54 protein-coding genes and 1 tRNA gene are annotated in these 57,633 nt (G+C 68.4%); 17 read left to right on the top strand and 38 right to left on the bottom strand.

What is annotated here, in order from left to right; all coding sequences use genetic code 11:
- The 6 genes from murJ to trxA all read left to right on the top strand — a co-directional run.
- A partial coding sequence (gene murJ / locus JHN45_RS19155; RefSeq protein ID WP_200716178.1) for a murein biosynthesis integral membrane protein MurJ occupies positions 1-1,987 on the top strand: 1,987 nt, incomplete at its 5' end.
- A gap of 117 nt (positions 1,988-2,104) precedes the next feature.
- The gene (locus JHN45_RS19150) at positions 2,105-3,823 is read left to right on the top strand and encodes a protein kinase family protein (protein WP_200716177.1); all 1,719 of its coding nucleotides are present in this window, start codon (positions 2,105-2,107) and stop codon (positions 3,821-3,823) included.
- Positions 3,824-3,850: 27 nt separating this feature from the next.
- Positions 3,851-4,576, top strand: coding sequence for an RNA polymerase sigma factor SigM (gene sigM / locus JHN45_RS19145; RefSeq protein WP_200716176.1), 726 nt, complete (start codon positions 3,851-3,853; stop codon positions 4,574-4,576).
- On the top strand, positions 4,573-5,511 hold the full coding sequence (locus JHN45_RS19140; protein ID WP_200716175.1) for an anti-sigma factor: 939 nt from the start codon (positions 4,573-4,575) through the stop codon (positions 5,509-5,511). The genes sigM and JHN45_RS19140 overlap by 4 nt, the downstream gene beginning before the upstream one ends.
- 171 nt (positions 5,512-5,682) lie before the next feature.
- Positions 5,683-6,651, top strand: a complete 969-nt coding sequence (gene trxB, locus JHN45_RS19135; RefSeq protein ID WP_200716174.1) for a thioredoxin-disulfide reductase — start codon at positions 5,683-5,685, stop codon at positions 6,649-6,651.
- Between the two features lie 42 nt (positions 6,652-6,693).
- On the top strand, positions 6,694-7,026 hold the full coding sequence (gene trxA, locus JHN45_RS19130; RefSeq protein WP_200716173.1) for a thioredoxin: 333 nt from the start codon (positions 6,694-6,696) through the stop codon (positions 7,024-7,026).
- Positions 7,027-7,099: 73 nt separating this feature from the next.
- Here the strand turns inward: trxA and JHN45_RS19125 are convergent, their stop codons facing one another.
- The 9 genes from JHN45_RS19125 to rpmH form a co-directional block, all read right to left on the bottom strand.
- Positions 7,100-7,717 (bottom strand): GNAT family N-acetyltransferase, encoded by a 618-nt coding sequence (locus JHN45_RS19125; protein WP_200716172.1) that lies wholly within the window; start codon positions 7,715-7,717, stop codon positions 7,100-7,102.
- 328 nt (positions 7,718-8,045) lie between these two features.
- The gene (locus JHN45_RS19120; protein ID WP_200716171.1) at positions 8,046-9,146 is read right to left on the bottom strand and encodes a ParB/RepB/Spo0J family partition protein; all 1,101 of its coding nucleotides are present in this window, start codon (positions 9,144-9,146) and stop codon (positions 8,046-8,048) included.
- Positions 9,143-10,216, bottom strand: a complete 1,074-nt coding sequence (locus tag JHN45_RS19115; protein ID WP_078532690.1) for a ParA family protein — start codon at positions 10,214-10,216, stop codon at positions 9,143-9,145. The genes JHN45_RS19120 and JHN45_RS19115 overlap by 4 nt, the downstream gene beginning before the upstream one ends.
- A gap of 263 nt (positions 10,217-10,479) precedes the next feature.
- Positions 10,480-11,196: a 16S rRNA (guanine(527)-N(7))-methyltransferase RsmG gene (gene rsmG / locus JHN45_RS19110; protein ID WP_200716170.1), complete on the bottom strand. Its 717-nt coding sequence runs from the start codon at positions 11,194-11,196 to the stop codon at positions 10,480-10,482.
- Positions 11,197-11,331: 135 nt separating this feature from the next.
- On the bottom strand, positions 11,332-11,847 hold the full coding sequence (locus JHN45_RS19105) for a R3H domain-containing nucleic acid-binding protein (protein WP_200716169.1): 516 nt from the start codon (positions 11,845-11,847) through the stop codon (positions 11,332-11,334).
- Between the two features lie 15 nt (positions 11,848-11,862).
- On the bottom strand, positions 11,863-13,155 hold the full coding sequence (gene yidC, locus JHN45_RS19100) for a membrane protein insertase YidC (RefSeq protein ID WP_201049808.1): 1,293 nt from the start codon (positions 13,153-13,155) through the stop codon (positions 11,863-11,865).
- Positions 13,156-13,158: 3 nt separating this feature from the next.
- A complete protein-coding gene (gene yidD / locus JHN45_RS19095) occupies positions 13,159-13,512 on the bottom strand; it encodes a membrane protein insertion efficiency factor YidD (protein ID WP_201049807.1) in 354 nt (117 codons plus the stop codon).
- Positions 13,509-13,880 carry a ribonuclease P protein component gene (gene rnpA, locus JHN45_RS19090; RefSeq protein WP_201049806.1) on the bottom strand — a complete coding sequence of 124 codons (372 nt, stop codon included), beginning with the start codon at positions 13,878-13,880 and terminating at the stop codon, positions 13,509-13,511. Before rnpA ends, yidD begins: the two co-directional genes overlap by 4 nt.
- Positions 13,881-13,901: 21 nt before the next feature.
- A complete protein-coding gene (rpmH, locus tag JHN45_RS19085; protein WP_006381191.1) occupies positions 13,902-14,039 on the bottom strand; it encodes a 50S ribosomal protein L34 in 138 nt (45 codons plus the stop codon).
- 399 nt (positions 14,040-14,438) lie between these two features.
- Here rpmH and dnaA point away from each other — a divergent pair, with 399 nt between their 5' ends.
- From dnaA to JHN45_RS19040, 9 genes are all read left to right on the top strand, one after another.
- Positions 14,439-16,376, top strand: a complete 1,938-nt coding sequence (dnaA, locus tag JHN45_RS19080; RefSeq protein ID WP_201049805.1) for a chromosomal replication initiator protein DnaA — start codon at positions 14,439-14,441, stop codon at positions 16,374-16,376.
- A 916-nt stretch (positions 16,377-17,292) separates the two neighbouring features.
- Positions 17,293-18,423, top strand: a complete 1,131-nt coding sequence (gene dnaN / locus JHN45_RS19075) for a DNA polymerase III subunit beta (RefSeq protein ID WP_200717773.1) — start codon at positions 17,293-17,295, stop codon at positions 18,421-18,423.
- 150 nt (positions 18,424-18,573) lie between these two features.
- Positions 18,574-19,449, top strand: coding sequence for a phosphogluconate dehydrogenase (NAD(+)-dependent, decarboxylating) (gene gnd / locus JHN45_RS19070; RefSeq protein WP_201049804.1), 876 nt, complete (start codon positions 18,574-18,576; stop codon positions 19,447-19,449).
- 62 nt (positions 19,450-19,511) lie between these two features.
- Positions 19,512-20,633 carry a DNA replication/repair protein RecF gene (recF, locus tag JHN45_RS19065; RefSeq protein WP_201049803.1) on the top strand — a complete coding sequence of 374 codons (1,122 nt, stop codon included), beginning with the start codon at positions 19,512-19,514 and terminating at the stop codon, positions 20,631-20,633.
- A complete protein-coding gene (locus JHN45_RS19060) occupies positions 20,630-21,166 on the top strand; it encodes a DUF721 domain-containing protein (protein ID WP_200716696.1) in 537 nt (178 codons plus the stop codon). Before recF ends, JHN45_RS19060 begins: the two co-directional genes overlap by 4 nt.
- Positions 21,167-21,519: 353 nt before the next feature.
- A complete protein-coding gene (gene gyrB, locus JHN45_RS19055) occupies positions 21,520-23,580 on the top strand; it encodes a DNA topoisomerase (ATP-hydrolyzing) subunit B (RefSeq protein ID WP_200716695.1) in 2,061 nt (686 codons plus the stop codon).
- Between the two features lie 42 nt (positions 23,581-23,622).
- Complete coding sequence (gyrA, locus tag JHN45_RS19050; protein ID WP_201049802.1) at positions 23,623-26,214, top strand: DNA gyrase subunit A; 2,592 nt, start codon at positions 23,623-23,625, stop codon at positions 26,212-26,214.
- An 18-nt stretch (positions 26,215-26,232) separates the two neighbouring features.
- On the top strand, positions 26,233-27,042 hold the full coding sequence (locus tag JHN45_RS19045; protein ID WP_201049801.1) for a DUF3566 domain-containing protein: 810 nt from the start codon (positions 26,233-26,235) through the stop codon (positions 27,040-27,042).
- 136 nt (positions 27,043-27,178) lie between these two features.
- Positions 27,179-27,255 (top strand) — tRNA-Ile (locus tag JHN45_RS19040).
- Between the two features lie 267 nt (positions 27,256-27,522).
- On the opposite strand, the gene JHN45_RS19035 is transcribed toward JHN45_RS19040, so the two are convergent.
- Entirely contained in the window at positions 27,523-27,747 is a 225-nt protein-coding gene (locus JHN45_RS19035; RefSeq protein WP_201049800.1) for a hypothetical protein, read from the bottom strand.
- A gap of 140 nt (positions 27,748-27,887) precedes the next feature.
- On the opposite strand from JHN45_RS19035, the gene JHN45_RS19030 reads away from it, so the two are divergent.
- Positions 27,888-28,868, top strand: a complete 981-nt coding sequence (locus tag JHN45_RS19030) for a hypothetical protein (RefSeq protein ID WP_200709447.1) — start codon at positions 27,888-27,890, stop codon at positions 28,866-28,868.
- Positions 28,869-29,247: 379 nt separating this feature from the next.
- On the opposite strand, the gene JHN45_RS19025 is transcribed toward JHN45_RS19030, so the two are convergent.
- The 3 genes from JHN45_RS19025 to JHN45_RS19015 all read right to left on the bottom strand — a co-directional run bounded on the left by JHN45_RS19025 (position 29,248) and on the right by JHN45_RS19015 (position 31,065).
- On the bottom strand, positions 29,248-29,436 hold the full coding sequence (locus JHN45_RS19025) for a hypothetical protein (protein ID WP_200709446.1): 189 nt from the start codon (positions 29,434-29,436) through the stop codon (positions 29,248-29,250).
- Positions 29,437-29,896: 460 nt separating this feature from the next.
- Positions 29,897-30,673, bottom strand: coding sequence for a hypothetical protein (locus JHN45_RS19020; protein ID WP_200709445.1), 777 nt, complete (start codon positions 30,671-30,673; stop codon positions 29,897-29,899).
- Entirely contained in the window at positions 30,670-31,065 is a 396-nt protein-coding gene (locus tag JHN45_RS19015) for a DUF6415 family natural product biosynthesis protein (protein WP_200709444.1), read from the bottom strand. Before JHN45_RS19015 ends, JHN45_RS19020 begins: the two co-directional genes overlap by 4 nt.
- A gap of 574 nt (positions 31,066-31,639) precedes the next feature.
- On the opposite strand from JHN45_RS19015, the gene JHN45_RS19010 reads away from it, so the two are divergent.
- The gene (locus JHN45_RS19010) at positions 31,640-32,866 is read left to right on the top strand and encodes a transcriptional regulator (protein WP_200709443.1); all 1,227 of its coding nucleotides are present in this window, start codon (positions 31,640-31,642) and stop codon (positions 32,864-32,866) included.
- On the opposite strand, the gene JHN45_RS19005 is transcribed toward JHN45_RS19010, so the two are convergent.
- From JHN45_RS19005 to JHN45_RS18880, 25 genes are all read right to left on the bottom strand, one after another.
- On the bottom strand, positions 32,847-33,509 hold the full coding sequence (locus tag JHN45_RS19005) for an HAD family hydrolase (RefSeq protein ID WP_200709442.1): 663 nt from the start codon (positions 33,507-33,509) through the stop codon (positions 32,847-32,849). The two genes, JHN45_RS19010 and JHN45_RS19005, sit on opposite strands and share 20 nt — an antisense overlap.
- Positions 33,510-33,664: 155 nt before the next feature.
- The gene (locus tag JHN45_RS19000; protein ID WP_234467662.1) at positions 33,665-33,865 is read right to left on the bottom strand and encodes a hypothetical protein; all 201 of its coding nucleotides are present in this window, start codon (positions 33,863-33,865) and stop codon (positions 33,665-33,667) included.
- Between the two features lie 53 nt (positions 33,866-33,918).
- Positions 33,919-34,143, bottom strand: a complete 225-nt coding sequence (locus JHN45_RS18995) for a hypothetical protein (protein WP_200709440.1) — start codon at positions 34,141-34,143, stop codon at positions 33,919-33,921.
- A gap of 15 nt (positions 34,144-34,158) precedes the next feature.
- Positions 34,159-35,253 (bottom strand): peptidoglycan-binding protein, encoded by a 1,095-nt coding sequence (locus JHN45_RS18990; protein WP_200709439.1) that lies wholly within the window; start codon positions 35,251-35,253, stop codon positions 34,159-34,161.
- Positions 35,253-35,477 (bottom strand): hypothetical protein, encoded by a 225-nt coding sequence (locus tag JHN45_RS18985; protein WP_200709438.1) that lies wholly within the window; start codon positions 35,475-35,477, stop codon positions 35,253-35,255. Before JHN45_RS18985 ends, JHN45_RS18990 begins: the two co-directional genes overlap by 1 nt.
- A gap of 289 nt (positions 35,478-35,766) precedes the next feature.
- Complete coding sequence (locus JHN45_RS18975) at positions 35,767-36,276, bottom strand: hypothetical protein (protein ID WP_200709436.1); 510 nt, start codon at positions 36,274-36,276, stop codon at positions 35,767-35,769.
- A 3,298-nt stretch (positions 36,277-39,574) separates the two neighbouring features.
- Positions 39,575-42,736 (bottom strand): phage tail tape measure protein, encoded by a 3,162-nt coding sequence (locus JHN45_RS18970; protein WP_200709435.1) that lies wholly within the window; start codon positions 42,734-42,736, stop codon positions 39,575-39,577.
- Positions 42,737-42,945: 209 nt separating this feature from the next.
- The gene (locus JHN45_RS18965) at positions 42,946-43,473 is read right to left on the bottom strand and encodes a hypothetical protein (RefSeq protein WP_200709434.1); all 528 of its coding nucleotides are present in this window, start codon (positions 43,471-43,473) and stop codon (positions 42,946-42,948) included.
- Positions 43,473-43,946: a phage tail tube protein gene (locus JHN45_RS18960; RefSeq protein ID WP_200709433.1), complete on the bottom strand. Its 474-nt coding sequence runs from the start codon at positions 43,944-43,946 to the stop codon at positions 43,473-43,475. Before JHN45_RS18960 ends, JHN45_RS18965 begins: the two co-directional genes overlap by 1 nt.
- Before the next feature lie 9 nt (positions 43,947-43,955).
- A complete protein-coding gene (locus tag JHN45_RS18955) occupies positions 43,956-44,390 on the bottom strand; it encodes a minor capsid protein (protein WP_200709432.1) in 435 nt (144 codons plus the stop codon).
- Positions 44,387-44,737, bottom strand: coding sequence for a hypothetical protein (locus tag JHN45_RS18950; protein ID WP_200709431.1), 351 nt, complete (start codon positions 44,735-44,737; stop codon positions 44,387-44,389). Before JHN45_RS18950 ends, JHN45_RS18955 begins: the two co-directional genes overlap by 4 nt.
- Before the next feature lie 11 nt (positions 44,738-44,748).
- On the bottom strand, positions 44,749-45,057 hold the full coding sequence (locus JHN45_RS18945; RefSeq protein WP_200709430.1) for a hypothetical protein: 309 nt from the start codon (positions 45,055-45,057) through the stop codon (positions 44,749-44,751).
- A gap of 5 nt (positions 45,058-45,062) precedes the next feature.
- Positions 45,063-45,752 carry a hypothetical protein gene (locus JHN45_RS18940; RefSeq protein ID WP_200709429.1) on the bottom strand — a complete coding sequence of 230 codons (690 nt, stop codon included), beginning with the start codon at positions 45,750-45,752 and terminating at the stop codon, positions 45,063-45,065.
- A gap of 2 nt (positions 45,753-45,754) precedes the next feature.
- Entirely contained in the window at positions 45,755-48,583 is a 2,829-nt protein-coding gene (locus JHN45_RS18935; protein ID WP_200709428.1) for a hypothetical protein, read from the bottom strand.
- 19 nt (positions 48,584-48,602) lie between these two features.
- Positions 48,603-49,049 carry a hypothetical protein gene (locus tag JHN45_RS18930; protein ID WP_200709427.1) on the bottom strand — a complete coding sequence of 149 codons (447 nt, stop codon included), beginning with the start codon at positions 49,047-49,049 and terminating at the stop codon, positions 48,603-48,605.
- 66 nt (positions 49,050-49,115) lie between these two features.
- The gene (locus JHN45_RS18925) at positions 49,116-49,625 is read right to left on the bottom strand and encodes a hypothetical protein (RefSeq protein ID WP_200709426.1); all 510 of its coding nucleotides are present in this window, start codon (positions 49,623-49,625) and stop codon (positions 49,116-49,118) included.
- A 16-nt stretch (positions 49,626-49,641) separates the two neighbouring features.
- On the bottom strand, positions 49,642-50,208 hold the full coding sequence (locus JHN45_RS18920) for a hypothetical protein (protein ID WP_200709425.1): 567 nt from the start codon (positions 50,206-50,208) through the stop codon (positions 49,642-49,644).
- A complete protein-coding gene (locus JHN45_RS18915) occupies positions 50,205-50,624 on the bottom strand; it encodes a hypothetical protein (protein WP_200709424.1) in 420 nt (139 codons plus the stop codon). The genes JHN45_RS18920 and JHN45_RS18915 overlap by 4 nt, the downstream gene beginning before the upstream one ends.
- Before the next feature lie 5 nt (positions 50,625-50,629).
- Positions 50,630-51,694: a major capsid protein gene (locus JHN45_RS18910; protein ID WP_200709423.1), complete on the bottom strand. Its 1,065-nt coding sequence runs from the start codon at positions 51,692-51,694 to the stop codon at positions 50,630-50,632.
- A gap of 15 nt (positions 51,695-51,709) precedes the next feature.
- On the bottom strand, positions 51,710-52,528 hold the full coding sequence (locus tag JHN45_RS18905) for a hypothetical protein (RefSeq protein WP_200709422.1): 819 nt from the start codon (positions 52,526-52,528) through the stop codon (positions 51,710-51,712).
- A 387-nt stretch (positions 52,529-52,915) separates the two neighbouring features.
- Entirely contained in the window at positions 52,916-54,025 is a 1,110-nt protein-coding gene (locus JHN45_RS18900; RefSeq protein WP_200709421.1) for a phage minor capsid protein, read from the bottom strand.
- A gap of 12 nt (positions 54,026-54,037) precedes the next feature.
- Positions 54,038-55,642 (bottom strand): capsid protein, encoded by a 1,605-nt coding sequence (locus JHN45_RS18895; RefSeq protein ID WP_200709420.1) that lies wholly within the window; start codon positions 55,640-55,642, stop codon positions 54,038-54,040.
- Positions 55,626-55,838, bottom strand: coding sequence for a hypothetical protein (locus JHN45_RS18890; RefSeq protein ID WP_200709419.1), 213 nt, complete (start codon positions 55,836-55,838; stop codon positions 55,626-55,628). The genes JHN45_RS18895 and JHN45_RS18890 overlap by 17 nt, the downstream gene beginning before the upstream one ends.
- On the bottom strand, positions 55,838-57,130 hold the full coding sequence (locus tag JHN45_RS18885) for a PBSX family phage terminase large subunit (RefSeq protein ID WP_200709418.1): 1,293 nt from the start codon (positions 57,128-57,130) through the stop codon (positions 55,838-55,840). Before JHN45_RS18885 ends, JHN45_RS18890 begins: the two co-directional genes overlap by 1 nt.
- 10 nt (positions 57,131-57,140) lie before the next feature.
- Positions 57,141-57,620 carry a helix-turn-helix domain-containing protein gene (locus JHN45_RS18880; RefSeq protein WP_200709417.1) on the bottom strand — a complete coding sequence of 160 codons (480 nt, stop codon included), beginning with the start codon at positions 57,618-57,620 and terminating at the stop codon, positions 57,141-57,143.
- Positions 57,621-57,633: the final 13 nt, after the last annotated feature.

The following is a 57,633-nucleotide window of genomic DNA, read 5'->3' as shown; positions in this document are numbered from 1 at the left end:
GTCCCCGTACGCCCCCGACCCCCGTGTGTGGGCGCAGACCCCGGCGCCCGAGCCCGAGGGTCCGACCCAGTACCTGCCCTACGGCGACGACGCGCGCACGACCCGGTTCGTGGGCGTCGACGACCTGGTGACCGGGGCCGGCGAGGAGTACCAGGAGCCGGACGCCTTCGCCCATCTCTTCCGGGACCAGGGCCAGGGCGGCGGACGCCCGTCGATGGATCCCCCGGCGGTCCCCGGCCCGTCCCCTGCACCGCCGTCGGGCCAGGCACCCCTCGCGCCGACCCCGGCGCCGATGTCCGACGCCACGATGCAGCTCACCCCGACGGCACCCGCGCCGTCGGCCGCTCCCAAGAAGGGCGGGAAGGCCGGCGGGCTCCTGAAGTCGAGTGCCGTGATGGCGGCGGGGACGATGGTCTCCCGCCTGACCGGCTTCGTCCGCTCCGCGCTGATCGTCTCGGCCCTCGGTGTCGGCCTGCTCGGTGACACCTTCCAGGTCGCCTACCAGCTGCCGACGATGATCTACATCCTGACCGTCGGCGGCGGACTCAACTCCGTCTTCGTGCCGCAGCTCGTGCGCGCCATGAAGGAGGACGAGGACGGCGGCGAGGCGTTCGCCAACCGGCTGCTGACCCTGGTCATGGTGGCGCTGGGCGCACTGACCGCGCTCGCGGTCTTCGCGGCCCCCCTCCTGGTCCGCCTGCTGTCGGTGAAGGTCGCCAACGACCCGGCCGCCAACGAGGTCGCCGTCACCTTCACCCGCTACTTCCTGCCCTCGATCTTCTTCATGGGCATCCATGTGGTGATGGGCCAGATCCTCAACGCCCGCGGCAAGTTCGGCGCGATGATGTGGACCCCGGTCCTGAACAACGTCGTCATCATCGTGACGCTCGGCATGTTCATCTGGGTCTACGGCACCGCGGCGAACTCCGGCATGCAGGTCACGACGATCCCGCCGGAGGGGCAACGGCTCCTCGGTATCGGGGTTCTCCTCGGCCTCGTCGTCCAGGCCCTCGCGATGATCCCGTACCTCCGGGAGACCGGCTTCCGGCTGCGGCTGCGCTTCGACTGGAAGGGCCACGGCCTCGGCAAGGCCGCGATGCTCGCCAAGTGGACGGTCCTGTTCGTCCTGGCCAACCAGGCGGGCGCACTGGTCGTCACCCAGCTCTCCACGGCCGCGGGCAACGACACGAAGGTCGACGGCACCGGCTTCGCCGCCTACGCCAACGCCCAGCTGATCTGGGGTCTGCCGCAGGCGATCATCACCGTGTCCCTGATGGCCGCCCTGCTGCCGCGCATCTCACGCTCGGCCGCCGAGGGCGACGGAGGCGCCGTCCGCGACGACATCTCCCAGGGCCTGCGGACCACGGCCGTCGCGATCGTGCCCGTCGCCTTCGGCTTCCTGGCGCTCGGCATCCCGATCTGCACCCTCATCTTCGGCTCCTCCGGCACCAGTTCGGCCACGAACATGGGCTTCATGCTGATGGCCTTCGCCCTCGGCCTGATCCCGTACTCGGTGCAGTACGTCGTCCTGCGTGCCTTCTACGCCTACGAGGACACCCGGACGCCCTTCTACAACACCGTCATCGTCGCCGCGGTCAACGCGGGCGCCTCGGCGGTCTGTTACTTCGTGCTCCCGGCCCGCTGGGCCGTGGTCGGCATGTCGGCCTCGTACGGCCTCGCGTACGCGACCGGTGTCGGTGTCGCCTGGAACCGGCTGCGCAAGCGGCTCAACGGCGATCTGGACGGCGCTCGGGTGCTGCGGACGTACGCTCGGCTCTGCATCGCCTCGGTGCCGGCCGCACTGCTCAGTGGTGCGGCCTGCTACGGGATCGGACATACGCTCGGCCAGGGTGTCGTCGGCTCGTTCGCCGCGCTTCTGGTGGGCGGTGCCGTACTGCTCGGAGTCTTCTACGTCGCCGCACGTCGCATGCGTATCGAGGAGCTCAACTCCCTCGTCGGCATGGTGCGCGGGCGCTTGGGGCGCTGAGCGGGGGCACATGCACAACCATCGTCCGCCCCTGTGTGTCGTGCATAGCGGCAGACTGTGGGCACAATTGGTTTCGGCGTCGGACAGCGTGCAACGGATGGGGAGGCAGGAGCGGCGGTGGCGGAACGGAGCACGGCTGCCGTCGACGTGGCAGACAACAGCGGCGACGAGCCGCTGACCGCCAAGGCGGACCAGTCCACGGCCGACGGGGTGGCCCAGAACCCGGAGCGGGACACGGACAGCGACGAGGCACAGGGGAGTGGCGGGATCGAGGAAACCGAGAAGGCCTCACCTCCCGAACTGCACAGCGGGCACAAGCTCGCCAGACGCTATCGCCTCGAAGAGTGCGTCACCCGTCTGGACGGCTTCAGCAGTTGGCGCGCGGTGGACGAGAAACTCCGCCGTGCCGTCGGCGTGCACATCCTGCCCGCGGACCATGCGCGGGCCCGCTCGGTGCTGGCCGCGGCCCGATCCTCGGCGCTGCTGGGTGATCCCCGCTTCGTCCAGGTCCTGGACGCCGTGGAGGAGAACGACCTCGTCTACGTCGTGCACGAATGGCTGCCCGACGCCACGGAACTGACAGCGCTTCTGGCACCCGCGCCGCTGGAGGCGCACGACGCCTACCAGATGGTCAGCCAGATCGCCTCGGCCATGGCCGCCGCCCACCGCGAGGGCCTCGCCCATCTGCGCCTGAACCCGAACGCGGTGCTTCGTACCTCGTCCGGCCAGTGGCGCATCCGGGGCCTGGCCGTCAACGCCGCGCTGCGCGGCATCAGTTCGGACACCCCGCAGCGCACGGACACGGAGGCGATCGGCGCCCTGCTGTACGCGGCGCTGACCCAGCGCTGGCCGTACGAGAGCGACGCCTACGGCCTGTCCGGGCTGCCCAAGGGCGTGGGTCTCATCGCCCCCGACCAGGTACGCGCGGGCGTCCACCGAGGCCTCTCGGAGCTCGCCATGCGCGCGCTCGCCAACGACGGCGCCACCGCCTCCCGGCACGAATCGGCGTGCACCACTCCGGAGGAGCTGGTGAAGGCGATCGGCGAGATGCCCCGCATCCGCCCGCCGGAGCCCGCGTTCACCGCGCCTCCCGAGTACCAGCGCACGACCTACCAACAGGGCACGTACGGCCGCCCCGCGCCGCATCCCGGTGCCACCCAAGCGGTGCCGACCCCGCCGCCCCCGCTGCAGAGCCGCACCGGCAAGGCCCTCAAGTGGGCCGTGTCCGCGCTGCTGATCGCCGCGCTGGGCCTGGGCAGTTGGCAGCTCGCGGACGCTCTGATGGACCAGGGCAACAAGTCCGACGACACCAAGCAGACACAGCCGACGGACGGGAACGACAAGAGTGGCGGCAACACCAAGCCGGCCGCGGCCATAACGATCGAGGGCGCGAAGGAGTACGTGGCGAGCGGGGACGCCCAGGCACCGGACGACGTCGCCAAGACGTACGACGGTGACAGCACCACCTACTGGCGGACCAAGCGCTACAACTCCGGCCCGAAACTGGCGCCGTACAAGCCCGGCGTGGGTATCGTCTACGACCTCGGTTCGGCCAAGAAGATCTCGGCCGCTTCGATAGGGCTCCGCTACACCGGCAACCACACGACGATCCATCTCTACGCCACCGACTCGCTGACCCCCTCGACGGGAGTCGACGACATGACCGAGATCGGAACCGCCACCACCAGCGGAACCTCTCTCACGGTGAAGGCGACGAAGTCGCTGAAGACGCAGTACGTACTGCTGTGGATCACCGATGTGCCGATGGCGCCCAGCGACGGCTACAGCGGTGCCGGCTACAAGCAGGCCATCACCGACGTGAAGTTCACGGGCTGACGTCTCACCGGAGGGGGAGGGGGTCCGATGGCGGAAGGCGCCGGACACGACGGCATGAGCGATCAAGATCTGCTCGCCCGTCATGTCGAAGGCGACCCGGACGCCTTCGGTGAGCTCGTACGGCGCCACCGGGACCGTCTCTGGGCCGTGGCCCTCCGCACGCTGGGCGACCGCGAGGAGGCCGCGGACGCCGTCCAGGACGCCCTGGTCTCCGCCTACCGGGCCGCCCACACCTTCCGCGGTCAGTCGGCCGTCACGACCTGGCTGCACCGGATCACCGTGAACGCCTGCCTGGATCGTGCCCGCAAGGCCGCCTCCAGGAAGACGTCCCCGGTCGACGACACCGAGCGACTCGAACAGCTCCTGGAGCCGCACGAGTCAGCCGCCGCTCCGGCGGAGCGCAACGACCTGCACCGCCAACTGCTGGAAGCCCTGGGCACCCTCCCGCCCGACCAGCGTGCCGCCCTCGTCCTCGTGGACATGCAGGGCTACCCGGTCGCGGAGGCTGCCCAGATGCTCGATGTGCCGACGGGCACGGTGAAGAGCCGCTGCGCCCGCGGTAGAGCCAGACTGCTTCCGCTCCTCACCCATCTGCGGCCGGAAAGAGCCGCCGACGACGAGGAACGGGGCGCACGACGGAACCGGGCGCAGGGGACATCCGTCCCACCGGCAGCGGGACCACGCGAATCGGGTCCCAGGGATACAGGGCCGAGCGATTCAGCTGCTGTGAAGGGCGGAGGTGGGCGAGCGTGACATCCACGACGGACACGGCCGGGCACCCGGACGTCGCGGAGATCTCCGACCTCGCCGAGGGCCTCCTCCCGCCGTCCCGGACGACTGAGGTACGACAGCATCTGGACGAGTGCGAGCTCTGTGCCGATGTCCATGACTCGCTGGAGGAGATCCGGGGACTGCTGGGGACTCTGCCCGGCCCACCGAGGATGCCCGCAGAGATCGCGACCCGTATCGACGCGGCCCTCGCCGCGGAAGCCTTGCTGGGTGCCACCGCCCCAGAGACCCTGGCCGCACCGACCTTGGTGAGCGCGTCCCGATCGGTGTCCGGCGAGGACACCGGGACGCATGTTTCACGTGAAACATCGCCTCCGGCGGACCGCCCGTCAGGACGTGCGCATGCGGCGACCGGTCCCGGACGCAAGGACCGGAGTCGCAGCGGTCGCCGCGGGAGGATCGTCCTGGGAGCCGTCTTCACCGCGGCCGTTCTCGGAGCGGGTTCCCTGTTCCTCCAGTCGCTGGGCGACCACAAGACGTCCGACGCGGCTCATGCGAACCCGACCAGCGCCGCAGACACGTTCTCGAAGGGGAAGTTGCAGAGCGAGGTCTCGGATCTGCTCTCCACCAGGACGGCCACGAGTCGAGGCACTAACGGCAGTGATCGGCCCTATAAGGCCGAGACCGTACCCGGCAACGGAGAGCCCTCCACCAAGACGCTCATCCAGCCTTCGGATCCCATCCCGACCTGCATCAGGCAGGGCATCAACCGTGGCAACGAGGATGTCCTCGGTTCCAAACAAGGCACCTACGACGGAACCGCCGTCTATCTCGTGGTGCTGCCCGACCCTTCCGACAACAGCCGTGTCACGGCTTACATCGTCGACGCGGCCTGTGTGAGTGGGCAGACATCCACCCCTGGCAAGGTTCTTCTGACGCAGTCGTACGCGCATCCCTGACTCCGGACGCCTCATCGCCGGCCGGCGTGGTACTTCCCTCCTGTGTGCCGTCTCCGTGTGCCCGGACACACCGGGAATGCGGGCCCCGTAGGATCCGTTGGGTGGGGTGGAGGCTCTGGCAGGGGCTCCCACCGGTCGTACTGACGCAGTCCAGAGACGAGGAACCAAGCCGTGAGCGACGTCCGAAACGTGATCATCATCGGCTCCGGGCCCGCCGGCTACACGGCGGCGCTCTACACCGCGCGCGCGTCGCTGAAGCCGCTGGTGTTCGAGGGCGCCGTCACCGCCGGTGGCGCGCTGATGAACACCACCGAGGTCGAGAACTTCCCGGGCTTCCAGGACGGCATCATGGGCCCCGAGCTCATGGACAACATGCGCGCCCAGGCCGAGCGCTTCGGTGCCGAGCTGATTCCGGACGACGTGGTCTCCGTCGACCTGACCGGTGAGATCAAGACCGTCACGGACACCTCGGGCACCGTGCACAAGGCGAAGGCCGTCATCGTCACCACCGGCTCCCAGCACCGCAAGTTGGGCCTGCCGAACGAGGACGCCCTCTCCGGCCGGGGTGTCTCCTGGTGTGCCACCTGTGACGGGTTCTTCTTCAAGGACCAGGACATCGCCGTCATCGGCGGCGGCGACACGGCGATGGAGGAAGCGACCTTCCTCTCCCGCTTCGCCAAGTCCGTGACGATCGTCCACCGCCGGGACAGCCTGCGTGCCTCCAAGGCGATGCAGGAGCGCGCCTTCGCCGACCCGAAGATCAAGTTCGTGTGGGACAGCGAGGTCGCGGAGATCGAGGGCGACCCGAAGCTGGCCGGCCTCAAGCTGCGCAACCTGAAGACCGGGGAGCTCTCCGACCTCGCGGTGACGGGCCTGTTCATCGCGATCGGTCACGACCCCCGCACGGAGCTCTTCAAGGGCCAGCTGGACCTGGACGGGGAGGGCTACCTGAAGGTCGAGGCGCCCTCGACCCGGACCAACTTGACCGGTGTCTTCGGCGCCGGTGACGTCGTCGACCACACCTACCGCCAGGCGATCACCGCCGCCGGCACCGGCTGCTCCGCGGCTCTCGACGCCGAGCGTTTCCTCTCCGCCCTCGCGGACGAGGAGAAGACAGAGCCCGCGAAGACCACCGTCTGACCCCCATCCGCCCCACCGCACGATCAAGTTAAGGAGCCCGCCGTGGCCGGCACTCTGAAGAATGTGACCGACGATTCCTTCGAGCAGGACGTCCTCAAGAGCGACAAGCCCGTCCTCGTGGACTTCTGGGCCGCCTGGTGCGGTCCGTGCCGTCAGATCGCTCCGTCCCTCGAAGCCATCGCCGCCGAGTACGGCGACAAGATCGAGATCGTCAAGCTCAACATCGACGAGAACCCGGGTACGGCCGCCAAGTACGGCGTGATGTCCATCCCGACCCTGAACGTCTACCAGGGTGGCGAGGTCGCCAAGACCATCGTCGGTGCGAAGCCGAAGGCCGCGATTGTCCGCGACCTGGAGGACTTCATCTCCGAGTGATGTTTCACGTGAAACATGGATGGGCCGACTCCCCGGAGTCGGCCCATTTGCTTTGGCGCTGTCAATGGCTGCCCTAGAGCGGTCGCAGCGCTGGTTCCTTCTGTACGGCCCCCAGGAGTCGGTCGAGTGCCAGCTCCACGTCTTCCTTCCAGGAGAGCGTTGTACGCAGCTCCAGCCGCATCCGTGGATGGGCGGGATGCGGGCGGACCGTCTTGAAGCCCACGGCGAGCAGATGATCGGCGGGCAGTATGCAGGCAGGCTCTCTCCAGTGGGCGTCGCCGAAGGCCTCGATCGCCTTGAAGCCCCGCCGCAGTAGATCCTTGGCGACGGTCTGCACCATGACCCGTCCCAGCCCCTGTCCTTGGTAGCCCGGCATGATGAACGCCGTCATCAGCTGCACCGCGTCCGGAGAGACAGGGCTCGTGGGAAACGCCGTGGAGCGAGGAACGTAGGCGGGGGGCGCGTAGAGAACGAAGCCCACCGGCACGTCATCGACGTAGACGACCCGCCCGCAGGAGCCCCAGTCCAGTAGGACGGCGGAGATCCAGGCTTCCTTCTCCAGGGCTGTCGTACCCGCTCTTACCGCGGCCTGGCCGCGGACGGGGTCCAGCTCCCAGAAGACGCACGACCGGCAACGCTGGGGAATGTCCGGGAGGTTGTCCAACGTGAGCGGTACGAGCCGACGCCCCATGAAGGCTGATCCTCGCTTCCTTCGCCCGCAGCGTCGCGGGCGGCTGTCAGAGCGCTGCGTTCCCTGAGCAGACTGCCGACGAACCCGCCGACCGCCCCCAGGCCCAGACCCGCGCTCACCAGTCCGGTGCGGCTCACCGTTCGCATGGCCCCCGCCTCCCCTAAGAGGTGCTGCCAGGTGGATGCGCCATACCCGAACGCATCGTATCCATGATGCGATTGCATCGATACCGACAGAAAGCAAAGAGCGGGCCGCGTTCCGGTACACACCGGACAGCGGCCCGCTCCGCAGGTCGGGCGGACGAAACCCATGCCGTAGCCAGAGGGGCTCAGGCTTCGTCCTCCGAGTCGTCGTCCAGCAGGCTCCGCTGCAGGACCGGCCCCTCACCCGGGGCCAGCGAACCGAGGATCCGCTCAAGGTCCTCCATCGAGGCGAACTCGACAGTGATCTTGCCCTTCTTCTGCCCCAGGTCGACCTTCACCCGGGTTTCGAAGCGATCCGAGAGACGGGTGGCAAGGTCGGACAGCGCCGGGGAGACCAGGGCGCCGGCCCGCGGTCCCTTGGAGCGCTGGGCGGTCTGGGGTCGTGAACCCATCAGGGTCACGATCTCCTCGACGGCCCGCACGGAGAGCCCCTCCGCCACGATCCGGTGAGCCAACCGGTCCTGCTCCTCCGAGTCGTCGACGGAGAGCAGCGCCCGGGCATGGCCGGCGGAGAGCACTCCGGCCGCGACACGGCGCTGGACCGACGGCGAGAGCTTCAGCAGACGCAGGGTGTTGGAGACCTGCGGGCGGGAACGCCCGATCCGGTCAGCCAGCTGGTCGTGCGTGCAGTTGAAGTCCTTGAGCAACTGATCGTAGGCAGCCGCCTCTTCGAGCGGGTTCAGCTGGGCGCGGTGCAGGTTCTCCAGGAGAGCGTCCAGGAGAAGCTTGTCGTCGTCCGTGGCCCGCACGATCGCCGGGATCGCTTCAAGTCCTGCCTCACGGCAGGCCCGCCAGCGCCGCTCGCCCATGATGAGCTCATAGCGCGTCGGAGCGATCTGCCGTACGACGACGGGCTGGAGGAGACCGACCTCCTTGATGGAGGTGACGAGCTCCTGCAGCGCGTCCTCGTCGAAGACCTCACGCGGCTGGCGCGAGTTCGGCGTGATGGAGTCGAGAGGCAACTCGGCGAAGTGGGCACCGATGGGAGGCGCGAACGTCTCCACGGCGCCGTACGACGGCTCCTCCGTGTCGTAGGAAACCGGCGGCAAGGTGGTGACCTTCGCTGCGGCCACTCCTCGGTCGCCGGTGATGACCGGAACGGCCGTGGGGGACGCGGATGCGGAGCCGCCTCCCATGGCGGCCGGAGCCACCGTCTTCTCCCCGGTCGGGGCTGCGGGGATCAGTGCGCCGAGCCCACGGCCCAAACCCCTCCGTCGCTCGCTCACTGGATGCCCTCCACCATGCTCTGGTCGCTCTGCGCGCCGATGTGCGCATGCGGTGCGTCGTAGCTGACGCCCACACCCTTCAGTGCGATTTCCCTTGCTGCTTCAAAGTAGGAGAGGGCACCGCTCGATCCGGGATCGTAGGTCAGTACCGTCTGCCCATAACTCGGCGCCTCGGAGATACGGACCGAGCGGGGAATGCTCGTCCGCAATACCTCGTCGCCGAAGTGGCTGCGCACCTCGTCCGCGACCTGGGACGCGAGACGCGTCCGGCCGTCGTACATGGTGAGCAGGATGGTCGACACATGCAGGTTGGGGTTGAGGTGTCCCCGCACCAGGTCGACGTTGCGGAGCAGTTGCCCGAGTCCCTCCAGCGCGTAGTACTCGCACTGGATCGGGATGAGAACCTCCGCACCGGCGACCAGCGCATTGACCGTCAGCAGGCCGAGCGAGGGCGGACAGTCGATGAGGATGTAGTCCAACGGCTGCTCGTAGGCCTGAATCGCCCGCTGCAGTCTGCTCTCTCTCGCCACCAGGGACACCAGCTCGATCTCCGCACCGGCGAGATCGATCGTGGCAGGGGCACAGAAGAGACCCTCGACATCGGGAACCGGCTGAACGACCTCGGAGAGAGGCCTGCTGTCGACCAACACGTCATAGATGGAAGGAACTTCCGCGTGATGATCGATCCCCAGTGCCGTAGAGGCATTGCCCTGTGGGTCGAGGTCGACCACCAGAACACGGGCACCGTGCAGTGCCAGCGAAGCGGCAAGATTGACGGTCGTCGTCGTCTTGCCGACCCCGCCCTTCTGGTTGGCAACAACCATGATTCGGGTCTGCTCGGGTCGTGGCAGGCCCTCGCCGGCACGACCTAGGGCTTCCACAGCCAGTTGGGCAGCACGACCGATGGGAGTGTCGTCCATAGGGGGCGGTGTTTCACGTGAAACATCCTCCCCCATCGACTCGGTACGGGGACCGGGGACCGGATCGGTCATCGGTCCCGCGATGTTGGCGTCGGACCGCAAGGATTCACTCTCCTCGACTTCAGGCTCGCAATGAACAGAGCCTCCCATGTCTTCAGGGTCGTGAACCAGTGAGGCCTGTTGTTCTGTGGAGAATTCCACCTCTGTGGACAACTCCGTGCCCTCTCCGAGTGATCCGAGAGGCTTCCTATCGCGGGGTTCGGCCGCGCGGCTGCGGCTGATGATGCCGTGGAGCAGTGAGCGACGTTTCACGTGAAACACGATGCACAGCAGCTGAGGCCGAACTGTCCGCGACACTCCGGCATGCGTAGGTTTGGCAGCTTGTGTGGAGTAAGTCTCGTCGTCAGGACGGATCAGCGACGGCGGCGGGTCCGTCCGGTACGCGCTGCCTTCGCACGTTTGGCGGCGAAGCGAACGCCACCAGGACTCTCCCCCACCTCGACACGCACGACGGTGGAGAGCGGATCCACGATCCCCTCGCCCACATGAAGGATGGACGTCTCCACGGCACCGAGCTTGCTCAGGGCCGTTGCCGCCGCCTTGAGTTCTTCCTCGGCGGTGTCGCCCTTGAGGGCGAGCATCTCTCCATAGGGACGCAGCAACGGGATGCCCCAGGTGGCCAGCCGGTCCAGCGGTGCCACGGCCCGTGCCGTCACCACATGGACGGGCTGCAGCTTGCCCATGACCTCCTCGGCCCGACCGCGCACAACGGTCACATGGTCCAGGCCCAGCAACTCGACGACCTCGGCGAGGAAGTTGGTCCGCCGGAGCAAGGGCTCCAGCAGCGTGATCTTCAGATCCTCCCGGACCAGCGCCAGGGGAATGCCCGGCAGGCCGGCGCCCGAACCGACGTCGCAGACCGTCACGCTCTCCGGCACGACCTCCGAGAGCACCGCACAGTTCAGGATGTGCCGTTCCCACAGGCGGGGCACCTCGCGTGGGCCGATGAGACCACGCTGCACGCCCGCGTCGGCGAGCAGCTCGGCGTATCGGACCGCATCCTCGAAGCGATCGCCGAACACCTCGCGCGCCTCCTCGGGCGCAGGGGGAAGCTCCGCTGCCTCCGTCACGGGGGACCGTCCTTCCGTACCGCAAGAGCGCATGGGGCGCTGACCATCAGGACCACCAGAACTACAGGACTATCAGGCTGACAAAATTCGGCCCCGTCTGCTCAACAGACGGGGCCGGTGGAACAAGGGGACCGATCAGGCGGGAAGCACGACGACGAAGCGCTGCGGCTCCTCGCCCTCCGACTCGCTGCGCAGTCCCGCGGCCTTGACGGCGTCGTGCACGACCTTGCGCTCGAACGGGGTCATCGGGTTCAGCTTCACCGGCTCGCCGGTGTTCTTCACGTCGGCCGCCGTCTTGGCGCCCAGCTCGGAGAGCTCGGTGCGCTTCTTGGCGCGGTAGCCGGCGATGTCCAGCATCAGCCGGCTGCGGTCCCCGGTCTCCCGGTGCACGGCGAGGCGGGTGAGCTCCTGGAGTGCTTCCAGCACCTCACCGTCACGGCCGACGAGCTTCTGGAGATCGCGGCCGCTGCTGTCGCTGATGATCGAGACAGCGGCGCGGTCGGCCTCGACATCCATGTCGATGTCGCCGTCGAGATCGGCGATGTCCAGCAGACCCTCGAGGTAGTCCGCCGCGATCTCGCCCTCCTGCTCCAGGCGGGACAGGGTGTCTGCACCCTCGGCGGCGGCGGAGGTGGTGGTGCCTTCCGTCACGGGATGGACTCCTTCTTACTTCTTGGACGGGGACTTGGGCCGCTGCGGACCCTTGCGCTGTCCGGACTGGGCCTTGCTGCGGGTGCCGCCTGCGGGCTTCGGGGCGGCCTTCTTGGCAGCGGCGGCGGGCTTGGCGTCCTCGGGCTCGTCCGACTTGCTCAGCGAGGTCTTCGGCTCGGCGTCGTCGGCCGTGTTGTCGGCACTGTCGTCGGCCGACTTCGCGGCGGTGGACTGGCGCTGGGACTTGGTCTGCCGCTTGGGCTGCTGGCGCCGGGGAGCGGCCGTGGTGGGCGTACCGTCCTCGGACTCCACCGCGGCCTCGCCCTTCACCACAGTCCCGTCGGCCTGGGCCACGAGGCCCACCTTGGTGAGGCTGTTGATGAACTTGCGCTCGAACTCGTTGCGGTCACGGCCCTTGGAGACGATCGCCTTGACGATGGCCTTCTCGCCCCGGCTGCGGGTCTTCTCGTGGTGCGTGACGTGCTTGGTCAGGCGCTCCAGGTAGGCGGCCTGGGCCTTGGAACCCGGGGTCGGGTTGTTGCGGATGACGTACATCTGCTGGCCCATGGTCCACACGTTGGTGGTCAGCCAGTAGACGAGGACACCGACGGGGAAGTTGATGCCGAAGATGGCGAACATGACCGGGAAGACGTACATCAGCATCTTCTGCTGCTGCATGAACGGGGTCTTCACCGTGGTGTCGACGTTCTTCGTCATCAGCTGGCGCTGCGTGTAGAACTGCGACGCCGACATCATCACGATCATGATCGCGGTGACGACCCGGACGTCGGTCAGCGTCGCACCGAGGGCCGCGACCTTGCTGCTGCCGTCCGTGAACTTCGCGGCGAGCGGGGCGCCGAAGATGTGCGCGTTACGCGCGCTGGCGAGCAGCGAGTCGTTGATGACGCCGATCGTCTTGCCCGTCGCGATGCCGTTGAGCACGTGGTACAGGGCGAAGAAGAACGGGGACTGCGCCAGGATGGGAAGGCACGAGGAGAGCGGGTTGGTACCCGACTCCTTGTACAGCTTCATCATCTCTTCGGACTGACGCTGCTTGTCGTTCTTGTAGCGTTCCTGGATCTTCTTCATCTCGGGCTGCAGGGTCTGCATGGCCCGGGTCGCCTTGATCTGCTTCACGAAGAGCGGGATCAGGCAGATGCGGATCAGGATCACCAGGGACACGATGGACAGGCCCCAGGCCCAGCCCGTGTCGGGACCGAAGACCTTCCCGTACACCGAGTGGAACTGGACGATGACCCAGGAAACGGGTGTCGTGATGAAGCTGAAAAGACTGGCAATCGTGTCCACTAATCATGCTCCTTGGGCATGGGACGGTGTCTCTGCGGCCGGGCTCGAAGGACTCAGCCCTTCAGTGGCCGTTTCGGCGGCGGAGGTCCCGCCCTTTTCTGCGCGCCGTGCGCCTCGCAGCATCTCGTGCCACCTGGGTCGCTTGCGCGGCGGGACATGGTCCACACCGCCGAGCGACCACGGGTTGCACCGCAGGATGCGCCAGGCCGTGAGCGCGGTGCCCTTGATCGCGCCGTGCCGGTCGATGGCCGTATAGCCGTAGTGGGAGCACGACGGGTAGTACTTGCACACCGGACCCAGGAGTGGACTGATCGTCCACTGGTACAGCTTGATCAGTGCCAGTAGTGGGTACTTCATCGCGCGCCCCCTCCCAGCAGCCGCTGAACGGCGGCATCCAGGTCTTGGGCCAGCTGTGCATGGTCGGCGTCGCCCGCTCCGGGCAGCGCTCGTACGACTACCAGGCTACCGGGGGGAAACAGAGCGACTCGCTCACGCATCAGATGGCGAAGTCTGCGCTTCACTTTGTTGCGCACCACGGCGCCGCCCACTGCCTTGCTGACGACGAAACCCGCACGCGTCGGGGGAGCGCTCTCCCCTGGCGCGTGCGGGTCCGTGGCACTGCTACGAAAGTGGACGACGAGAAGCGGGCGGCCGGCCCGGCGACCCCGTCGTACCGCGGTCGCGAAGTCTTCGCGCCGCCTCAGCCGATGCTCGGTAGGCAGCACGACGTCATGACCTGATCGGGATCAGGCGGACAGGCTTGCGCGACCCTTGCCACGACGGTTCGCGAGAATCGCGCGACCGGCACGGGTACGCATCCGCAGGCGGAAGCCGTGGGTCTTGGCCCGACGACGGTTGTTCGGCTGGAAGGTGCGCTTGCTCACGAGGGGGCTCCAGAAATAAATCGGTGGTTGCGGGTGCCGTCCTGGCTGTCACCGTGCGCCCACGAGTAGCTCGCAGTAACGCCCGAGTGCACCGCTGACCGATCACCCACATGCGATCTGTGCCCATCGGAGGCAGGCGGCAGCAGCCATCGACAACTCGACCTGGTCACGGTACGCGGGGCTACGCCATCCGGTCAAACCAGCGGTCACAGCGAGACACTATCCACAGGCTGGGGACAACAACTTGAACCGCACCCGTCGCCCTGACTACCGTGGCTGGACTCTGATTCGTTCCTTTGTCCCCTGCCCCGACGCCTTTTTCCCCTGCGTCCCACCCGATTTACATCCCGTCCCGTCCGCGAACCACACGTTCGTGGGACCCGTGAGAGAGCGTGCCCTGTGGCTGACGTACCTGCCGATCTTGCCGCAGTGTGGCCACGAGTGCTGGAGCAACTTCTCGGTGAGGGGCGTGGGCAGGGTGTCGAGACCAAGGACGAGCACTGGATCCGGCGCTGCCAGCCCCTGGCACTCGTCGCAGACACCGCCTTGCTCGCCGTACCGAACGAATTTGCGAAGGGCGTGCTCGAGGGCCGCCTCGCGCCGATCGTCAGCGAGACCCTGAGCCGCGAGTGCGGCCGGCCGATCCGTATCGCGATCACCGTCGACGACTCCGCCGGCGAGCCCGCGGGCCCGCCGGCACCCCCCGCCCCGCCCCGCCGCTACGAGGAACCCGAGCAGAACCGGGACCCGTACGAGGGCGGCTACGGCCGTCATCGCGCCGAACCGCTCCCGGGCGGCCCCGGCGACCAGCTGCCCACCGCCCGCCCCGCCTACCCGTCGGAGTACCAGCGGCCCGAGCCCGGCGCCTGGCCGCGGCCGTCGCAGGACGACTACGGCTGGCAGCAGCAGCGGCTCGGCTTCCCCGAGCGGGATCCGTACGCGTCACCGTCCCCGGACCAGTACGCACCGCCGTCGCAGGACCAGTACGGCTCGCCGTCCTCGGACCAGTACGGGGCACCGCCCCAGGACTCCTACAAGCCGCAGCAGGACCAGTACGCCCCGCCGGGGCAGGAGTACCGCCCGCAGTCGATGGAGCGTCCGTCGTACGAGCAGCAGCGCGCGGAGTACGAGCAGTCGCGGGCCGAGTACGAGAAGTCCCGCGCGGAGTACAACCAGCGCGACGCGCGACGCGATCTGTCCGACTCGCGCTCGTCGTCGAACTCCGGTCATCTGCACCGCGGCGGTCCGGGGTCGACAGGACCGCTGGGCTCGAAGCCCGCGCCGGCGGCCGGCCCGGGTGAGCCGACCGCGCGACTGAACCCGAAGTACCTCTTCGACACGTTCGTGATCGGTGCCTCGAACCGCTTCGCGCACGCAGCCGCGGTCGCCGTCGCCGAGGCGCCCGCGAAGGCGTACAACCCCCTTTTCATCTATGGGGAGTCGGGGCTCGGCAAGACGCACCTGCTGCACGCGATCGGGCACTACGCGCGGAGCCTGTACCCCGGCACGCGCGTGCGGTACGTCAGCTCGGAGGAGTTCACCAACGAGTTCATCAACTCCATCCGTGACGGCAAGGGCGACAGCTTCCGCAAGCGGTACCGGGAGATGGACATCCTTCTTGTCGACGACATCCAGTTCCTCGCGGACAAGGAGTCGACGCAGGAGGAGTTCTTCCACACGTTCAACACGCTCCACAACGCCAACAAGCAGATCGTGCTGTCCTCCGACCGGCCGCCCAGGCAGCTGGTGACGCTGGAGGACCGGCTGCGGAACCGTTTCGAGTGGGGCCTGACCACCGACGTCCAGCCGCCCGAGCTGGAGACCCGTATCGCCATCCTTCGTAAGAAGGCGGTGCAGGAGCAGCTCAACGCCCCACCGGAGGTGCTGGAGTTCATCGCCTCCCGCATCTCGCGCAACATCCGCGAGCTGGAGGGGGCGCTGATCCGGGTGACGGCGTTCGCGTCGCTCAACCGGCAGCCGGTGGACCTCGGTCTCACCGAGATCGTCCTCAAGGACCTCATCCCGGGCGGCGAGGACTCGACCCCGGAGATCACCGCGTCGGCGATCATGGGAGCGACCGCCGACTACTTCGGGATCACGGTCGAGGACCTGTGCGGCAGTTCGCGCGGGCGCCAGCTGGTCACGGCCCGGCAGATCGCCATGTACGTGTGCCGCGAACTGACCGACCTCTCCCTGCCGAAGATCGGCGCGCAGTTCGGCGGGCGGGACCACACGACCGTCATGCACGCCGACCGGAAGATCCGGGCGTTGATGGCCGAGCGACGGTCGATCTACAACCAGGTCACCGAGCTGACCAACCGCATCAAGAACGGCTGACAGCAGCGCAGTTACGACGCCGAGGGCGCCCCGGGAGAGATTCCCTGGGCGCCCTTCGTCATGCCGGGAGGCGCGTCCGACGCGGTCCTGGAGGGGCGTCGGGAGTCTGTCCACACCTGTGGGTGGCCCACCCGCTGTTCGAATACCTGCCGGGTTACGGCCGCCCTCCACAGATTTGGTGACTTTCTTCCGTCCACATCCTGGGGACTGCGAAGTTGTCCAGAACGTGTCCACAGGCCTCGCGGGTGAGAGACCATCAGTCCAGGTCAGGTGCTTGTGGATTCGTGGACAAAAGATCTCCACAGGCTGTGGACAAATCCGTGATCCACAGGATGTGGACGGAGTTGTCCACCGACAACCCACAGGCTGGGGCCGGTTGTCCCCAGCGATCCCCAGCTTCTCCACACCGCTGTCCACTGTTCGGCAACGCGACGCGCCACCTCACCGTGTCGAGTGAAAGGCGTCACACGAAGGTGCCGGGTTGGGCTGTGGGAAAGGTGGGTAAAGCTGGGGACGGCGCTGGGGAGAAGTGGCCCTCGGCTGTGCATGGGGTGTGCAGAACTTTCCGTTCTCCACAGAAACCCGAGGTTGTCCACCGCCGTCACCCACAGGACCGGTGGACAAAATTCCCGCTCTGAGCTGGGAAAACGGGGTTATCCACGGTATCCACAGCCCCTACTACTACTAGCAACTAGAGAGAGCTGGGAAACCGTTTCGAAGCGGGGCCTGTGCACAACTCTCGCTTCGTCGCCCGACCGCCCCTCGTCACGACTTGACCCCGAGAGGCACCTACTGTCAGTGCTGTGCGTCAGACTGTTCCCCGGTTGTCCTTCCCCTCACAGGGACCGATGACACCGAGACAGACGACGAAGCCAGGCAGGCCGAGAAGCGCCGGCAACAGCAGGAGGCGGCAACAGTGAAGATCCGGGTGGAACGCGACGTACTCGCGGAGGCAGTTGCCTGGGCGGCACGCAGCCTCCCGGCCCGTCCGCCGGCGCCGGTCCTCGCCGGCCTCCTGCTGAAGTCCGAGGAAGGACAGCTGAGCCTGTCCAGCTTCGACTACGAGGTCTCCGCGCGCGTGTCGGTCGACGCGGAGGTCGAGGAGGAGGGCACCGTCCTCGTCTCCGGTCGGCTGCTCGCCGACATCTGCCGCGCCCTCCCCAACCGGCCGGTGGAGATTTCCACAGACGGTGTACGGGCGACGGTGGTCTGCGGCTCCTCGCGCTTCACGCTGCACACACTCCCTGTGGAGGAGTACCCGGCGCTGCCGCAGATGCCGGGCGCGACCGGCACCGTCCCCGGTGAGGTGTTCGCCTCGGCCGCCGCCCAGGTGGCCATCGCCGCCGGGCGCGACGACACGCTGCCCGTCCTCACCGGTGTGCGCATCGAGATCGAGGGCGACACGGTGACGCTGGCGTCCACCGACCGCTACCGCTTCGCGGTCCGCGAGTTCCTGTGGAAGCCGGAGAACCCCGAGGCGTCCGCGGTCGCCCTGGTGCCCGCCAAGACGCTCCTGGACACCGCCAAGGCCCTCACGAGCGGCGACAGCGTGATCCTGGCGCTGTCCGGCTCGGGCGCGGGCGAGGGCCTCATCGGCTTCGAGGGCGCCGGCCGTCGTACGACGACCCGCCTCCTGGAGGGCGACCTCCCGAAGTACCGCTCGCTCTTCCCGACGGAGTTCAACTCCATCGCCGTGATCGAGACCGCCCCCTTCGTGGAGGCCGTCAAGCGCGTGGCCCTGGTCGCCGAGCGCAACACGCCGGTGCGGCTGAGCTTCGAGCAGGGCGTGCTGATCCTGGAGGCCGGTTCCAGCGACGACGCACAGGCTGTGGAGCGTGTCGACGCCCAGCTGGAGGGCGACGACGTGTCGATCGCCTTCAACCCGACGTTCCTGCTGGACGGTCTGAGCGCCATCGACTCCCCGGTGGCCCAGCTGTCCTTCACGACCTCCACGAAGCCCGCGCTGCTCAGCGGCAGGCCCGCTCTGGACGCCGAGGCGGACGAGGCCTACAAGTACCTGATCATGCCGGTGCGCCTGAGCGGCTGATCCGTACCCGACGAGAACACCGCAGGTCGGGGCATACCGCCCGGTACTTCTGAGCGCGTATGCCCACAGGTGTGCATGACCGTCCGGGTTTAGGCTCGGACACAGGTACGCAAGTGCCTTCATGCCACGTCGCACCCTAAGGAACAACTGATGGAGCTCGGTCTCGTCGGCCTCGGCAAGATGGGCGGCAACATGCGCGAGCGCATCCGCCGCGCAGGCCACACCGTCATCGGATACGACCGCAACCCGGACCTCGCCGATGTCCACAGCCTGGGAGAGCTTGTGGACAGGCTCAGGGGCCCCCGCGTCGTGTGGGTGATGGTCCCGGCCGGTGCCGCCACCCAGTCGACCGTCGACGAGCTGGGCGAGCTCCTGGAGCCCGGTGACGTCGTCGTGGACGGCGGCAACTCGCGCTGGACGGACGACGAGAAGCACGCCGAGGAGCTGGGTGCCAAGGGCATCGGCTTCGTGGACGCGGGCGTCTCGGGTGGTGTGTGGGGCCTGACGAACGGCTACGCCCTGATGGTCGGCGGCGAGCCCGAGGACATCGCGAAGGTGCAGCCGGTCTTCGACGCCCTGAAGCCCGAGGGTGAGTTCGGGTTCGTGCACGCCGGCAAGGTCGGCGCCGGGCACTTCTCCAAGATGGTCCACAACGGCATCGAGTACGCCATGATGCAGGCCTACGCCGAGGGCTGGGAGCTCCTGGAGAAGGTCCACTCCGTCACCGACGTCCGCGAGGTCTTCCGGTCCTGGCAGGAGGGAACGGTCATCCGTTCCTGGCTGCTCGACCTCGCCGTCAACGCCCTCGACGACGATGAGCACTTGGACAAGCTCAAGGGCTACGCGGAGGACTCCGGCGAGGGCCGCTGGACCGTCGAGGCGGCCATCGACAACGCCGTGCCGCTGCCCGCGATCACCGCTTCCCTCTTCGCGCGGTTCGCCTCCCGCCAGGAGGACTCGCCGCAGATGAAGATGGTCGCGGCCCTGCGCAACCAGTTCGGCGGCCACGCCGTCGAGACCAAGTAATCCACAGATCCACAGGCCCCGGGCCCGTGGATCCACAACCTGGGGGAGGTCGGCGAACGACCATGCACGTCACGCATCTGTCGCTGGCCGACTTCCGCTCGTACGCCGGGGTCGACGTCCCGCTCGACCCCGGTGTCACCGCGTTCGTGGGCCCCAACGGCCAGGGCAAGACCAACCTCGTCGAGGCGATCGGCTATCTCGCCACCCTGGGCAGCCACCGCGTCTCCTCCGACGCCCCGCTGGTCCGGGTCGGCGCCGACCGCGCGATCATCCGCGCGCAGGTCCGACAGGGCGAGCGGCAGCAACTGGTCGAGCTGGAGCTGAACCCGGGCCGCGCCAACCGGGCCCGCATCAACCGGTCCTCGCAGGTCAGGCCCCGGGACGTGCTGGGCATCGTACGGACCGTGCTGTTCGCGCCCGAGGATCTCGCCCTGGTGAAGGGGGATCCCGGGGAGCGGCGGCGTTTTCTGGACGAGCTGATCACCGCGCGGTCGCCGCGGATGGCCGGTGTGCGGTCCGACTACGAGCGGGTGCTCAAGCAGCGCAACACCCTGCTGAAGTCGGCCGCGGTGGCCCGTCGTCATGGCGGGCGCTCGATGGACCTGTCCACGCTCGACGTGTGGGACCAGCATCTCGCGCGCGTGGGCGCCGAGTTGCTCGCCCAGCGGCTCGATCTGATCGCCGCGGTGCAGCCCCTCGCCGACAAGGCGTACGAGCAACTGGCGCCCGGCGGTGGCCCCGTGGCCCTGGAGTACAAGCCGTCGGCGCCCGGTGAGGCGCACACCCGCGAGGATCTCTACGAGCAGCTGATGGCGGCGGTCGCGGAGGCGCGCAAGCAGGAGATCGAGCGGGGCGTCACCCTCGTAGGACCCCATCGGGACGATTTGATTCTCAAACTCGGTCAGTTGCCGGCCAAGGGATACGCCTCGCACGGGGAGTCCTGGTCGTACGCGCTGGCGTTGCGGCTCGCGTCGTACGACCTGCTGCGGGCCGAGGGCAATGAGCCGGTGCTCGTGCTCGACGACGTGTTCGCCGAGCTGGACACGCGCCGCCGGGAGCGGCTGGCCGAACTGGTGGCCCCCGGCGAGCAGGTGCTGGTGACGGCGGCGGTCGACGACGACGTACCACATGTGCTGGCGGGGACGCGGTACAGCGTGGCGGAGGGGGCGGTGGAGCGCGTATGAGCACCGAGGACGAACCTGTACCCCCGAAGGCCGCCGAGCCCTCCGGAGTCGACCTCGCGCGCGTGGCGCTGCGCGCCGCGAAGGAACAGGCACGCGCGCGTGGGGACGCGGCGCAGCAGAAGAAGCAGGCGCGGCGCGGGGGCCTGCGCTCCGGCGCGCGCGCCGACGGCCGCGACCCCATGGCACTCGGCGCTGCCATCAACCGGCTGCTGAACGAACGCGGCTGGGAGACACCGGCCGCGGTGGGCGGTGTGATGGGCCGCTGGCCGCAGATCGTCGGCGAGGACCTGGCCAAGCACTGCGTGCCGGAGCGGTACGACGAGGACGAGCGGGTGCTGGTCGTGCAGTGCGACTCCACGGCCTGGGCGACCCAGCTGAGGCACCTCACGCCCACCCTCGTGGCCAGGCTCAACGAGGATCTGGGGCACGGCACCGTACGGATGATCAAGGTGCTCAACCCCGGTGGACCGCCCCGCCGCTACGGCCCGCTGCGGGCTCCCGGCAGCACGGGTCCCGGCGACACCTATGGGTGACTGACATCACAGCGCGGGCGTCGGCGGGCGACCCGACGCGGTTGCGAACAGCGACCTGACCCAGGAGTAGCAAAGGGTTCATACCCGGAAGCGCTGAGTGCCGCTGTAAGCCTCTTTGAGCCCCGTTCCGCATATGGGGAGTCGGGAGAGACCGGTTGAGGGCGGCACATGCGGACTCAGGTACCGGCAAACCCCCATCCATGTCGGCGCTACCGGTAGACTGGAAGCAATCCCGCCCCACTTGTGGGACACACACCGAGCAACGCTGACTAAGGCTTACCAACGCAACACGCCGCAGCCGCTCCGGCCAACCGCCGGGAGCCTGGCTTGTGCTGTGCCAGAAAGGGCGCTTCGTGGCCGATTCCGGCAACCCCAACGAGAACATCCCGTCCACCGACGCCGGCGCCGACGGCGAGGCTCACTCCTCGAACGGCGAGGTCACCGGCTCGTACGACGCCAGCGCGATCACCGTCCTCGAAGGGCTGGACGCGGTCCGCAAGCGACCCGGTATGTACATCGGCTCGACCGGTGAACGAGGCCTGCACCACCTGGTGCAGGAGGTCGTCGACAACTCCGTCGACGAGGCGCTGGCCGGCCACGCGGACACGATCGACGTCACGATCCTTCACGACGGCGGCGTGCGCGTCATCGACAACGGCCGCGGCATCCCGGTGGGCATCGTCCCGTCCGAGGGCAAGCCCGCCGTCGAGGTCGTGCTGACCGTGCTGCACGCGGGCGGCAAGTTCGGGGGCGGCGGCTACGCGGTCTCCGGCGGTCTGCACGGCGTGGGCGTCTCCGTAGTGAACGCGCTGTCCAGCAGGGTCGCCGTAGAGGTCAGGACCGACGGCTACCGCTGGACCCAGGACTACAAGCTGGGCGTCCCCACGGCCCCGCTCGCACAGCACGAGGCCACGTCCGAGACCGGGACCACGGTCACCTTCTGGGCCGACCCGGACATCTTCGAGACCACCGAGTACTCCTTCGAGACGCTGTCGCGGCGCTTCCAGGAGATGGCGTTCCTCAACAAGGGTTTGACGATCAAACTCACTGACGAGCGCGAGGTGGCCAAGGCCACGGCCGGTGCCGACGAGGCGGGTGCGGACGAGAAGGACGAGGTCAAGACCGTCACGTACCACTACGAGGGCGGCATCGTCGACTACGTGACGTACCTCAACTCCCGCAAGGGGGACGTGGTGCACCCGACCGTCATCGACCTGGAGGCGGAGGACAAGGAGAAGAGCCTCTCCCTCGAGGTCGCGATGCAGTGGAACAGTGGTTACAGCGAGGGTGTGTACTCCTTCGCCAACATCATCCACACGCATGAGGGCGGCACGCACGAAGAGGGCTTCCGGGCCGCGCTGACGTCACTGATCAACAAGTACGCGCGCGACAAGAAGCTGCTCCGCGAGAAGGACGACAACCTCACGGGCGACGACATCCGCGAGGGTCTGACCGCGATCATCTCGGTGAAGCTGGCCGAGCCGCAGTTCGAGGGCCAGACGAAGACCAAGCTCGGCAACACCGAGGCGAAGACCTTCGTACAGAAGGCGGTCTACGAGCACCTGAACGACTGGCTGGACCGCAACCCGAACGAAGCGTCGGACATCATCCGCAAGGGCATCCAGGCGGCCACCGCGCGCGTGGCGGCCCGCAAGGCCCGCGACCTCACCCGTCGCAAGGGTCTCCTGGAGACGGCGTCCCTGCCGGGCAAGCTGTCCGACTGCCAGTCGAACGACCCCACCAAGTGCGAGATCTTCATCGTCGAGGGCGACTCCGCCGGCGGCTCGGCCAAGTCCGGCCGGAACCCGCAGTACCAGGCGATCCTCCCGATCCGCGGAAAGATCCTCAACGTCGAGAAGGCCAGGATCGACAAGATCCTGCAGAACCAGGAGATCCAGGCACTGATCTCCGCCTTCGGCACCGGGGTCCACGAGGACTTCGACATCGCCAGGCTCCGCTATCACAAGATCATCCTGATGGCGGACGCCGACGTCGACGGACAGCACATCTCCACCCTGCTGCTGACCTTCCTGTTCCGCTTCATGCGGCCGCTGGTCGAGGCCGGGCACGTGTTCCTGTCGCGCCCCCCGCTCTACAAGATCAAGTGGGGCCGTGACGACTTCGAGTACGCGTACTCGGACCGCGAGCGCGACGCCCTGATCGAGCTGGGCCGGCAGAACGGCAAGCGCATCAAGGAAGACTCGATCCAGCGCTTCAAGGGTCTCGGCGAGATGAACGCCGAGGAGCTGCGCATCACCACGATGGACCAGGAGCACCGCGTCCTCGGCCAGGTCACCCTGGACGACGCCGCGCAGGCCGACGACCTGTTCTCGGTCCTCATGGGCGAGGACGTCGAGGCGCGCCGCCAGTTCATCCAGCGCAACGCCAAGGACGTCCGCTTCCTCGACATCTGAGTCGGTCTCAGCTGACCGCACCAGGAAGGATCCCCACCAGCAATGGCCGACGAGAACACTCCCAGCACGCCTGAAGAGGGCGTCATCGCCCAGCGCGTCGAGCCCGTAGGGCTCGAGACGGAGATGCAGCGTTCGTATCTCGACTACGCGATGTCCGTCATCGTGTCGCGAGCCCTGCCCGACGTCCGGGACGGCCTCAAGCCCGTCCACCGCCGCGTCCTGTACGCCATGTACGACGGCGGCTACCGGCCCGAGAAGGGCTTCTACAAGTGCGCCCGTGTCGTCGGCGACGTCATGGGCAACTACCACCCGCACGGCGACTCCTCGATCTACGACGCGCTGGTCCGCCTCGCGCAGCCGTGGTCGATGCGGATGCCGCTGGTGGACTCCAACGGCAACTTCGGCTCCCCGGGCAACGACCCCGCCGCCGCCATGCGCTACACCGAGTGCAAGCTGGCGCCGCTGTCCATGGAGATGGTCCGTGACATCGACGAGGAGACCGTCGACTTCACGGACAACTACGACGGCCGCTCCCAGGAGCCGACCGTCCTGCCGGCCCGCTTCCCGAACCTGCTGATCAACGGCTCGGCGGGCATCGCGGTCGGCATGGCCACCAACATCCCGCCGCACAACCTCCGTGAGGTCGCGGCGGGCGCCCAGTGGTGCCTGGAGAACCCCGAGGCCTCCCACGAGGAGCTGCTCGACGCGCTGATCGAGCGCATCAAGGGCCCCGACTTCCCGACCGGCGCGCTCGTCGTCGGCCGCAAGGGCATCGAGGAGGCGTACCGCACCGGCCGTGGCTCGATCACCATGCGGGCGGTCGTCGAGGTCGAGGAGATCCAGAACCGCCAGTGCCTGGTGGTCACGGAGCTGCCGTACCAGACCAACCCCGACAACCTCGCGCAGAAGATCGCCGACCTGGTGAAGGACGGCAAGGTCGGCGGCATCGCGGACGTCCGCGACGAGACGTCGTCCCGTACCGGCCAGCGCCTGGTCATCGTCCTCAAGAGGGACGCGGTCGCCAAGGTCGTACTGAACAACCTCTACAAGCACACCGATCTGCAGTCGAACTTCAGCGCCAACATGCTGGCCCTGGTCGACGGCGTGCCGAGGACCCTCTCCCTGGACGCGTTCATCCGGCACTGGGTGGCGCACCAGATCGAGGTCATCGTCCGCCGGACGAAGTTCCGGCTGCGCAAGGCCGAGGAGCGGGCGCACATCCTGCGCGGCCTCCTGAAGGCCCTGGACGCCATCGACGAGGTCATCGCGCTGATCCGGCGCAGCGACACCGTGGAGATCGCGCGCACGGGCCTGATGGGCCTCCTGGAGATCGACGAGATCCAGGCGAACGCCATCCTGGAGATGCAGCTCCGCCGACTGGCCGCCCTGGAGCGCCAGAAGATCATCCAGGAGCACGACGAACTCCAGGCGAAGATCACCGAGTACAACGCGATCCTCGCCTCCCCGGTCCGCCAGCGCGGCATCGTCAGCGAGGAACTCGCCGCGATCGTCGAGAAGTTCGGCGACGACCGCAAGACGATGCTGGTGCCCTTCGACGGCGACATGTCCATCGAGGACCTCATCGCCGAAGAGGACATCGTCGTCACCATCTCGCGCGGCGGCTACGTCAAGCGCACCAAGGCGGACGACTACCGCTCCCAGAAGCGCGGCGGCAAGGGCGTACGCGGCACGAAGCTCAAGGAAGACGACATCGTCGACCACTTCTTCGTGTCGACGACCCACCACTGGCTGCTGTTCTTCACCAACAAGGGCCGCGTCTACCGCGCGAAGGCGTACGAACTCCCGGACGCCGGCCGCGACGCGCGCGGACAGCACGTCGCGAACCTGCTCGCCTTCCAGCCGGACGAGGCGATCGCGGAGATCCTCGCGATCCGCGACTACGAGGCGGCGCCCTACCTGGTCCTCGCGACCAAGGGCGGCTTGGTGAAGAAGACGCCTCTGAAGGATTACGATTCGCCCCGTTCCGGCGGTGTCATCGCGATCAATCTCCGCGAGACGGAGGACGGTTCCGACGACGAACTGATCGGCGCCGAACTCGTCTCGTCCGAGGACGATCTGCTGCTGATCAGCAAGAAGGCACAGTCGATCAGGTTCACGGCGACCGACGACGCCCTGCGCCCCATGGGGCGTGCCACCTCCGGTGTCAAGGGCATGAGTTTCCGCGAGGGCGACCAGCTTCTCTCGATGAATGTTGTTCGACCCGGTACGTTCGTGTTCACTGCCACAGACGGCGGGTACGCGAAGCGGACCGCCGTCGACGAGTACCGCGTCCAGGGTCGCGGCGGCCTGGGTATCAAGGCCGCCAAGATCGTCGAGGACCGCGGTTCTCTCGTCGGCGCGCTGGTGGTCGAGGAGACCGACGAGATCCTCGCCATCACGCTGTCCGGCGGTGTGATTCGTACGCGAGTCAACGAGGTCAGGGAGACGGGCCGTGACACCATGGGCGTCCAACTGATCAACCTGGGCAAGCGCGATGCCGTCGTCGGTATCGCTCGTAACGCCGAGGCGGGATCCGAGGCGGAGGAAGTCGCCGGCGACGAAGCCGTCGACGAGACCGCCGAGGGTGTCGCGACCACCGGCACGGACGAGGGTGACGCACCCTCGGTCGAGTAGCACGAGGAGAGAGTCATCGTGAGCGGAGCCACGGGCGCCGGATCGACCGGTACGGACACGGACGGCGGCGGCCGTGGCTCCGCCGCGAACGCGACAGATCCGCACACGACCCAACTGCGTGCGATCGACGTGAAGAAGGCCGACTCGCACGCGCCCGACGCACATGGATCCCAGGGGGGAACTGTGACGGACACCCGAGGTCCGGGCACCCAGCAGCAGCAGTCGGCCGGGGCGGGCGCCAAGGCTCCGGCCCAGGGGCAGCAGGCGCCCCGGCCTGCCGCACCGGCCGCGCCGCCGACGGCGTCCCCGCTGCCGGGTTCGCCGCTGCCCGGTGAGCGTCAGTCGCAGCAGGCGGCCGGGCCGTACCACCCGCCGCAGGCCTATCCCACGCAGGCGCCCGCCGCCGCCCAGAGCGGTGCCGTACGGCGTCCGCGTACGGGCGCGCGCACCGCGCCCCGCACCCGCAAGGCGCGACTGCGGGTGGCCAAGGCCGACCCGTGGTCGGTGATGAAGGTCAGCTTCCTGCTCTCCATCGCGCTGGGCATCTGCACGGTCGTGGCGTCCGCGGTGCTGTGGATGGTCATGGACGCGATGGGGGTCTTCTCGACGGTCGGCGGCACGATCTCGGAGGCGACCGGCTCGAACGAGTCGAACGGCTTCGACCTGCAGTCCTTCCTGTCCCTCCCGCACGTCCTGACCTTCTCGGGGATCATCGCGGTCATCGACGTCGTCCTCGCCACGGCCCTCGCGACCCTCGGCGCGTTCATCTACAACCTCTCCGCCGGCTTCGTCGGAGGCATCGAGCTGACGCTCGCCGAGGACGAGTGAGAAGTCGGACGAGAACGCGGGTGTACGGGGGTTGAAACCTCCGTCGGCGGTCCTGTGACTATCGATTTTGGGACTGCCCATGTCGTGCGCTAATCTTCAGGAGTCAGCGCGCGGGACATACTCCGCAGAGCGCGGCGGGGCTATAGCTCAGTTGGTTAGAGCGCATCCCTGATAAGGATGAGGCCACAGGTTCAAATCCTGTTAGCCCCACCAAGGCATGATGCCTGGTCAGACGGCCGGTAGATCACTTCGATCTACCGGCCGTCTACATTTGTGGATCTTGGTATCCCGCTACTCTCCCGTAACTTGTGGTCGGGACCCGACAGCAGGAACCTGCATCTACCGAGTGATGCCAAACCGGTCGTGCGGCCTCTACTGTTTTCGACGAGACGCCCCCTGCCGATTCAAGCGGCAGGGGGCGTCCCTCTTTCCGGCTGAGGCCTCCCGAGCACTCGGCCGGAGTCTGCGGCGGCGGAGCGGTCAGCCCCAGCCGATGTCTGCGAGGGGCGTGTCCGTGGACGCTGACGTCTCCGTCGCGGTCGGTTCAGTCGCCGACTCTGCGGTCGTCGACGTTGCGGCGGCGCCCCACCCGATGTCCTGACTCTGGATCGTGCTCCCGGACTCAAGCGCGCTTGCCGCTGCCGGAGCGGCCACCGCGGCCAGAGCCAGCAGGGCGGAGGCGACCACAAGGCGGACTCGGGTCATTCGACACCCCTCTGTTCGAACATGGTTGCGAGTGTTGGTTCTGAACCGTCAGAGTTACATGGCCAATCCAGGTGGTCCAAGCGGCAGGCCGTGCGGAAAACTGCACATGCGGAATTCCACACGCGTAACAGGGGGCGAACGTGAGCGACTTGGACACTCCGGACGACGAACTGCCGCTCACAGAACACGACTTCGACGCCTACAGACAGATCGCCGAGGGTCACCCGCTTCCACCTGATTACGCCCCCGACAGGCTTCTCGCCCTCCGTCTCGTCGACCGCGACCCCTACGCCCCCGGCGGATACATCCCGAACGACCCCACAGCGGCCGTACACGGCCTCACAACGGCCGTCCTCGGTGAACTGGAGCACCTGGTCCAACGCGTCTCCCAAATCCCTGCCCTGGAGCGCCTCGCCGAGCACTTCGACCCCCACCGCTTCTACGGCGGTCCCGGATCTGAATTTCTCGGTACCGCAGCCCAGATGAACGCCCGCCTCGGTGAGATCGGCGGAGGCGCCAGGACCGAGTTCTGTTCCATCCAGCCCGGAGAGCCGGCCGACCGCGACCCTGCCATCCTCCGCCTGGGCGTCGAGCGCACCCGCTCCGCGCTACGGCGAGGCGTCCAGGTCCGGTCGATCTACCACCGAAGCGCCCACGAACACGACCAGACCCGGGACTATGTCGCTGAGATGATCGCGGACGGCGCCGAAGTACGTGCCTCAGCTCTCCCCGGGCCACGCCTGGTGATCATCGACCGGCAGCACGCGTTCGTGGACAACCACGTCATAGAGCGAGCCGAGAACAACAGTGGCTGGCACCTGTTCGACAGAGCCGCAGTGGCCTGGGTGCATGCTGCGTTCGACTTGTTCTGGGACCACGCCACCAGGTGGCAGGATCTCGCCCTTGCCGCCAACGACCAACCACTCACTGAGCGTCAGCGGCGCATCCTCCGCGACCTCGATGCCGGCTACTCCCAACAACAGGTCGGCCCCCGCATCGGGCTCAGCCGGCGCGCTGTCGACAAGGAACTCGCGGCCATCCGCGAGACCCTCTCCTTCGACACCACTTACCAGGTGATGGCCTGGTACGGGCGATTCCACTCCGGCGACGGGGCAGGATAAGGAGCTTTCACGCACGCGACCGTCTACAAGCTGTAGATCAGTCCGTACTGTGAGTACAGTGCAGGTAGGGGAGGCGGACCCGTTCATTCCGTCCGCCTGACGCATAGCCCCAGACAAGCCCGGCAGGGGTACTCGGGAGGTCCCCGGCCGGAAGGGCGTCCCCCGCCGCTTGATTCGGCGGGGGACGCTACAACGCAGTAAACCGCCCCGCCCTCCGTTACGGAGGACGGGGCGGTCGCGCTCAGCCTTTCGGCGAGCACTTGCGGAGCCAGCGGACGCATATCACGCGGCTCCGCCATTGAGGGCCACCCCCGACGGGGGATCGGGGGTGGCCGTAGGATCCGGTCCCTGGGTGTCGACGAGACCAAGGACCGGAGGTTCACCAGCGAAGGCCCACGGCGTCCGTGACCGACTTGCGCACGTACGGATTGGCGTGGCCTGGGGCGTGGCCGCGGCGCAGGGTGCACAACACACCGCTGGGGTGCCTGGCCGCGCATAGGCCGGCGGCCCTGTAGCCCGAGCCGTCGGCCTGGGCAATGAGTGCCTTGGTGGTATTGGTCTGCTTCATGACAGGCCTCCCGTGATGTGGCGGGCGAGGCATAGGACGTGCGCATATCCGGGGTGCGGGCTGGCGTCCCCCTCCCAGATGACTGCGACGACCAGGTCCTGTTTGGCGATCTCCTGGTTGCAGGGGAAGCAGCGAAGGGGCTCCCCAAGTAGCGCTGCGGCCTCCTGGTGCCGATGGCGTCGGCCGCGGGCGACGAAGCACGTCGAGCCGACTTTGCAGGGTGCGCACCGCGCGATGTGGGCGTGCCAGTCGCACCACGTGATCATGGCCGCAAGGCGTGTCAGGTAGCAGCGGCAGCACGCCCGCCAGGGCGCCTCGGGAAGCAGACAGACGGCATCGTCGCCAGGTGGCCGGTCGCACCAGACGCAGTGGTCGCCGATGGCAGCCGCTCTGGACATCCGGCCCATCTGACCGATGGCGAGGGTGTGTCCCCGCCACATGTCCTCGGCCAGCGCGATGGTCACTGGGGGACCTCGCGGAGGTAGGCGATCACGTACGGCAGGTGATCAACATCGCGGTTCCAGGGCCGTCGGTGGTCCAGGAAGCGGTACCCGGCGATGCGCAGGGCGCGGCGGACGCGGGCCATGGCGCTCTCCCAGTCGTCCAGGGTGGCGTCCTGGAAGTCGGACCACAGGACGACCGAGCCGGCCGTGGCGTACGGCGGCCAGAGATGGGTGTCCAGGGCGCGGGTGACGTAGCTGGTCAGGTGGAAGTCGTCCAGCATGGTCTGCAGGCGTCTGCTGGGATCGTGTGCCGGCCGCTCGTAGGTGGGGTGCACCTCCAGGTGGTCCCAGCCGTCGGCGGGGCACGGTGCCAGAGATGCGCCGACCGGCAGGCGGGACACGATTAGCGGCTGGTAGCGGTCGACAGCCGGTGTCCGGCGCGGGCCGGGCATCCGGACCACGTAGCCGAGGGACTCCAGTCCGGCCGTGACCGCCGCCAGCCGGGTCCACCAGTGCTCGTCCTGCTCGGCCGGCGGGACGTCCGGGTCTGCGTACCAGTCGACCTCGACACACAGATCAGCGGTGGCCGGCCAGAGAGCCGGATAGAGACCGACGGCTCGGCACCAGCCGTGCCCCGGCGGGATCTGCCGGTCGACGACCCGCAAACGGCCCTGCGCGCCGGTCTGCACCCAGTGCTCACCGAGCCCGAGCCCGTCGAGCTGGTGGCTGACGAGGGCAACTCCACTGCTCGGATCTGTCGGGTCGTAGACGGCGGTTGGGAGCGAGTTGGTCATCGCGGCACCAGCCGGTCGTAGTGCCCACACAGCGTCCGCACCGAGCGGGCCATCCGCGAGGCGACGGACCCACGGAGGGCCTCCGTCTCGGCGGGCTCTGCACGTAGCAGGATCCGGGCCTGGCCGGTACACATCCTCGCCGCCAGACGGTCGGGATGGTCCTCGGGCAGCCGCTCGGCCCAAGCCTCCACCGCGGGGATGAGGTCCTGGAGGTGCTGGCGGAAAGCCTCCGTGAGAGCGACGAGTTCGGCGCGCACGAAGTGCTTCTCGGGGGCGTGCCGAGACTCGGGGTCGAAGGGGTCCGCCCGGGGGATGTCCGTAGAAAGGATGGGCGCGATGCTGGCGCGTATGGCCCTGATGTCCGGAGGCGCGGTGAGTGAAGTGGTGCTCATGCCGATCGCTCCGATTCGCCGACGGAGGACAAGCAGTCTTCAAGGGCAGCCTGGAGGGCGTGTGAGTCGGTGATCCAGTCACCGTCCCCGGGGCAGACCCGCCAGTGCGGACCTGCTCCCGCCGTACAACGGGACGGTGGGATCGTGAGGGTGCCGCCCTTACCGATCGCCTGGGTGCATTCGACTGCCCACTCGGCGGCGGTGCCGCGCGCGACGAAGTAGTAGAGGACGCCCTTGGGCGGGTACTCAAGTACGGCGCCGCAGCGACGCCCCAGGATGGCCATCGCAGCGACGCCCAGCTGGCGTGGTACGCGGACCACGTCCCAGGCCTGGCCTGCGTCCTGGAGAGTGCACCCCATATGGGTGGGTAAGCGCGTGGTCGGCATCATGGCTCCTCGAAGCACAGGCGATCAGGTGCGCTTCAGAGTGGCCCTCTAGGGCGCGGGAATCGAGGACTTCAATAGGCCTTCTCGGCGCCTCAAATAGGGCTTTCATTAACCCTGAGGAGTGATGGGTAGCCAGATAGCGGACCTCGCGTGACACTGTCCGCAGTGCTCGACATGGAGGTACAGCAGTGCCACGGCGCCCAGGTAACACCCGGCTCAAGGCCGCCATGCTGACGGCCGGATTTCGATCGCAACAGGCGCTCGCCGACGCCCTCGGCGTTGGCGTCCGTCAGGTACGACGCTGGGCGTCCGAGAATCCACCGTGGCCGCAGCCAGACCAGGCACAGGCTCTCACGCGTGAACTCGGCCAGAGCCTCGTAGCCCTCGGTTTCACCCCGCCGAACGCAGTCCAACCCGATCGAGGCCGCCGGACCGTTCTCGCGGCCACGGCCGCCGTCGTTGGGCTGGCCGCCGTGCCGACGCAGGCCGTCACTATGCAGCCCGCCACCGTGGCCGCCGACTTCCAGGCCGTCACTCGATCCCACCGACGGCTGTACTGGTCGGTTGCCCCTGCCACACTGCACCCTGCCGCGCAGGCCCACGGCTCCCTCGGCTGCGCCCTGCTTACGGAGACCGCCGGACAGACTCGACGGGCGGTCGCTGCAGCTCTCGCGGAGAGCTACTTGCTCGCAGCTCGCATCGAGTTCTTCGACATGCGCGACGCCGACCGCGCCGGAAGCACCTTGCTGCTCGCGCTCCAGGCCGCAGGCGAGGCTGACGATGCGCTGATGGGCGCCGCCGTCCTCGCGCACACCGCGTTCATCCCCGCGTGGGAAGGCGAGCGGGAACGGGCGGTCGAGCGGATGATCGCGGCACGTACCTACGCCCGCCGAGGTCCCGCATCAGCAGAACTGCTCGCCTGGCTGGACGCGGTCGAGGCAGAGTGCGAGACCCGCTGCGGCAACGCCCGTACGGCGCTGCACCTGATCGGGCACGCCGAGGACGTCCTCGCGCGTGGTGGGGAGCACGCGTCGCCGGAGTGGCTCGACTGGTTCTCCCCTGTCCGGTTGGCTGCCTTCAAGGGCAACACCCAACTACGCGCCGGTCACATCCCGCAGGCGCGCACCACCCTCCTCGGCGTCCTCGACGCGCTCGCTCCCTCTGAGGAGAAGCAGACGACCGTCATCCTCGGCGATCTCGCCGCCGTGGAAGCTGCGGCCGGGGCGCCGGAAGCCGCGTGCGGGTACGCGGTCCGAGCGCTGGACCAGCTGGAGCGGACTTGGTACGCGATGGGGATGGACCGGGTCCGTGAGGTCCGCCGGGCGCTGGCCCCGCACCAGAACGAGCGGTGCGTGCGGGACTTGGACGATCGGTTGTACGGGTGGTCGACAACGGTTAGTGCTCTTGCCCGTTGAACTCCGTGATGCGCGGAGACAGGTCGAGAAGGCTCTCCACCCGGAAGGTGGGGAGCCTCTCCGCTTCCTCGGTGTGCCACTGGATCGTCGCCCAGGGACCGCGCCGGACCAGCGCGGTGTGCATGCCGGCGGCTGCTCCGGGCTCGAGGTCATTGTCGACACGGTCGCCGACGTAGAGGATCTCGTCGACCTTGTGCGGGACGGCCTCGGCGACACGGTCGAAGAACAGGGGGTCGGGTTTCGAGGCGCCCCAGTCGTCGCTGGTGCCGATCAGGTCCACGTCGTTGGTGAACAGCCCCCGGAGGATCTTCCCGGCGCGGATCGTCTGGTTCCCGGCGATGCCTAGCCACAGCCCGTCCGCGCGGAGCTGCGTCAGCGCCGGCCGGACGTCGGAGTAAAGGTCGTCCTCGCCGAAGTGCTCGGGCTGCCCGGCTGCAGCCCGGGCTTCGCGCTCCGCGTAGAGGTCGAAGCCGGGCCGGAACTCCTGGAACACCTCGCGGTAGTCGCGCCCTTGGGCGATGACGGCGCCGAACATCGCGTGGAAGGTGTGGCGCGGCACACCGAGCCAGTCGGCCCAAGTGCCGTACTCCCGGGTCTCGTTCACCAGGCACTCACCCACATCGAACACCACTGCACGAATCATGGCGGCAGCGTAGCCGGACACGACGAAAGGCCCCCTCTCGCCCGCAGGCGAGAGGGGGCGAATCGTCTGGCCAAGATGGGCTCGCCCGGGAGGCTGGCATTCGCCACCGTAGCGGACCGGAAGGGGGGCAGAGAGGTAGTTTGCGGCGGTTCGGCTTATCCGTGGCCGAGGGACTGCCACACCGTGACCGCGAGCGCTCCAACGGCAGTGAGAGCGGCCACTGTTGGTAGCGGCCACCGGCTCCGCTCGATAGCGTCGAGACGCTTCTCGTGGTCGTCGAGCGTCTTGTCTGTCTGATCGCCGCGCTGCACCAGGAGCGCGAGCTGACCACGCTGCTCGGTGAACCCGACCTCCATCGTCCTACGTAGCTCGGCCAGTTCCAGGGCGACCGCGGTGGACTCCGGAGGCGTCACTCGCGGACCTCCACATCCGTACGCAGCCAGGCAGGGAGCAGAGCCTGGACCCCGGGCAGGGCCATCACGCGGGCCAGACCGCCAGCCACGGCCAGCGAACCCGCCACCCACGGCAGGGACTCCGGTACGCCGGAAGCCGAGACGATCTGAGGCAGCATCACCGCTACGCCCACGCTGGTCTGGAGCACCGTACGAACGGTGCGCTTGGTCGAGTTCTGCATGCTGGTAACTCGCTTTCAGGAGAGGAGGAGCCGCCAGGTGAGCGGCCCCGGGTAGCCATCCGCGGCGCCCGCGAGCGCGGGAACGGAGCGCTGGAAATCCCGCACGTTCAGGCGGGTGTTCTCGCTGAACAGCGGGCCCGGTGTGTACTTGGTGCTGGCGTGATGCTTGGTGAAGCCGCGCCGGACCAGGCCGCCGTCGAGCGTTGTGACAGCAGGGTTGGACTTGCCGAGGACGAAAGCGGAGCGGCCGGGGTACAGCGGTGCTGCCGACGTCGTGGCCTTGCCGGGCAGCGTGCCGAGCAGACGCTGGAGGCTGACTGAGCCCGGGACACCGTCCGCGTCCTCGTGCGGCCCCGTACCGGTGAAGCCGAGTGACACCTGGAAGTCGGAGAAGTTCTCCGTGTCGGCATCGCTCCACTCCGGCCCCGGGCCGACGCTGTAGTGCCGCCCGAAACCCTTCGCCACCAGGGCCTTGCCGACAGCCGTGACGTGCGCGCCGGTCGCGCCGTAGCCGTACGTCAGCCCATTGATCACGACCTGGTACCGGGCGATCGTCGTGCCCCCGGTTGTACCGCCCTGCGGGCTGGTTCCGTCCGGCCGGTGCGCGCCGGCCTGCACCCACGCGTACAGCGGATCGCCCGGGCACTGGGTGGCGTAGCCGTCGCGGTGGCCGAGAACCTCGTCACCAGCTGCGCCGCCGCTGCGGAGCCACTCGATCGCGTCGACCAGGCCGCCGAGCTGAGCGTCGGTCGGCTTGACCAGGCCGGAGGACCCGACCATGGCGCACACCGCGTAGTCCTTGACGTTCAGCGGCTGGTTGCCGTTCGCGGCGGTCTTCCGATGCAGACCGCGGCCCTCGAAGACGTAGCCATGAGGGCAGACGACGGCGTTGTACGCGATGTCGCTGTAGTCCTCCTTCGCGTTGGCGAGGTGGGAAGCCTGGATGTCCCGCATGTGGCCAGCGCAGGCGCTGTGAGCGTCTGGGTCGGCCAGGGACTTGGCGACGTACGCGCCCTCGTAGTGGATCTTCACGCCGTTGGTGCTGGCGATGTAGACCAGGTCGTACCGCGACGGCTTCGCGCCCCACTGAGCGCGGTTGACCAGCTTCATCAGTTGACCTCCCGTTCCGAGTTGGAGGCGGCGAGGACGGCCCAGTGCTTCGCGTCCCACAGGCGCTCAAGGGCCCTGGTCACCTCGGGCCCGGTGAGCGTTTCGGCGAGTTGGTGCGCCAGGTCGTGGAACGGCTTGCTGACCTCCTGGAGGTGCTCGGGGAGGTGGTCGTACCGGAAGCTGTCGAGCAGCCGGGCGACGTCGGGATGGATCTCTGCGGCCATGCGTGCCTCCAAGCGGGCATGAAGAAGCCCCACACCAAGCGGTGCGGGGCTGGGGATTGGGCGGCGGTCAGACGGTCGAGGACGTCACCTCGTACTGCGTCGCGCTGACCGTCACGTTCGGCAGCGCCGAGAACACGGCCCTCACCGCGTCCACGACGTCCTGCTGCGTCACTCCAGACAGTGAGAACTCGCTCCCGAAGCGCACGTCCACCAAAGCCGTCGCTTCGACATTCGTCACGTCATACGCTCTGACCTGGATGAATGGATAGTCCATTTCGTCCTCCTCTACTCAGGCTGCTACCTCGTAGGTACCCGCGGCGCGCAGTGCGTCGCTGGTCGCCCATGTCCACGGGCTCACCGCGTCGATGACGCCGCTGGAGGAGACAGCCACCGCGTCCGGCCGGCCGGACGACACCTCGAACTCGAACGTGGTCGACGTCGTGACGCGGGCACGGATAGCGAGGCGCCCCATCGTGCTGGCGACGCTGGCGTCGGAGGCCTCGCCGTGGCCGCAGATCTGCGTGATCACCCCCCCTGAGACGGGAAGCGAGAAGCGCCAGTTGTCGGATGCTCCGCCGCCGCCGAACGAGGTCGTCGCCCCGAAGCTGATGTCCAGCCGCCAGAACACAGTGAGCGCGGACTGCGCGTATCGGGCGATGACCGTCGCGTTGCCGAAGCTCGGTGTATTCGCGCCGGTCGACGTCGTCCACACCGGTGTCCAGTCCTGCCACACCGGCGAGATCGACACCAGCCGGTTCGCGGTGATCTTCATACCGGGCTGCCACGGCTCGTAAGTCACAACGGCTCCACTCTCTACAGGGGGACACGTGCCGGGTTGACCAAGGCAACGCCCTCGCCCGCGACCTGGGCTTTGACGACGCCATTCGAGCTGCGGGTCACGGTCCAGCGCTGCGGGTTGATCACGGCGAACTGGTCATATCTGATGGCGGGGTTGACGTTCGTGTTGCCCGTGTTCGAGACGCTCCGGGTCCCGACCGACCCAGCGGCGCTCAAGGACGAGTCCGTGACGTCGATCGCCCAGAGGCTCGGCTCAGGGTCCGTCGCGAGCCAGATCCGCGCCCGCAAGGCCGTACCCACCGCCTGGACGCGCACGCGGTAGAACGTCCCCGCGACGTGCGTCAGCGTGGTGCTGGCCGTGCCGAGTTGGGTCTCGACGCCGACCACGCGCTTACGCAAGGACAGACCGATCCCAGCCGCAGAAGTGAAGTCGACCCTCGCGTGATAGCCGTCGGTATCGGCAACTCCCCGAACGACCAAACCCCCGAAGAGGCTGGACCCGGTCGCGAGCGCGCTCGTGGCCATGTCTACGTACACGTCGACATCGGCCGCCGGAGCCGGGGCCAAGGCCACGCGAGAACTGCTGGTCGTCGGCAGCGTCACCGCGCCGTAGCCGCTGCCCACGGCGAAGTTCGAGGCCGTGCCGACCAGTGACCATGCCTGGCCGCTGTCTGCCGTCCCCCATCCGCCACTGACCGTACGGCCGAAGGCATCGACCACTGAGCTGGCGATTGCGCTGACCGTGACGTCCTCGCCAGCGATCTCTGCGTCGAACGCGGTCTCCCACTTCCAGACAGGGCCGACGGTCACCGAGACCAGAAGGCTCGTGTCTGTCGGTCCGGCCGCCGCGGCGAGCGCGGAGCCGTCTGTGTCCACCAGGCCGTACACCGTGTCGTCAGCGGTCGCTACCTGCCACGGGCGCCCAGGCACACACACCAGGTCGATCTCCCACGTGCGTGTGCCCAGCCGCTCCGTGTAGCCGACGACAAGGAGATCCAGCGGGCCCGGCGGCAGGAAATCGGGCAGGTCGGTGATCCGGATCAGGTCGCCCTCGGTGAGGTCCAGGACGGAGGGGATCAACGAGGGTGCACGGTGGAGGAGCAGAGTGATCTTCGGGTAGCGAGCCTCGTTCCATGTGCCCAGGAAAACAAGCCAGTTGGCCATGGGCTCGGTCTGGTCGTCGGACCACAGGTTCAGGTCGATGGCGTCGTCGTACCGGCTGATGCCGTTCGGCGGATCCTGGACGGACAGGGCGCCGGTGAGCAGCTCCGCCCGGCCCGAGCTTCCGCCGATCCGAGTCACCGTCAGGTCGTTGCGGACGTCCAGGTCGTCGGGCGACGGCTCGATCTCGGAGAGCCCGCGCTGACCGTACGGCAGTGTCAGGACGGGGGTTTGGCTGTACTGCGACGTCCTGTCCCGGTACCGCAGCCCCAGCCGTTCGCGTTCCTCGACGAGAATCCCGCCGTCCGTTGCCTCGCACTGTTCCACCTGCGTCAGCAGGGTTGCTGTGCGCTGCGGTCCCATCCGGGCCTGGTCGGCGACCACACCCGTGACCGTGATGGGCAGGCCTTCCTCAATGCTCAGACGCCGGAGCCGAGTGCCGGCGGTCTCGCCGTTGAAAGCCTGGTCGGCGCTGTTGAAGGGGGTGTCGGTCTCCGAGTTGAAGACGGCCAGGTGTCCCCAGCGCATCCCGTCCAGCCCGGTGCCGAAGCTGGAGCGGACGTCGGTCACGTAGCCCGGCGAGGCCGTGATGGTCGACGAGATGGAGAAGCCCGTGCCTCCGATGACGATCCATCGGAAGACGTAGGTGGTGGATGCCCCGGACTGAACGGCCTTGATCTGGAGGCGGGCCCAGCTGCCCGTGAACTGAGGAGCGGCGCCGCTCGGAGCGAAGAGGGAGGTGTCGTCGCCGTCGAGTCCCTCGATCACCACCTGGTTGGTGGCTACGCGCGCCCGCACGCGCCGCGCGGTGCCCGTCGTCCGCACCTCGAACAGAGTCGTCAGCGCCGACGGCATCGCGTCCAGGTTATAGACCAGCTCGACCTGCCACGTGCCCGCGGGCGCGGCCGGGACCGGGGCGACGAAGGTTGCGCCGACCTGGAGGACAGGAAGCGGCGACGAGCCGGGCAGCGTGTCGTCGGATGCCCAGTCGAAGTTGCTCGCCTTCATCACCTTCACGCCCGTGATGGGGCTGTAGGCCTGGGTGGCGTCCGAGCCCTCTTCCATCGGCCAGTACGCGACTGGTGTGTAGGAGGGGATACGACGGCGGAGCGTCGAGGCGAGCGGCTTCTTGCCCTGGTTGAGACGCCGCAGGATGCCCGCGCCCTCACCCTCCACAGTGATCAGACGGCCGCCGCCGCTCCAGCGGGCCGGCCAGTCCGAGTACTCGCCGAAGAATCGTGTCCGCTTGTTGCTGATGGCGGCCCCGTTGGACAGCGTCCACGTCAGACCGGTGGCGTCCACGAACGACGTGGCGCCGATTGCCGGGGCCGTGAAGTCGACGCTGGCGACGACGGTTCCGTTGATGCCGTTGCGGAGCTGCGCTGCGTACACGCTGCCCGCGGGGCCGGTGAAGGCGAGCGAGTCGATGTCCCCCACTGTGAGTGGGGCACTCGACGCGAAGATCGCCCCGGTCGCCGTGGTGACCGTATTGCCGAGCTGTGCCCAGGTGCCACTGATCGAAGGCGCCGTGTAGAAGGTGGTGACGCCGGTCGCGTTGTCTCGGGTGACGCGCAGCGCGAGCCGCCCGGACGGGGGGATGGGCAGCGGGACGGAGGTAGAGAACTGGCCGATCGCGAGGCCGTCCGTGGAGGCGCGAAGGCTGAGGTTGCCGCCGCCGTTGATGGACAGCTGCCACGAGCGCTGGTTACCGGTCGTCAGATACTTGCCGAACAACTCGACTTCGGTGTTGACCTGCCAGTTGAGGAGCGACACCTCGATCCGCGCATCCAGGTTTCCGGCGATGTTCAGCGCGGTCGTCGTCGGCGTGGTGGCCCGCGCGTTGGAGGCGTCGTCGGGCAGGAGCAGCCGCTGCGGCCCCGCTTGCACGCTGACCCGCATTGGGGTGTTGCGCCCGATGAGCTTGTAGTACGGGCTGCGCGGGTTCTCCGGCGAGAACAGCCCACCAGGGCTTTTGAGGGTGAGGGAGCAGGAGGCCGGGTCGACCGCCTGCCCCTCAGCCGTGCGTCCGCGCGTGTGCGTGATGATGTCCCGGGTCAACGCGTACGGAGTGACGTCGGTCCACACCCCGCCGATCTGCACCTCGGTACGCGCGCCGAGAGGATCCTCGGGGAAGGCCATCAGCTCGACCTCCGTCCTGTGAGCGCTAGGTCGACGTCGCCGCCGCTTACATTGCGGATGCCGCGGCGTACGCGGCCAACCAGGTAGTTGTCCTCGGAACGGCCCGAGGACCGCAGCTCCAGCACGACCTTCTGTGAGGCAGCCGAGCGCGCCCGCGAGGACGCCATGTCCCACGACCCGGGCCCCGGCGTGTCGACCAGTGACTGCATCGTGGAGTTGACCGCGCTGCGCTGCCCCTCGACACCCTTGATGAGGCCCTGCGCGGTGTACTGACCCACCAGCGCCATCACCTTCGACGGGCTCTTGATGCCGAGCGCCGCACGGATGCTCTTCGACATCCCCTTGGCGATCGCCAGCATCTGCCGCTCGATCGCCGACTGCTGCGACTTCAGGCCGCTGACCAGACCCTGTGCGGCGCGGATCCCCGCCCCGTACATCGCGTCGCCGGCCGTCGCCCCGGCCTGCCCGGCCGCCTTCACCAGCGCGGCCTGCTGGCTGTTGATCTGCTTGACCTGACCGGAGTTCGCGTTCGCCAGAGCCGCGGCAGCCGACGAGCCCTGCGCCACTCCGGCCTGCGCGATCTGCGCGATGAGGTCGCTCCGTACGCCCTTCTGTCGTAGCGTCGCCAGGTTCTTCGCGAAGAGCTGGGCCGCCGCGGTGTCCGACTTCAGCCCGGCGAGGATCGACTCCGCTGTCTGGGGCCAGCCGCCGCTGTCTTGCTTGGTGATGTCGGCGCCGTCGAGGACGCCCTTCTTCACGTCGGCCGCGAGTGCGTCCCGGGCCTTGATCTGGTCCGCGAGGCTCTTGGATGCGGTCTTCAGCCGGGCGGCCAGCTTCTCCTCCTTGCTGGCCAGCGCGAGGAGTTGCTTCGTGCCCTTGCCGAGCGTGCCGAGGGCCTTGGACCGCTTCTTCCCGGGGCTCAGGCTGTCGGCGATGATGTCCGACAGCTTGGCGCTTGCTGCCTTGACCTGCTTTGACGAGCCAGTGAGGCCGTCGATGAGGCCGCGGGCGATCCAACGGCCCTGCGCCTTGGTGACCTTGGACGGCGAGTTGATTCCGAGGGCCTTGGCGATCGGCCCGGGAATGGCGCTTTTCGCCCAGCTCATGAGCTTGGACCGGATCCAGCCGCCCATGCCCTGGATCCCGTTCCACAGGCCCTGGACGACGTTGCGGCCCTTCTGCGTGAGCAGAGAGCCGAGGGAGCCCATCGCCCTGGAGATCCGGCCGGGGAGTCCGCGGACCCAGTTGACCATCTCCGTGGCCTTGTTGACCGTTGCCGTCTTGATCGCGGACCAGTGCTTGATGATCAGCCCGAGCAGGGTCCAGTTCAGGAAGGCGTTGTAGAGGAACCCCGGGATGCCCTTGACGAAGCCGACGATCCCGTTCCAGGCGGTCATCGTCGCGCTCTTGATCGCGCCCCAGTGCTTGATGATTAGGCCGACCAGGGTGAAGTTCAGGAACGCGGCGACGGCCATGTCCTTGGCCCAGATCAGTTTTCCGACAATCCAGCCCCAGGCCGCCAGCGTTGCGCTCTTGATCTGGTCCCAGTAAGTGATCACTAGGACCACCAGGGCGCCGATCGCCAGACCGATCCAGCCGACCGGGCCCAGCGCGGCCACCCAGGCCGTCGCCATCCGTCCGGCCGCGATCAGCGACTGGACGCCGAGTGCGACGAGGGCCGGTACGACGACTGCCGCGATGATGATCCCGACGGTCTTGAGTTCTGTCTGGTGATCCTGGAGGAACCCGAAGAATTTCGTCAGCGCGGGAATGACCGTGGTGCCGAGGAAATCGACGAGCTTCTGCATGGCGCCGCGCTTGAATTGCTCGACCTGCGTTGCCGCATTGTTGCGGACACTGTCGCCGAGCTTTTTAGCGCTGCCCGCCGCCTTATCCATTCCTGAGGATGCGGCGGCACCCGCCGGGTCCATCGCGAAAAGAGCGTCACCCATGACGGTGCCTGGGTCGCCGAACAGGGCGGTGGCCGCATTGAGCTTTGTCGTCTCGTCCTTGGTGCCACGCAGCGCGTCCAGAGTCATCTGGAGCGCTTCCTGCCCCGACTTTCCGCCCTTCTTCAGCTTGGACGCCACCGCGTCAGAGCTGAGACCGATGCTCTGGAACGCGCTCTGAACAGTCTTGCTCTGTCCGATGGTCAGCTCGCCGAACTGCCCGAGCGCGTCGGCGACCTGGTCGGAGTCGCGAGCGCCTCCCTTGATCGCCTGGTCGATGAGGCCGACAGCGGTCTTTCCGTCGAGCCCAACTCTTTTGAACTGGGTGGAGTATTCGTTTAGCGTGTCAAGGAAATCGTCACCTTTATTTGCGCTGGTCGAAAATCCCTTGGCCACAATGTCCAGGGCCTCGTCCGCGCTCTTGGCGAGGCCTGTACGCATAAGCTGGCTGACCGCGTTTGTGACTCCGCCGAGTTCCTGGTCGAACGTAGTCGCCAGGTCTGAGACCTTCGTACTGATCGACTGGATCTGAGAATTCGTGGCATCGGGCTTGATCAAGCCCGACCCCATGACGGAGCTGATCGTGTCCGCGGCGGTCTGGAAATCTTCGGTTACCGCGCCCGCATACAGCTGCCCAGCGATCTTCCCGTATCGCTGAGCCTGCGCCGGGGTCGCTCCCAGTGTCGCGCCGAGCTTGGCCGTGATCTGGTTTTGCTCCATGGCCTGGCCGAAGGCGTCCATCAGCACGGCCCCGGCGGCGACGCCGATTCCCAGGGCAGCCGTCTTCAGTCCGCCCAGGCGGTCTGACCAGCTGGATACCGCGTCGTCCGCGCCGTCGTCGCCGGAAGTGGTGAGGCCATCGCCTGCGGCGGCGCCGGCATCGTCCCCGGCCTGCCGGGCACCCTGGGTGAGGCCGTCCCCGAACCCGTCGCCGACACGCTGTCCGCCGCGATGAGCCGCGGATTCGGCTTCGAGCGCGGCGGCCGTGACGGCGTCGACCAGCTGCGCCTGCATGTTGCGCCACTGGCCATCCGCGCCACGGACGAAGCCTCCACCGAGGTTGCGGCCGGCGGCCTGCCCGGCATCGTCGGCATCCTGCCCGAGGCGCACACCGGTCTGTCGCATCGCCTGTTCGACACGGCGCAGCGCGGGGTCCACGGTCCGGTCGTCGATGCTGATGATGCCGGTCAGCTCGCCCACGGTCAGGGCCATGACGACTCACCTCCTGCGTTGCTGTGGCTGTTCGGGAGGTGGCGCGAAGTGCCGCTGGAGGCGGGTCTCCGCGCTGAGCAGGCCCAAGATGCGGGCCTGGAGCCATCGCCAGGAGCGGTCCTGGAGGATGCCGGACTCGACGTCGATGCCGTACGTCTGGTGGAGGTCGGTCTCGATGAGCGGCCAGAGGGAGAGGAGGCTGTGCCAGCTCAGGTCCGGGGCCTGCCCTTGCCCCTGCTTCGGCGCTGGGATCCCGCCCTCGTACCACTCGTAGAGCCCGGTGACCGGGTCGCGCTCGCCGCAGCCGACCCCGAGGAGTCGCGCGACGCCTGCCGACGTGTCTCCCGGTTCGGTGCTTTTCCCGGCTGCTGACCCGTCCGCCAGAACTGCTTCGCGGTGTCCTTGTCCGTGGTCACCCAGAACATGGCCGTCAAGGCGACGTGCTTGAACTGGGCCCACTTCAGCTCGTGCATCAGCGGCTCGTACGCGGCGCCGAGGCACATCTTGTAGAGGTTCAGTTCCTCCTGGTCGTCGAGGACCGCGGAGTCTGGTGCCTTCCCGCCGGCCGCGAGCCGGGCCGCGAGCGAGGTGATCCGCTCGATCTTGATGCCCTCCTCGGCGGAGGGGTCCTCGATCCGGTACACGCGGGTCTCCCCGTCGCGACCCTTCACGGGGAGGTCGAGGTAGTCGTCGAGGTAGTCGTCGAGGGCCTCGAAGTCGTTGTTGCGCTCGGCCATCAGGCCACCGGGTTCGTGATGAGCAGCAGCGGGCCGTCGCCGGTGAGCGTGATCTCGACCTGGTCGAGGGCGGTGTACTCGCCGCCGGACGGCTTCCAGGTGACCACGGCGGTGCCCTCGTACGCCTCGGGGAGGCCGTCGCGGTCGTAGTAACGGATGTGGACCTGGCTGTTGCTGCCGAAGGCATACGCGGCGGCGCGCAGGGCCTCGTGCGTCGGGTGGTAGACCTTCACCTGGTCGTTGATGCGCCGGTTGACCGTGACGCCCAGCTCCCACGCTTGGCCGGTCTTCGTGTTTCCGGCCCAACCGCCCGAGTCGTAGTCGCTGCTGTCCTCGATGTTCGGGTCGGCGGACGGCTCGAAGCTCGTGACGCCTGGCACGGACTGCCAGTCCGAGCCGTCCTTCGCTGCGGCCATGTCGAGCTGGAGCGCCCAGCGGCGGGCGAGCGCGGTCACCGGGGTGGGTGTGGACATGCGGTCCTCCTAGTCGATCAGGTGAGACCCGGACCTGGTCGTCCGGAAGTAGTAGTTGCTGGTCAGCTCCATGCGGCCTTGCGTGTCCTGACCGATCCACGCCTGCGACTGCCGCCACGACAGAGCCACGTAGATGTCGCCGACCCGGTACTGCCTGCGGTTGTGCAGCACGCCCCAGACCGAGTCGGCCATGTCGTCGATCGCGTCCGGATCCCGGCCCGCGCGCATACGGATCTGCACGCCCGTGATCGCGTCCGTGAGATCGGTGTCCTCGACCGGATACGCCGTCAGGCCGATGGCCCGGTCCGGGGAGTCGGGCATGACGCCCCGGAAGATCCCGGTCGCCGGGTCCTCGATCACGTCGTCCGGTTGGAACACACCGACGCCGGCCTCATCGAGGAGACCGGCGATTCCGTCCAGGAGGCTGCTGGTGTATCCGCTCACCGCAGCGCCCGCCGCATCTGCGCCGCGATCAGCGCGAGGACGTCGGAGCGCGAGGCATTCAGCGGGCGTTCCAGGTACTTCGCGGTCCGGCCGGGCGCGTGACGGTACGCCAGGTTCTCGTGCTGCTTCACGGCGTACGGGGTGTCGTAGGAAACCGCCGCGGTCAGCGACGGTGCATCGACGCTGGCTGTGCCGGACTGCAAGAGGGGGCTCTCGTCCAGTGGCACCAGTTCCTGCGACTGCTGGAGAACGTGCTCGGCGGCGAGGAGGAGGCCGCGGGCTGCGCCCTCGCGCATGGCCCGGGCGGCCGGGGCCCCGTTGAAGCGGAGCCGGAAGGTTTGCGCCACGATCGCCTCCGCTATTCGAGGAACACCTGCGTGTTGGAGGGCACTGGGAGTCCCGCCCCGTCGACCCGGGCGACCGTGATGACCTTGGTGATCCGGCCGTCAGGCAGCGTCACGCGGGAGTTCAGCGGCGGCCGGTGATCCGGGCGGGTGATGTAGTTCGAGCCGGACGAGACCTTCTGGCCGCCTGGGTTGGTGACCTGCTTCGTTGTCTCGTCGAGCAGGCAGCGCACCGGTTCGCGCGGCCCGTAGGCGTCGCCTTTGCTCGATGAGCCGAGGTAGGCCTCGACGGTGACGGTGTGCCGGAGCAGGAAGCCCGGCACCTGCCTCACCATCTGGCACCGAGCCAGCTGGAGCCCACGACGCCGAGGCGGAACACGCATCCGTCGAGCCGCCCCAGTGCGGATGCCGCCCTGGGTGGCAGCGCGCCACCGGCGATGGGTGTCGTCGAGGAGCCGCTCGAACTGCGGGACAGGGAGACCGGTCCGGCCGAGACGCTGTCCCAGCCGCCGTCAGCGCCGATCGCGTCCCCGGTCTCGCCCCACCATTCGGCGATCGCGCAGACGGCCTCGGCGAACGCTTCCTGCACATCGGTGTTGGTGGGCATGCCGTCGGCGTCGGTGTCGTAGACCGCCGTGAGCAGCGCGTCGTCCAATGCCTTGGACGCGTCGGCGAGGAGCTTCGGCGAGTCCAACGGGGGCGCTGCGTGCAGGTAGTTGGCGAGCTGTGTCGTCGTCGCGTACACGTGCAGCTGTGGACCCACTGTTGGGGCCGGCGCCACCGACACCAGCTCGTGTTCCACGGAGGCGCCCGTGCCCGTGACCGTCCACGACAGCCGCCAGATCCCGGCCAGGGTGTAGACGACGGGGGCCGTCCAGGTGGCGCCCCCGTCCGCCCCGGTGACCACCGGGCTGGCGGTCGTCCCGTCCGGCCGGAGCACTGAGAGCGTTGCCGCGGTGGTGCCGTCCGCCGGGCTCACCGTCAGCGTCGCGGTGACGAGGTCTCCCACATCGGGCATGGTCAGCCTCCTCCGGTCGTGGTGGCTGCCAGTCGCGGCCCGTTGGTGGACGTCGTCAGGGTGGGGCCGCTCGTGCTCGGGGCGAGGACTGGGCCCGACGTGCTGGCGCCGAGGTGGTCGGCTGGCTGCTGGCGGTGGCCAACGAGGGCGAGCGCCTGGTGGTGGTCAAGCGCCTGCGTGATCCGGATCTTCGGGCCGATCAGGGCTCGGGACATCTCCGCAGCCGGGCCGAGACCAAGGACCTTGGCCCCGGCGAGCGGTTGCGCGGCCTCGGTGCTGGCGGCTGTTGACAGGACCAACTGCTTTCGGCGCCCGACCGGCTGCGCGCTGGCTGCTGCCGCCGCGCGGCCGAGCGCGAGGAGCGAATGAGTGCCGAGCTGCTGCGCTTCGGCGCTCTCGGCCGCCGAGGCGAGCGCCTGCCGCTTTGCCCCGGCCAGTGACCGGGCCGTGCTGGTCTCCTCGGCCGGGGCCGCGGTGCCAGGCACGAGCAGGCGCTGTGCAGCGGCCGTCTCGGACGCGCTGTCCAGCGGTCGCCGCTTCCCGCCGGTGAGCGGCCGGGCGGTGCCGGTCTCGCCGACCGTGCCCAGAGCGCGGGTCTTGCGGCCCGTGACCGGTTGCGCGGACTCGATCACCGAACTGGCGGTGAGCGCCTGCGTCTTGCTGCCGGTGACGGGCCGAGCTGTATCCGTCTCGGCGGCCGGGCCGAGCGCGGCGACCGATCCGCCGGACAGGCCCAGGGCCTCACCGACCTCGACCGCGGTAGGCAGTTGCCGGGCCTTCGACAGGCCGAGAGGGCGCGCCGTCCACGTCTCCCCCGCCGATGCGAGGGCCCGGCTCCGCCTCCCCGTGAGGGGGACGGCAGTCGCGATCTCGCCCGCCACGGTGAGACCGCGCGCCCTGACCCGGCCGAGCGGCCGAGCCTCCCCCACCTCACCCGCCACGCCCAACGCGCGGGTCTTCACACGGCCCAACCCGAGGGCCGTGCTGGTCTCCTCTGCCGAGGTGAGGCCGGACGCCGGAGCGATCGGCATAGCCCGGCTGGACTCCTCCGACACCGGGAGCGCGGTCGCCTTCGAGGCACCGACCGGTCGGGCTGTCGCCGTCTCAGCCGCGACGCCGAGCGCCTGCTGCTTCTGGCCGGCCAGAGACTGAGCTGTCTCGGTCTCTGCCGCGAGCGGCAACGTCCTGGTCTTGCGTCGGCCCATGGCCTGCCCGGTGGACGTCTCCGCGCCCGGCCCGAGAGCCGCCGTACGGACGCCGGTCAGTGGCCGAGCCGCATCGGTCTCTGCGGCCAGGACGAGAGCACCACGCTTCGACCGCGCGAGTGCCTGTGCCGCCTCCGAGCTGCCAGCTGTGGTGATTCCTGCCCGCTTGCTCCGGGCCAGGGCCTGCGCCGCCGCGCTCTCGGACGCGAGCGTGAGCGCGCGAGCCTTCGCGCGCCCGGGCGCCTGCGCGCTGTCCGTCTCGCCTGCGATTCCGAGCTGCCGGGACCTTCGCCCGGTGAGCGCCTGCCCAGCGTCTGACTCAGCTGCGACGCCGAGCGCCCGGGTCTTCCCACGGGCGAGGGACTGCGCGGTTCCGGTCTCCGAGGAGATGCCGAGCGCCCGCGTCTTGCTCTTGGCGAGAGCCTGGCCGGTGTCGATCTCGGAGGCCAGCGTCAGGGCCGCCGTGGTGAGCGGCTGGAAATCGACCAGGGCCCACAAGGTGCTGACCCTGCGGACGGTGGTCTGGGAGACGTCGCCGCGTACGCCGATCTGGATTCCGTCCAGCGCGGTCGGCGTCCAGGCGGCGGAGCCTTGGGGGTTGACGTAGGCCGTCAGTTGGTACGGACGCGGGGACTGGCCTGCGTGCACGGACCAGCTTGTGTTGGCGACCGTCACCGACGCGGACTCCTGGACGGTGCCGCCGGACTGGCCCTTCAGCCGGTAGACGATGCTTGCCGCCGTGGTGTTGTCGGAGGCGACCCGGCCGCCGACTTGGACCAGGGTGACGGTGTCGTTGGAGCCGATCCCGGCGGTCGCCCTGTCCTCGACGTTGAAGTCGTCGATGGTGGTGGTGCCAGTGGCGGTCGTCTGGTTGTACGAGGTCGCGTCGTCCGGGGTCCGCTCGCTGACCCTCGTGTAGTTGTTGGCGGTGCCGGCCGTGCCGCCGACGGCTGTTGCCCACCCGTTGTTGTCGCCTGCGGCGTTGGGCCTGAGGTGCACCACGGAGCCCGGTCCGGGGAGCCCGGTCTGTGCGCTGCCGGTGGTGTCGTTGATGGCGACGTCGTCGATGTAGAAGTCGGCCGTTGCAGCGAGTTGCACGCCCAAGCGGACGCGGCTGAAGCCGTTGATGTTGGAGCAGAGGGTGTTGGAGAACTGGGAGCCGTCGAGGTAGCCCTTGAAGGCGGACACCCCGCTGGTGAGGGTGCCGGAGACGTCGGTGTAGTCCAGCTCGACCCGATACCAGCGGCCGAGGGTGAGAGCCGACGAGGTGCCCGTAAGCGTGGTCTCGGTGAAACCGTCGCGCAGCACCAGCGTGCCGTCGGTCTGGAGCCGCAGCAGGGCGGGGAAATAGCCGCTCTGCCCGATGCCGTAGATGTTGGTCGCGGTGTCGGGCAGTGTGTCGACCCGCAGGTAGAGGCGGTGCAGCGTTCGCATGACGACACCAGTGGTGATCTGGTGCTCGATGAACTGCGTTGCTGCGCTGGAGTTGATCCGCAGGGAGGCCGTGCCCGCGCGGTGGACGGTGGTGGAGATCGTCGGTGAGCCGGTGACGATCACTCCGCTGTTGACGCCGAACTCCGCGCTGGTCGACTGGAGTTCGAAGCCGCAAGTCCACATCCGCGCCATGAGCTGGCCTCCCCGTGGATCAGGCTGCCGAGCTGGCCCGTGCGAAGTCCGAGATGGTCAGCGTGAAGTCGCTGCCGTCCGGGGTCATCGTGACGTCGTGCTTGGTCAGCGGGATCAGGTCGCTGTCCGTGCCCGTCGTGGTGTCCGGGTCGTAGCAGATGACCACCGCGCTGATGGCGTTGCCGGTGGCGGCGGTCCAGGTGACGTCCGCGCAGTCGATGTTCACGCGGTCGTTGGTGTTGTCGACCGTCGCCGTGACTGACGCGAGGGTCTTGCGGCCCATGGTCGTCTGCTCGTTGCTGGCTCCGGCGAGCAGGGTGGAGAGGTCGGCGTAGTCGCGCATCGTGGCGTCGTTGACGATCCCGGACGTCTCGATCGGGACCATGATCAGTGCGTCGTTGGTCAGGGGCAGACCGGCGTAGGTGGCCAGCTTGCCCAGGGCGATGTTGAAGACAATGTTCGCCACCGCGTCTCCTTTCGGGAACGCGAAAGGGAGGCCACGGTGGGCCTCCCTCTTCGCTGAGCTGGTCGGCTACGCGGAAGCGCCGACGATGTGGATGTCGTACGTCACCGTCGAGCCCGCACCCGAGTTAGCCACCCGCAGCAGGTCGCCGGTGCTCGCGGTGACCGCGTACGCCGTGGCGTCCGTAGCGCCGGCGAGGAAGCCGCACGCGGCGCCCGGCCGGAGCGTGACCGTGCCCGTCGTGTTGAGGAGCGTGGCCCACTGGTTCGACGCGGACGCACCGACGACGACATTGTTCGTGTTGCCCGGGGCTGCCGCGATGAACAGGCCCTTGACCCGCACGAACGTGATCGCCGCACCGAAAGCGTCGAGGAGCACCCCGGCGAGGTCGAGATCCTCGTTCGCCGACGCGGCGAGGGTCCGCCGGTCGGAGAAGACCTTGTCGGCCTTGCCCGCCGCCGTGCCCGTGGTGAGCGACACGCTCCGGCTCAGGGACTGCGGGACGCGCCCGGTGCCCAGGTCGATCGCCTGGCTCAGCTCGGCAAACGCCGAGATCGCGAGGCTCGCAGAGAGAGGCATGAGTCAGTTCCTCCCGTCAGGTCGCGATGACGAGCGGCACGGCCCGCTTGAACGCGGGCGTGGCGATCGTCGCCGGAGCGGTCGCGGTCAGGCCGGAGCCCGAGGTCTGCGCGAGGTTGCCTTCGCCCGTCAGGAACGGCTTCGCGCACGTGGAGCCCACCAGGGTCGGCACCGTGGACGCGGCGATCGCCAACGCCGCGTAGTAGATGCCCGACCTCGTGATGCGCTGCGCTGTCGCCAGGGCGAACGTCTTCGCAGTGTCGGCGGCCCAGGCCTCGTTCGTCTTGTCCGCGGACTGCACGAGCAGAGCGCCGGCGCCGTTGTAGAGCGCGGCGATCTGGTTCGTCAGCGTGGCACCGGCGGTGCCCGCGCTGATGAATGTCAGGTTGCTGACGAGGTCGCCGTCCTGGAGGTACAGGGCGACGGAGCACAGGACACCGCTCGCCGCGGTGGCGATGTCGTCCAGCCCGGTCCGGGGCAGGTTCGCCCGGTGGAACAGGGCCTCCGGGTCCGGGCGGCCGGCGCTGTTGAGCCAGCCGAGGTCGTTGCGGGGGTTCCCCTTGAAGGTGCCGAGGAGTGTCACTGCCCTGCCTCCTGCTTCTGCTCGCCGCGGGCGAGGATCGTCTTGCGGGCCTTGCCTTCGCGCTCGGCGGCGATGACGCGGGCGAACTCGGCGACCGCGTCGGAGTCGTCGGCGCCGAGCGAGTCGAGGTACGCGAGGACCTCGGGGGCGTCGTGCTTGGACGGGTCGAACGGCTCGTCGGTGACGATCGGTCCGCGCTGTCCGACGACGCCGGTGACGATCTCCTGTGCGCGCTCCTCGTCGGTCTTGCCGTCGGAGAGTTCGACGCCGTAGCCGTGGCGGCGGAAGTACTCGATCGCCGCGCGGCCTTCCTTCGTGGAGTCGTCCACGAAGCCGGTCCCCTTGGTGAAGGTGACGCCGACCGAGTCGCCGCTGAAGGTCCGGACCGGGGCTTCGATCTTGTACTTGTTCGTCATGCTGGTCACCGCACCTTCACGTTGCGCAGGACGCCGCAGGACTTGGTGTTGCGGAGGACCGCGGCGACGGGGCCCATCTCGACCTCGCCGGTCTTGACCGCGCCCGGCTGGGAGAAGTCGGGGAGGTAGGTCTCGATGAGCGGGGTGCCCGCCATCGCGGCGCCGTGGAAGGCGTCCAGGCCCAGCGACACCGCGTAGATGTCGGTCAGGCCGGTGATGTTGCCGCCGCCGCCCGCGCCGTCGGCGTCCCGGGTCTGGATCGGGATGATCGGAGCCGAGCCGTCGGCCCGGTCGCCGAGGTCGACGAGGACCCAGTCTCCGTACCGCTCGATCAGCATGCCGAGGCTGTCGCGCTCGCTGGTGAACTGCGAGGCGCGGCGGGCCAGGGACTTGATGCGGCTGATGGACTTGGTGTTGCCGAGGACCGCCTTCACGCCGGCGGGGATCGAGCCGTCGGCGCCCTGGTCGCCGGAGCCGGTCTGCGAGCCCATGATCCGGGAGAGGAAGTCGTCGAACGCGTCGAAGGCGCTCATGGCGATGTCCTCGGTGGTCACTGTGGCCGGGGACCAGTCGAGGTAGCCGGAGGTGATGCCTTCGTTGACCGGCAGGTACTCGGTCGACTGCCCGACCAGGGCCTTGTCGAGGCCGTCGAAGCCCGCGTCGTCGACGGCGGTGTCGCCGAGAATGAGTTCCTGCTGGAAGCGGGTCCGCATCGAGGTGAGCTTCTGCGCGAGCTGGAAGCTGATCTCGTTCGAGGCGGCCGGGCCGAGGTTGGCCAGCTTCCGGTCGACGGTCCACGCGCCGCCGAGCGGGTGCAGGTCGACGTTCTTCCGCTCCCTCGTCGCCTGGTTGGGGACGTACTCCTCGTTGAAGCGGCGGAACGACGCCGACGAAGGCGCGAGGAGCCGGGTGTAGCCGTAGGTGAGGGTGCCGCCGCCCGTGCCCGGGGTGACGGTGTCGTCCCAGACCATGTTGTTGAACAGCCAGCTGTTGCGTCGGAGGTTGTCGATGACGGCGAAGTCGATGTCCGCCTGGGTGTTGAGCGCCGCCTGGGCGAGCGTCACGGGCATGGGTTACTCCTGGGGTCAGGTCTGGTAGTGGTTCGAGATCGCTCCCGCGAGCGATCCGGAGCGCTTCTTCGCGCCGCTCTCGCCGGTCCCGCCGGAGAGGTCGGCGCCGGACTTCCCGGCGGCCTGGGTAGTGCCGAACGCGGTGGGGTTCTCCTTGAGTGCGTCCTTGATCGCGGTGTCGAGCGCGGTGAGGAAGCCCTTGTCGGAGGGGTTGAGGTCGGCAATCTCACGGAGGAAGGACCGGGAATCGAGGAGCGCGCCGGCCTTCGCCGAGAGCTTCTCGGCCCGCGACCAGACGGCGAGTTCGACGTCCTTCGTACGGAGTGCCGCCTCCCTCTCGGAGATCGTGGTGTCCTTCTGCGCGATGGCCTCAGCGAGCTTCGCCGGGTCGGGCGGTGTGTCGTCCTTCACCAGGCCCAGGGCCTTGCCGAGCTTCGCGGTGAGATCCGCGACGGCATCGTTCGCCGCCTGCTGCTTGGCGGCGGTCCGGGCCTTGCCAGCCTCGCGGTTGGCGTCGGCGAGTGCCTTCTCCAGCCGCTTGACCTTCGCGGCGTCGTCCTCACCGGCTTTGCCCTGGTCGCCGTTGCCGGAGTCGCCCCCAGTGCCGCCCGAGCCCGCGCCTTGGCCGCTGTCACCGCCGCCGGAGTTGCCTCCGTCACCGGATCCGCTGCCGTTGCCTGAGCCGCCGTCACCGCCCGCGTCGCCGCTGCCGGATCCGGAGCCGCCGCCGTCCCCTCCGTCCGCGTACAGGAACGGGGAGAAAGGGGTGATCGCGTACGGGTGCGCCCACCCGGCTCCTGCGAGTCGGTGTCGGGGCAGGGTCTTCTTCGGCATTGCGCCCTCCAGGGCATGAATCGCCCGCACCTGGCGGGCATTCGGGGTTCGGGCCGCGCCTGGCGTGCCCGTGGTAGTGCTGTTGACCCGCGTCTGGCGGGCCTTCAGGAGTGACCCGCACCAGGCGGATCGGTGTTCCCCGGCCACACCAGGCGGCCGGAAGTCTCGGCGGGCGCCCATGCCAAGGGCGGCGTACGTTCGAGATATGAACTCAAGTGGCGCCGGGCTCAGTACACGAAAGTGCCCTCGGTGTGAGAAGCCTCTGTACTACAGCGGTGACGTGGACACCACGGCCTTCGGGCACGGAGGCCGAGAGCTGCGGCCGGGCGTATACAAGTGCGTCAACGAGGCCTGCGACAACTTCGAGACGGTGGTCAGCGACCCGATCTAGCGGGCGCCCGTGAGCTGCTCACGGTGGCTCTTGCGCGGCAGCCCGGTATCGGCCACCAGCTCGCGGATCCGGCCCTGGTACGCCCGAACCTTCGCGTTCGCCTGTGCCTTCTTCTCGTCGTCGATCGCCCCAGCCGCGCGGCGCTTCCACGAACGGACCTGTCGCTCGTAGTAACGCTGCTGCTGCGACTGCTCATATGTTGCCCGCGTCCGGTCCGCCTTCGGAGGCAGCGGCTTCGTCACCCCGGGCAGGTAGATCGAGATCGAGTGCCGGCAGTTCGGATGCATCAGCCCCGCGGCCTTCGCCTCAGGCAGCGACCCGGCCACGCGGACGCGAACCATGCGGTCGTCCTCGGTCGCGTGCTCCAGCTCCTCGACACCGGCTCCGGCGGCGCCCTCGCGGCGGAGGATCTTCCCCTCCCAGGGCTCGCACTTCGGGCACTCCTCCGGGGCGTCCGACACCATCACCAGATCGATCCCGGCTGCGGCAAGACGATCATCGTGTGCCTGGACGGCCGCGCGGCCGACTGCGCTGCGCGTCGCCATCTCTACGTAGCTGGTCAGGTTCCACGCCCGCCCGGAACGGTCCACGAACCCCGTCACGCCACGGTCCGCGAACTGAGCGAGTGCCCTCCCCGCAGCCTCACGACGCGTTGACGCCCCCAGCAGCGGAGCCGATGAGGCCTTCGCCACCACCTGCCGGTACACATCCAGCCCCGTGCGGAGGATCCGCGCGTGCGTCGCCCCGGTCTCCTGCACAAGCGCGGAAGCGAGCCGGTCCACGGCGTGAGTGCCGGGCGGGATCGCCGGGGCCGCGATGCTTAGCGCGCCGAGTTCGGCGACAGCAGCCTGCCGGCCACGGTCGTACGCCTCGGCGACGGCCTGGTGGACGGCGCCAGCGGCGTCGGCCTGGAGCGCGGCGATGATGTCCTCGATCGCCGTACGCAGACTGCCGATCGCCCGCAGCTTGAGTTCGGCCCACAGTGGGCTGTCGAGGCCCTGCGCGAGCGCGCGTGTGACCTTCTCGATCACGGCAAGTTCGGCCTGCTCGTACAACGTGGAGACGGCTGCCGCGAGATCCTCGGCCATGTCGGGGCTGACGGGCATGCGGCACCCCCGTTACTGGGTCGCGGTGACGTCCTCAGCCGCGGCGTCGCCTGCGACCGGGGCCAGCTGACCTTCCTCGGGCGGCTGTTCGCCGAAGTCGGGCCGATCCGCGCCGAGGGTGAGCGGGTCCTCGACCGTGCGACCGGTCTCCTTCAGGATCCGGTCGACCTCCTCGCGCTGCTCCTTCTCGTCCCAGTCCGGGTGCAGCAGGGCGACCTTCGCCTCCGTGGACGCGGCCTCGGCCTGCTGGAGAAGTGAGGCGGTCTCAGCGAGGGTCTTGATGTCGTCCTGCACGCTGTCCTGGAACACCACGTCCGGCCGCTCGACCTCGACCCCGGTGACGCCCGGGAACATGCCGCTCGCCTCCAGGATCAGCAGGACCTCGACGACGTCCGCGACCGCCGTCGCGGCCAGCTCTGCCTTGCGCGCGCGGGTGGTCATGCTCCGCGCGGTCCTCGCCTTGATCTCCGTAGCTGTGACGGCCTGGCCGGCGGAGTCGTCGCCGAACGTGCCGCTGCTGTAGCCCGCGTTGCGGATGACCTTGCCGACCAGCTCTTCGATCGTGGCCCGGTGCTCCTCGTGCCGGATCATGAACTGGTTGAGGGTGATCGCCTGCTCGGCGGTCGGGGGGACGTTCATCGGCGCGTAGACCTCGCGGTCCTGCCACACCGCGCCCATGCCGGGCCCGTTGTTCGTGAGGTACTGCGCGGGCACGATGATCCGCGACTTTGCGAGGCGGATGTCCCGCATCCACGAGGTGTACGTCTCGTCGATCGCGGAGAGGAACGTCTCCGCGCCCTGGTAGTCCGACGTGCCGAGTCCGGCGGCGCCGGGGATGTCGTCCCAGTCCGGGGCGACCATCGTGTTGGGGATGTACGAGACGGCGAGCCTCTTCCCGATGGGCAGCTCGCGGGCGGGTAGGAGGTTTTTCGTCTGCTCGAACGCGGCGAGGTCGATGGGCTTGCCGAGGTTGTCGTCGGTGCCGTCGTACACGCCGTGCAGGATCAGGCCGGGCTCGTGCCGCTCCAGGTGCCGTACGACGCGCTGTCCGTCGGATTCGAGGACCGTCCAGAACGTGACGGCGCGGAGGATGTCTCCGTGGGCGAACTCGGGGGCTGCGCCGTCGGCTTGGACCATGCTGATCCACGGCCGGTCGCGGATGGCGTCGTCCCATACGATCCGCAGGTACGCGCCGCCGAGTGCTGCGCCGGTCTCCCCAGCCGCGATCAAAGTGCGTTTCGTGCCCATGTCCATCAGGTCTTCGAGGCGCTCCTGGGTGGCCTTGTTCTCGGCCTTCAGGGTGGGCGGCTCGGAGTACAGCAGGTCGGATGACGTGCGGGCGATGTCCCTCGCCAACGGCATGTGCAGGTTCGCCCGCTTCTCGCCGAGCGGGGTGGGCTCGCCCCAGAACCAGCGGGCTACACGGCCGACGACGCCACCGCGGTACTGCGAGGGCCGGTTCTCGGGGCCGAAGCGTGCTGCGTCGCGGTGGCGGTTGCGGTACCGGTACGACAACCGGTCCGGGTTGGCGGAGAACCAGGCGCGCCAGTCGGCCATGTCGGCCTGGAGGACAGGGTGGATGGGCGGCCAGCGGGTGCCCCTAGCGGGGAGCGGCATCGGGCACCTCCTCGCTGGTATCACTCGGGTTCTCGATCTCGTCCGCTGCAGCGCGCAGCAGCGTGGCTAGCTCGGGGCGTCCGTACTGGAGACTGCTGTCCACTTCGACCAGGTCGAAGGTGAATTCGCCGAGCCGGAACTCCGGTTGGTCGCCGACGCGCATGTACACGGGCAGGCTCAACTCGGTTGAGGCCATCAGGCGGCCACCTCCAAATTCGCGCGGACGAGGTGCCGCCACTCGTGGGCGGTGGAGTGCAGGCCGTACCGGAGGGCGTCGACCGAGTGGTCGTCGACCTTCAGTGGCTTGTCGTCGCCAGCCGCCGCAGCCTTCTCGTCCCAGGCGTACGAGGGCAGTTCGGTGAGCAACCCGGCACAGGAGCGGTGGACGTAGAGGAGGTCGGAGCCGAGTGCCACGGAGACGCTGCGGATGCCGTCCTTCACCTCGTTGTTGGCTTTCGCGACGCCCTGGACACCGTCGCTCCAGAGTTGCGTCATGAAGCTGGCGGCCGACGGGTCCACGAAGATCCACTGTGGGTGGACGCCTTCCTGCCCTTGGTGCTTGTACGTAGCGAGCCACTGCCGGACGGCGAGGCTGTACTGAGCGTCGGTCAGTTGGCGCCGTTCCGCCCGGGAGTCGTGCCGGTACTCCGAGGCCACGTACAGCCGGTCGTCTACCCCGATGCCCACCAGGAGTGCGGCGAAGGGGTTGATAGTGCCGTAGTCCAGGCCTACGCACATCCAGTGCCGGACTTCCGGGATCACGTCGACGACGTGCTTCGTCTCGTCGAACATGTCGTAGACGACGCCTTCGGCCAGGCACCACTCGCCGAGGACGAACCGGCGGTAGAAGAGGCCCTGGTACTCCAGCTTCAGGTTGGCGACGTAAGCCGGCGGGAGGTACGGGTTGTCGTGCAGGCTGAAGGAGAACCGGTGCAGGTCGAGGGCCTTGGGGTCCTCGGACGTCACCTCGGTCCCGTCGCGCTGTACGTGCAGGCGTGCGCGGTCGAGGAACTTCTTCTTCAACCAGTGGTTCGGGCCCTCGGGGTTCGTGGTGCCGAACCATTGCGAGCCTTCGACGCTGAGGCGGGTGCCGAGCATCGAGAAGAACGACTCGGGGAAGGTGGTGACCTCGTCGCAGTACGCCCCGGCGAGAGTCATGCCCTTGATCTTGTCGGCGGCCCGCTCGTCGTTGGCGCCGGCGACGTAGATGGTGCGGCCGAAGATCACGACTTCGCCCGCGCCCGCCTTGAACTTGCAGCGCTTCACTCCGACCATCGCGACGATGACGTCGATGATGTTCCGCTTCAGGGTGCGCTCGGTCTTGCCGACCATGAGGAGCGCGCCCGGGGGGCCGGTGCGGATGTAGCGCAACCACACCATGATCGAGCTGATCGTCTTCGAGGAGCGGACGGCGCCTTCCCACAAGTTCCCGCGCGCGGTGGCGAGCTGAGTGGAGCGCAGTTGCTTGCCCACGAGGGCGTCGTACATGCCCGCCCCCTCAGGTGCCGCCCATCATCCCCTTCAGCCACGCGTCGACGGCCGCCAGGCCCTCGGCGTCCTGCTCCGGCGGAGCGAGCTTCAGCGACCGATCCAGCGCAGTGGCGACGGTGGCCATCAACGCCCGCTTGTCGCCTGGAGTCGGCTCAGGAGCGACATGGGTGTCGAAGTCGTGTTCCTTGCCGCCCCAGTCCCAGTACTCGTACGGCTGGTTGATCTTCTTGATCTCGCGCTCGGCGAGGTCCTGGAGCTCGACGGCGAACCGGGCGCGGCGGTCGGCGAGGTCGGCCTGCCGGATCTCCGTCGCCTGCCGGACCTCGGCGGCCCTGGCGAAGGAGAGTCCGAGGCCTTTGGCGATCTCGCTGATTGTCCGGCCGGACCGCCCGAGTTCGGCGGCGATCTCGTTGCGGCCCTTGCCCGCAGCGTGCAGCTCGCGGACGCGCTGCCGCTCCTTGCCGGTGACGGGATTGGAGCTGCCCACGGGCCCACCCCCT

The organism is Streptomyces sp. MBT53, from assembly GCF_016654115.1.
GTDB lineage: Bacteria > Actinomycetota > Actinomycetes > Streptomycetales > Streptomycetaceae > Streptomyces.
Note: the sequence above shows the minus strand (reverse complement) of the source record. Positions and strands in the feature narration are given on the sequence as shown.

Bases quoted from the DNA above. Each gene is read 5' to 3' on its own strand.
- sigM (WP_200716176.1), top strand. From the start codon at position 3,851: ATGGCGGAAGGCGCCGGACACGACGGCATGAGCGATCAAGATCTGCTC.
- JHN45_RS19125 (WP_200716172.1), bottom strand. From the start codon at position 7,717: ATGGGGCGTCGGCTCGTACCGCTCACGTTGGACAACCTCCCGGACATT.
- JHN45_RS19115 (WP_078532690.1), bottom strand. From the start codon at position 10,216: ATGGGAGGCTCTGTTCATTGCGAGCCTGAAGTCGAGGAGAGTGAATCC.
- yidD (WP_201049807.1), bottom strand. From the start codon at position 13,512: ATGAAGTACCCACTACTGGCACTGATCAAGCTGTACCAGTGGACGATC.
- gnd (WP_201049804.1), top strand. From the start codon at position 18,574: ATGGAGCTCGGTCTCGTCGGCCTCGGCAAGATGGGCGGCAACATGCGC.
- recF (WP_201049803.1), top strand. From the start codon at position 19,512: ATGCACGTCACGCATCTGTCGCTGGCCGACTTCCGCTCGTACGCCGGG.
- JHN45_RS19060 (WP_200716696.1), top strand. From the start codon at position 20,630: ATGAGCACCGAGGACGAACCTGTACCCCCGAAGGCCGCCGAGCCCTCC.
- gyrA (WP_201049802.1), top strand. From the start codon at position 23,623: ATGGCCGACGAGAACACTCCCAGCACGCCTGAAGAGGGCGTCATCGCC.
- JHN45_RS19035 (WP_201049800.1), bottom strand. From the start codon at position 27,747: ATGACCCGAGTCCGCCTTGTGGTCGCCTCCGCCCTGCTGGCTCTGGCC.
- JHN45_RS19025 (WP_200709446.1), bottom strand. From the start codon at position 29,436: ATGAAGCAGACCAATACCACCAAGGCACTCATTGCCCAGGCCGACGGC.
- JHN45_RS19020 (WP_200709445.1), bottom strand. From the start codon at position 30,673: ATGACCAACTCGCTCCCAACCGCCGTCTACGACCCGACAGATCCGAGC.
- JHN45_RS19015 (WP_200709444.1), bottom strand. From the start codon at position 31,065: ATGAGCACCACTTCACTCACCGCGCCTCCGGACATCAGGGCCATACGC.
- JHN45_RS19005 (WP_200709442.1), bottom strand. From the start codon at position 33,509: ATGATTCGTGCAGTGGTGTTCGATGTGGGTGAGTGCCTGGTGAACGAG.
- JHN45_RS19000 (WP_234467662.1), bottom strand. From the start codon at position 33,865: ATGGAGGTCGGGTTCACCGAGCAGCGTGGTCAGCTCGCGCTCCTGGTG.
- JHN45_RS18995 (WP_200709440.1), bottom strand. From the start codon at position 34,143: ATGCAGAACTCGACCAAGCGCACCGTTCGTACGGTGCTCCAGACCAGC.
- JHN45_RS18990 (WP_200709439.1), bottom strand. From the start codon at position 35,253: ATGAAGCTGGTCAACCGCGCTCAGTGGGGCGCGAAGCCGTCGCGGTAC.
- JHN45_RS18985 (WP_200709438.1), bottom strand. From the start codon at position 35,477: ATGGCCGCAGAGATCCATCCCGACGTCGCCCGGCTGCTCGACAGCTTC.
- JHN45_RS18970 (WP_200709435.1), bottom strand. From the start codon at position 42,736: ATGGCCCTGACCGTGGGCGAGCTGACCGGCATCATCAGCATCGACGAC.
- JHN45_RS18965 (WP_200709434.1), bottom strand. From the start codon at position 43,473: ATGGCCGAGCGCAACAACGACTTCGAGGCCCTCGACGACTACCTCGAC.
- JHN45_RS18960 (WP_200709433.1), bottom strand. From the start codon at position 43,946: ATGTCCACACCCACCCCGGTGACCGCGCTCGCCCGCCGCTGGGCGCTC.
- JHN45_RS18940 (WP_200709429.1), bottom strand. From the start codon at position 45,752: ATGCCCGATGTGGGAGACCTCGTCACCGCGACGCTGACGGTGAGCCCG.
- JHN45_RS18935 (WP_200709428.1), bottom strand. From the start codon at position 48,583: ATGGCGCGGATGTGGACTTGCGGCTTCGAACTCCAGTCGACCAGCGCG.
- JHN45_RS18925 (WP_200709426.1), bottom strand. From the start codon at position 49,625: ATGCCTCTCTCTGCGAGCCTCGCGATCTCGGCGTTTGCCGAGCTGAGC.
- JHN45_RS18915 (WP_200709424.1), bottom strand. From the start codon at position 50,624: ATGACGAACAAGTACAAGATCGAAGCCCCGGTCCGGACCTTCAGCGGC.
- JHN45_RS18910 (WP_200709423.1), bottom strand. From the start codon at position 51,694: ATGCCCGTGACGCTCGCCCAGGCGGCGCTCAACACCCAGGCGGACATC.
- JHN45_RS18905 (WP_200709422.1), bottom strand. From the start codon at position 52,528: ATGCCGAAGAAGACCCTGCCCCGACACCGACTCGCAGGAGCCGGGTGG.
- JHN45_RS18900 (WP_200709421.1), bottom strand. From the start codon at position 54,025: ATGCCCGTCAGCCCCGACATGGCCGAGGATCTCGCGGCAGCCGTCTCC.
- JHN45_RS18895 (WP_200709420.1), bottom strand. From the start codon at position 55,642: ATGCCGCTCCCCGCTAGGGGCACCCGCTGGCCGCCCATCCACCCTGTC.
- JHN45_RS18890 (WP_200709419.1), bottom strand. From the start codon at position 55,838: ATGGCCTCAACCGAGTTGAGCCTGCCCGTGTACATGCGCGTCGGCGAC.
- JHN45_RS18885 (WP_200709418.1), bottom strand. From the start codon at position 57,130: ATGTACGACGCCCTCGTGGGCAAGCAACTGCGCTCCACTCAGCTCGCC.